The sequence below is a fragment of the Achromobacter sp. NPDC058515 genome, assembly GCF_042721735.1.
In the GTDB taxonomy this organism is placed as follows: domain Bacteria; phylum Pseudomonadota; class Gammaproteobacteria; order Burkholderiales; family Burkholderiaceae_B; genus Achromobacter.
This window is the reverse complement of sequence record NZ_JBHXNI010000013.1, coordinates 57672-112753: the sequence shown is the minus strand read 5'-3', so window position 1 is coordinate 112753 and position 55082 is coordinate 57672. Positions and strand designations below refer to the sequence as shown.

The window sequence follows — 55082 nt, the reverse complement described above, 5'->3', positions numbered from 1 at the left end:
TTCAGATGTGGGATTCATTTCATATCTCCGTTGTTGATGCGGTGAAATATACATACATGGACGTTGAGTCGATAGATCGGTAAATTTCGACTTAATGTCCACACACATAGACGATCATGCTGAACCTCAATGACCTGCATTTTTTCGCCCAGGCGGTCGACAGCGGCGGCTTCACGGCCGCTGCTCGGCGTCTCGGCTGTCCGAAATCGACGGTCAGCAAGCGGGTCGCAACGCTGGAAGCAACGCTCGGCGTGCAGTTGCTTCACCGCACGTCGCGCAGCTTCACGCTGACCGACGTGGGGCGCGACGTGTACGACCACGCCCGCGCGGTGATGATCGAGGCGGAGGCCGCCGAAACAGTCGTGCATCGGCGGCTGGCGGAGCCCAGCGGCACGGTGCGGATCACGGCGTCGGTGCCAACCGCGCAATTTCAGCTCGCGGATCGCTTGCCCATCCTCGCGCGGCAATATCCGAAACTGCGCATCCAGTTGCACGTCACCGACCGCTTCATTGACCTGGTGCAGGAGGGCTTCGACCTCGCGATCCGCAGCCATTTCGCGGCGCTGCCGGACTCCGACCTGGTGCAGCGGCGCATGAGCGAAGAGCCGATCACGCTGGTGGCCGCGCCCTCCTACGTCGCCCAGCGCGGCGAGCCGCCGGCGCCGGAGGCCTTGAGCGATCACGACGGACTGATGACCAACATGACGATGAAGCTCTGGCGCTTGGGCGATGCAAGTGGCCGTGTCGTGGAAGTCGCGCCGCGGGCGCAGCTTTATGCCGATGAATCCGTGTCGTTGATGAAGGCAGCGGAAGCGGGTCTCGGCATTGTTTGCCTGCCGGAAATGATCTCGGCGCAGGCGGTCAGGGAGGGACGGTTGATACGGGTGTTGCCGGCATGGACCGCTGGCCGCGTAATGACAACGATCTTGACACCACACAAACGTGGACAGCTTCCCGCCGTACGCGCGGTGATCGATTTCCTGATGCGCAAGGAGGCGGCCAGCAGCCTCTTTGCGCCTTAGCGCGTAACAAGCCACTCCATTACTGAAGCCTGGAGCGCACGCAACGGCGGGACCCGCGATGCGTCTTTGAACGGTCAGCCCGGCGCCAGCTCCCGCGCATGGTCTTTCAGCACCCGGATGAAGCGCTGCACATGGCGGCTGGGCGCGTCGAACCGGGACCGCACCAGGCTCAGCGCCAGCGGAATCGATTCGCGCAGCGGCCGCACCGCCACGCCGGGCCATCCCTCCCGCCCGACCGAGAACTGGTCGACGATGGCCACCCCCGCGCCCGCGCGCACCAGCGCGCAAGCCAGTTCGGCGCGCACGATGTCCACCGATGCGTTCCACGAGACCCCCGCCCGCTGGAACGCCGCCGCGACCAGTTGCCCGAAGGGGATGTTGCGGCTGTACAGCACCAGCCGGTAGGCGGCCAACTCGGCCAGCCCCACGTCCGCCTGGGCCGTCAGCGGGTGCCCCACCGGCAGGATGCAGACCATTTCGCCGGTGGCGAAGGGTTCGACGATGAGATTGGGGTGGTCAATGGGCAGCACCGAGACGGCCAGTTCGGCCTTGCGGCCCAGCAGTTCGTGCGCCATGTCGGCCAGCAAGGTGGTGTGGTACTTCAGGCGCACGTTCGGGTAGCGCTCCAGGTAGCGCGCCAAGACGGGCGGCAGGAAATTCAGCGCCAGGCTGGGGCTGGAACACAAGGTCAGCGCGCCATCCGGCCGGGCGGCCAGGTCGCGCGCGAACTCGTCGATGCGCAGCGCCTCTTCAAACAGCGGGCCCACTTCCTCGAACAGCCGATGGGCTTCCTGCGTGGGCGTGAGCTTGCCCTTGTCGCGGTCGAACAATTGCAGGCCCAGGCTCTGCTCGGTGTGCGCGATCAGCCGGCTGACGGCTGGCTGCGACACGAACAGCAGCTTGGCCGCCCCGTTCATGGACCCCGTCAGCATCACGGCCCGGAACACTTCCATTTGTCTCAGCTTGAACCGCATGGCCTTAATCCGATAATCAATTGTTATAACCCCGGGCCAACTTAGCATAAGTGGAAATTCCGCCGCATCGGTAGCATCCAGAGGCACCGCCGGAACGCTTGTCCGGCCGTTTCGATAAAGGAACTGCATGATGTTGAAACTGGGATTCGTCGGCCTGGGCATGATGGGCTTGCCAATGCTCGAAAACCTGGCCGGCGCGGATGCGGTCAGCATCCTGGCCTATGACCGCGACCCGCAACGGCTGGACCGCCTGAAGACGCATCCCGCCTGGGGCCGCACGCTGCACCCCGCCCTTGCCCTGGCCGATCTGGCCGGTTGCGAGGTCGTCATCACGATGCTGCCCAACAGCGCCGTCACCAATGCCGTCATCGAGGGCAGCGGCTATGGCCCCGGCCTGGCCGCTCTGCTCCCGCGCGGTGCGACGCTGATCGACATGGGGTCGTCCAACCCCGGCGACACGCGGCGGCTGGCGCCGCTGCTGCGCGAGGCGGGCATCACCCTGATCGACGCGCCGGTGTCGGGCGCGGTGGCCAAGGCCGCCAACGGCACGCTGGCCATCATGGCCGGCGGCGCCGCGGCCGACCTGGAACGGGTGCGGCCGATCCTGTCGCGCATGGGCGCCGCGGTGATCCATACCGGCGCCGTGGGCTCCGCCCATGCCATGAAGGCGCTGAACAACTACGTCTACGCCGCCGGGCTGCTGGCCGCCAGCGAGGCGATGCTGATCGCCCAAGGCATGGACCTGGACCTGAATGTCTTCACGCAGGTGCTCAATGCGTCCAGCGGCCGCAACGTGGCCACCGAAACGAAACTGGCCCAGTTCATCGTGCCGCGCACCTTCAGCGGCGGCTTCGCGCTGTCGCTGATGGCCAAGGACCTGCGCACCGCCGACAGCCTGCAACAGCTTGGCGGCGTGGCCGCCCCGCAGCTGTCCTTGTGCGCCGAGCTGTGGCAGCGGGCGCTGCAGGCGCTGCCCGCCACCGCCGACAACACCGAGATCTACCGCTATCTGGAAGCGCAGCGCGACGCCGCCTGACGCGCGCGCAAGACCTGGGACGGACCGGCCGCGCGCGTATCGCGGACCGCGACGCCAATAACGACACCCACCAACGGGAGACAACATCATGCACAGAACCGCCACGTCCATCGCCCTGGCGCTTGGCCTGGGGCTGACGGCCGCCGCGCCGTCGCTCGCGGCCGCTTATCCCGACCACCCGATCCGGATGGTCGTCCCCTTCCCGCCCGGCAGCATCACCGACGTGGTGGCGCGCAGCCTGGGCAAGCACATGGCCGCCGACCTGGGCCAGCCCGTCGTCGTGGAGAACAAGCCCGGCGCCAACGGCATCATCGGCACCCATGATGTGGCCCGCAGCAAGCCCGACGGCTACACGCTGGTCGTGGTCGGCGTGTCCACCGCGGCCAGCGGCGTCAGCCTGTTCAAGGACTTGCCCTACAACCCGGCCAAGGACCTTGCGCCGATTGGCGCCGTGGCGGAAACGCCTTACCTGCTGGTCGGCTCGCCCAAGGTGGCCGGCGCCAACGTGGGCGAGCTGTTTGCCTATGGCCGCCAGCATCCCGGAAAGCTGACGTACGCCTATGGCTCGGGCAGCGCCCAGGTCTTCGGCGCGAAACTGGCCGCGATGGGCGACATCAACGTCACCGCCGTGCCTTACCGGGGCGGCCCGCAAGCCTTGACGGACGTCATCGGCGGCACGGTGGACCTGACCTTCACCGACCTTGCCAACGGCCTGCAGCAGGCGCGCGCCGGCAAGGTCAAGACCTATGGCGTCAGCACGCCCGAACGCTTTGCGCTGGCGCCCGACATTCCGACGCTGAACGAAAGCGGCGCGCCGGGCTTCAACCTGACGGTCTGGTTCGGCCTGATGGGCCCCGCCGGCTTGCCCCAGCCCGTGGTCGACCGGCTGGCGAAGTCGCTGGATCTGGCATTGGCCGACCGCGAGCTGCAGGAAACCTATGCGCGCCAGGGCCTCACCGTGAAGACGCAGAGCCCCGCCGAGTTCGGCGCCTTCATCGATGCCGAGATCGGCAAATGGGCCGCCATCGTCAAGGAAACCGGCATTGCGCCGCAATGAACCCCAACCAAGGAAACACCATGTCGCTGATCGAAATCCGCAAGCGCTGCCTGATCGTCGAAACCACCTTCCACGAGAACGGCCCTGCCCCTGTCCGGCCGCTGAAGCTGGCCGCGGCCTGCGCCGTCATCAAGAACCCCTACGCCGGACGCTATGAGCCGGACCTGATGCCTTTCATGGAGGAACTGCGCGGGCTGGGCACCTTGCTGGCCTCGGAACTGGTGGACACGCTGGGCAAGGACAACGTCGAGGTCTACAGCAAGGCCGCCATCGTCGGGCTGGACGGCGAGATGGAGCACGGCGCCGTCTGGCACGAGGCCGGCGGCTGGGCGATGCGCACCGTGCTGGGCGAACCGAAGGCCATGGTGCCGGCCGTGAAGGCCGTGGCCGTCGCCGGCTACCGGATCATGGTCCCGGTGCATTACATCCATGCGTCCTATGTGCGCAGCCACTTCAACAGCATCGAGATCGGCATCCAGGACGCGCCGCGCGCCAACGAAATCCTGTTTGCGCTGGTGATGGGCACGGGCGGCCGGGTGCACTCCCGCCTGGGCGGACTGACAAAGGAAGCCGTGTCGGCGCATGACGGGCAGCGCTGACCGGCCGCCGACCTACCACTTGTACCGCACGCCGATATTGCCGTAATAGGCCTGCCGCTGGTTTCCGTCCAGGTCGAAGCCGTAGCCGGTCGAGGCATAGAGCTGAACCGGATGCTCGAATACTGGTCCTTCGTGTCGCCGAGTCGATGGCAAAAGGCGGGTCCGAAGTAACGCCGGTTATTGCCAAGGTAACAGTAAGTTAACTCCCGATTTGCGCGCCAGCCTGCCCCTGCATGGGGCGAATCGCACAAAGCGCCATTCCCGTCGCGGCCAGCGGAAAGAGTCAGCTTGACACCTTCAGAACCCTACCTCTATGTTCGATGCCGCCGGCGATTTGGCGCCATGAAGCGCCAGCTTCACGCCGGCCCTCGACGGCCCCAAGGCGAGGCAGGAGAGGCGGTCGCCTTGGTTGCCTGGGCAGAAGGAATCCACGCGGTTTTACACAATGAGAGACGAGTACATGGCTTTTCTTCGGAAGTTTGACGGGAAGGTTTCCAGCAAGAAAACCACGCCGAAGCTCAGCCCGAATCTCCCCCGCCGGTGGACCCGCACAGCAATGGCCGGGCTGCTTGTCGCGACGTTTGCGGCAAGCAGCCCCGCAACGGCCGCCGCCGCGCCGCAAGCGCATGCCGCCCACGCCCCCCGTGCCGCCGTCGCGCCGCCCGATGGCGGCACCGTGCTGTATTTCACCCATGACGTCGACGGCAAGGGCGCCACGTCCTACGAAGTGGCCAACGGCAGCATCGCCACCTATTGGTTCGGCCACGCCTTCGAACTGGACGGCACGCAGTACTTCACGGGCTTTAGCTGGGACACCCGGGAGCGCTACGGCAAGCCTGGAGAGGATGACGTGGGCCCCGGCACCCAGGTCAACCTGGCCGAGGCCACCTTCATCCTGACCGACCCTTCCGCTGAACGGCCATGGAAGTTCCGGGGCATGGAGCACACCATCGGCGAGTTCGGCGCTTATGAAAGGGCCGACGAAGTCGACACCACGCGCAAGCCGCTCGAACACCGCACGTCCTCGGGCAAGCTGGTGCTGGCGGTGCCGACCGAGAGCTTCGACAACGGGATCACCGTCAGCGGCTACGCCATCTTCGTGTTCACCCCGCCGGAGAAGCGGCTGGACGACGCCAAGGACAAAGTCTGGGCCTTCCTGGGCAGCGTCCTTGCCGGCGAGGACAACAGCCTGGCCTGCGCGGACGGCGACGTCATGCCGTGCACGCGCAGCACGGGCGAACTGGTGTTCTCCGAAAACGGCAACGGCGACATGCCGCTGCTGACCGTCAAGCCCAGCGGCACCACGATTTCGGGCCCCGACAAGACCCGTCAGCTGGGCGCGGCGGATGTCGCCGCCTACGCCTACGATGCCGCAAGCAAGGCGTACGTCGTCCGTTAGGCCTCGCCGCCGGCCGGAAATCAGGCGGCGGCGGGCGCGGCCTGCGCCAATTCGAGGCGATTGCCGCCCAGCGACTTTGCCCGATACAGCGCCCGGTCCGCGATGGCAAGCCCGTCGGCAACCGGGGGCACCTCGTTGTCGAACCGCGCAAGGCCGACGCTGACCGTCGCCGGTATCCCCATGTCCTCGGTCCGGTTGGCGATCGTATCCGCGAAACGCATCGCCACGGCCTCGCCCAGCGCCTGGGCGCGGACCGCGTCGTTGCCCCAGAGCAACGCGGCGAACTCTTCGCCGCCGATGCGGGCAAGCACCGCGTCGGCGCCCAGCACGCTGCGGGCAGTTTCCGCGAACGACTTCAGCACCCTGTCGCCGCTCTGGTGGCCATACCGGTCATTGATGGCCTTGAATTGGTCGAGGTCGAACGCCAGAACGGCGACGGGCCCGCGCCCTCCCCCGCCACGGATGATGCGCGCGCCCTCTTCAAAGAACCATCTGCGGTTGCCTAGCCGGGTCAGATAATCCGTCTGGGATTCCAGCAGGAGCTGGCCGTGGGCCTCGTCGCGGATGAGCTTGAGCAGGGTCATCGGCAGCACGAACGAGTACAGGACGCCCTCGTATATGGTTATTTTTCCCGCCGCCGCCTGTATCGCCTGCCCGTACTCCGTGGCCAGCCACGGCAGGACAAATGCGCGGGCGGCGTAGATCAGCGTATGTATGCCCGCCACCGCCACGACGATATAGCGCGCATACAGCGATTTCATCGCGTCGCATCGCAGCATTTCCCAGGCCGTCATGCCGCTGATGACCGCGATCGGTATCGAGCTGATGTAAGTCCACAGGGCGTCATGCCAGCGCACGCCCCCGGCCGCCCACACCAGCGCCATCGCGATGAGAATAGCGGCCGAAGCCGCGCGATGCCGCCGGCCGCTCAAGGCCGCGACGCCGTTGAGGATCAGGAGATAGCCGGAGAGAATGACGAGATTGCTGATGGCGGAGCCGACAACGCCGGGCAGGTCGCGGCGGTACAGCGCCGCCGCGCAGCCGATCGCAAGCGTGGCGAACCCCGCAGCCAGGATACGCAATTCCTTGCTGCGCTTGGGATTGGCCCGATGCTCCCAGAACGTCATCGCAGAACTGGCGAGCAGCGTTCCGATTGCAAGGAAGTAAAGGGTGAGGAGATCGACGTGCATCCCGGATGTACAGGTATTGCGCCGAAACATCCCGGCGGCCACCGGATTTTACGTGGAAATGGCGAGGCGGGACGCCCCCCCCCCTCGGGCCGGGCCGGTCGCGGGAGCGGCCTGGCGATAGTCTTTACGGCGTAACGTCGCGGGCGATGGCGATGCACTTGATTTCGACCAGCAGGCCGGGCCGCGCAAGCTCGCTCACGCCTATGCACGTCCAGGCGCATGTCCCGCGGGGAAAAATCCTGTCCTTGACCGCCCGGAACACCGCCATATGGGATGACATGTCGACATGGTAGGTGGTCATGTCCACCACGTCATCGAACGTGCATCCGGCCTCGGCAAGCACGATGCGCAGGTTTTCCCAGGCCGCGACGAACTGCGCCTGCGGGTCGGCAATGACCTCCAGTCCGGGCGTCCGGCCAACCTGCCCCGCGCAGTAGACGGTGCTTCCGACCTTGACCGCAGGCGCGTAGCCTGCGCGGTCGGCAAGCGTTTTCATCGAATCGGGAACGAGGATTTGTCGGTCGGGCATGTCGAGGGAATGGCAATGGGAATGGCCGGGGATTGTAGCCGTGGCGGATTAGCTCCCGGCCGGAAGCCAGGCGGCCCCCTCCGGCCCGCCCCTTCGAACCATCCCCTCAGAACTTGTACACCACCCCCACCGAGCCGAACACATTGGCCTTGCGTTCGTTCAAGGGGCTATCGCGCGCGTCGCCCAGCACGGTGTTCACACCGACCGTCGTGAGCGCGCTCCAGTCGGAGTTGATGCGATAGCCCCACGAGGTGAACAGCGTGGCCGACTTGAAGCCCGATGACGGCGAGTAGGTGGACAGGCCTTCGCGGCTGTTGGCCGCTTGCGAGGACGTGACGCCGAACCAGGTCTGCATGGCGTCGCGGTTGGCCCATTCGGTGCTGACGCCGACCTGCACCGTATGCGCCTCGGTCTTCAACGCGGCGTAGGAGGCGCGCAGCTCCAGCGTTCCCCCGTAGCCGCTGCGCGCCGCCTGACGGTACGCCGCGCCCAGCGAGTAGCGGCCCGGCCGCCATTCCACATAGGCGCCGTAGGCGCCGTGGAACTTGATATCCCCCATGCCCTTGGTGAGGTCGGCGTCGTTCTCGTCGCGTCCCAGGTTCAGGCCCACGAATACGCCCACATCCAGGTCCTGCGCCAGCGAAGTCTTCAGGCCCATGGCCGGCAAACCCGCGCGCGGCGTGATGAAGAAATTGCCGGAGTGGTAATTGATGAGGGGCACGGGAATCACCCGGTACTGGCTGGAACCCTCATAGACCGGGATTGCGCCGGCCCCCAATCCTATGAAGTTTCCGCTCTGCGCGTATGCCGCGCCAGTCATCGACAAAACGGCGGCGCCCAGCGCGCCTCTTGCTAATATACCCATCGTCATCCGGGCTTCCTTCCTTACGTTACGGGAACCGCGGGCACAGCCCCCGGCGCTGGCCAGCATTGTCCCGGGCGACTGTTAATAATTCTTTAAGACCCCGTCCCCGCGCGCCGGGGACGGTTCTGGAGCTGTGTTTGCGTATCCTCCTCGTCGAAGACGATCCCATGCTGGGCGATGCCCTGTGCGCGGGGCTGAGCCAGGGCGGTGTTGCCGTCGACTGGGCGCGCGACGTGTCGGCGGCCCGCCTGGCGCTGGTCGACCACGGCTATCAGGCCGTGCTGCTGGACCTGGGGCTGCCCGAAGGCAGCGGCCTGAGCGTGCTCAAGCATCTGCGCGGGCGGTTCGACACCACCCCGGTGCTGATCATCACGGCGCGGGACCGCCTGAGCGAACGTGTCCAGGGGCTGGACGCGGGCGCCGACGATTATCTGGTCAAGCCCTTCCAGCTGGACGAACTGCTGGCGCGCTTGCGCGCCGTGCTCCGGCGCAGTAGCAACAGCGTGGTGTCGGCGCTGCGGTGCCGCGACGTGATGCTGGAGCCCGCGCGCCGCAAGGTGACGCGCGGCGGCGCCGAGGTCAGCTTGAGTTCGCACGAATATCACACGCTGCTGGCGCTGATGCAGCGCCTGGGCGACACCGTGAGTCGCGATCAGCTTGAGATCGCCGTCTACGGCAGCAGCGGCACCATCGAGAGCAATACCGTGGCCGTTTACATCCACCAATTGCGGCGCAAGCTGGGCGACGGGCTGATCGAAACCCAGCACGGCCTGGGATACCGCATGGTTCCGGACGCCGCGGCATGACAACGCTGCGCAGACGCGTCGCGATCACCCTGCTGGTGACGATGCTGGCGACATGGACGGCCATCTTCGCGCTGAGATACGCCGAGATCACGCGCGCCGAGACGGGGCTGCTGGACCAGGATTTGAGCGACTCGGCCATGAAGGCGCTGCTGTCCCTGCCCACCAGCCTGCTGCGCAGCGAGGCTTCCAGCGAAGACCGTTTCGAGCTGCCTCCTTCAAACGCCGTTAACGGCGAATCCTTCAACTTCCAGGTCTGGTCGCTGGCGGACCATCGCCTGCTCGTGCAGTCGCCATGGGCGCCCGCGGAACCGCTGGCGCGCGGGTTCGCCAACGGCTTTCGCGACGTTACGCTGCAGGGCGAACCCTGGCGCGTCTACGCGATCTCGGACGCCGAGTCCCGGGTGCAGGTCCAGTTCGCCAAATCGGCCGCGCAGTTCCGGGCCGAAGCGACCGCGCGCATGTGGAACGGCCTGGGCCTGCTGACCCTGATCTTCCTGCTGCTGACCGCCGCCACCTGGCTGGTCATGCGCCGCGCCTTCCGCGCGGTGGACCGGGCGCGCGAGACCATCCTGAACCGGACCGACATGGACCTGGCGCCCTTGCCGACGGCAGGCATGCCCGGCGAACTGCGGCCCTTCATCGCCTCCATCAATCATCTGCTCGGGCGCCTGTCGGCGTCGCTGGAACGCGAACGGCGCTTCCTGGCCGACGCGGCGCACGAGCTGCGCACGCCGCTGGCGGCCTTGAGCGCCTATGCCGAACTGGCGGCCCGCAGCGATACCGAGGCGGCGCGCACGCAAGCCGTGCACAAGCTGCGCGACGTGGCGACACGCACCAGCCGCCTGGCCGAGCAGTTGTTGGACCAGGCCCGCATCCAGGCCCAGAACGAACCTCCCACCGACGTCCTGGAGCTGGCCCGCCTGGCCGAGATGATCGTCCGCGACAGCGAGGCGCTGGCCGCCCGAAAAGGGCAACGCATCACCCTGGACGCGCAGCCGGCCACCGTCGTCGGCGGACTCGACGCCCTGGGCATCCTCCTGCGCAACCTGCTGGACAACGCCTTGCGCTACACGCCCGCCGGCGGGCGGGTGGCCGTGGCCTCGCGCGCCCTGCCCGGCGGCGGCGCCCAGCTCAGCGTGGCGGACAACGGCCCGGGCATCGCGCCGGCCGAACGCGAACGGGTGTTCGACCGTTTCTACCGCGCGCCCGGCGCCCTGGAAAGCGGCAGCGGCATCGGACTGTCGTTGGTGGCGCTCATCGCCGCCAATCATGGCGCGCGCATCGATTGGGAACCCGGACTGGACGGCCGCGGCGTGGGGTTGACGGTCACTTTCCCTGCCGCGCGGCGCGGCGCTCTGTAGGGCCCCACGCGATTTCGGTACGGGCGGGTCCGGAACGCCCCTTGCATATTGGCTCCAAAGAGCGAATATTGATTGCGCGCACTCCGGAGAGATGCCATGAGCGATCACGCAGAGAAGCAACGGCTTGCCGAGGCCCAGACGAAGCGCGCAGCCTGGAAAAAATGGGGGCCATATTTAAGCGAGCGACAGTGGGGCACCGTCCGGGAAGACTACAGCGACAACGGCGACGCCTGGAACTACTTCACGCATGACCAGGCGCGATCGCGCGCCTACCGCTGGGGCGAGGACGGCCTGGGCGGCATCAGCGACGACCACCAGGCGCTGTGCTTTGCGCTGGCGCTGTGGAATGGGCGCGATCCGATTCTGAAAGAGCGCGCCTTCGGCCTGGCGAACAGCGAGGGAAATCACGGCGAGGACGTGAAGGAGTACTACTTCTACCTCGACTCCACGCCCACGCACTCGTACATGAAGTACCTGTACAAGTATCCGCAAGCGGCCTATCCGTACACCGATCTCGTCCAGACCAATCGCATGCGCGGCAGGAACGAGCCCGAGTACGAACTGCTGGACACGGGCGTGTTTGACGACAACCGGTATTTCGACGTTTTCGTTGAATACGCCAAGGCGGCGCCCGAAGACATCCTGGTGCGCATCACCGTATTCAACCGCGGGGCCGGCGCGGCGCCTTTGCACGTGTTGCCGACCTTGTGGTTCAGGAACACGTGGTCATATTCGGAGGCCTTCCCGAAGCCGCTGCTCGAAAGCGTCGAACCGGGCGGGCTGGCGACGATCCGCGCGCATCACGACAGCGCGCCGCTACAGGAGCCGCTGGGCGACTATTACCTCTACTGCGACGCCGACGTCCCGCTGCTGTTCACCGAGAACGAGACCAATAACGCCCGGCTGTTCGGCTCGGCCAACGCGTCGCCGTACGCGAAGGATGGCATCCATGATTTCATCCTGCGGGGCGACGTCAACGCGGTAAATCCGGCGCGGCGGGGAACCAAGGCGGCATGCCATTACCAGCTTGATATCGGCGGCGGCGAGTCCAAGGTTGTCCAGCTGCGCCTGACGACCCGCCCCCCCGGCGTGGCGTTCGCCCCCTTCGGCGACTTCGATGCGGTGTTCGCCGAGCGGCTGGAGGAGGCCGATGCCTTCTACACCTCGATAACGCCGCTGGCGGTTCGCGCCGACCCCGAGCGCGCGAACGTCATGCGGCAGGCCCTGGCCGGCATGCTCTGGTCCAAGCAGTACTTCTACTACGACCTCGACCTCTGGCTGGAAGAGCACGGCGCGGGCAGCAAGCTGTCGCAACGGGACCGCCGGCGCGTGCGCAACAGCGAATGGGCCCATATGTTCAACGACGACATCATCTCGATGCCGGACAAATGGGAGTACCCATGGTATGCCGCCTGGGACCTGGCGTTTCACATGATTCCGCTGGGCACGGTCGACCCGGACTTCGCCAAGCAGCAGCTCGACCTGATGCTGCGCAATGACTACCTGCATCCCAACGGCCAACTGCCCGCCTACGAGTGGAACTTCAGCGACGTCAATCCTCCCGTGCATGCCTGGGCGACGATGCAGCTCTACGTCCTCGACAAGGAGCGACGCGATGGACACGGCGACATCGAGTTTCTCAAGTATGCGTTCTCCAAGCTGCTGGTGAACTTCACATGGTGGGTCAATCGCAAGGACCGGACCGGCGCCAACGTCTTCGAGGGAGGCTTTCTCGGACTCGACAATATCGGGGTGTTCGACCGTTCGTCCGCGCTGCCCACGGGCGGCTACCTGGACCAGGCCGACGGCACCGCCTGGATGGTGTTTTTCAGCCAGCAGATGCTGCGCATCGCGGTCGAGCTCGCGCTGCACGAGCCGCTCTATGAAGAGTTTGTCGAGAAGTTCTTCCAGCACACGCTGCTGATCGCCGGCGCGCTGGACCGCGTCGGCGAACACGAGGACGAAGCCTGGGACGAGGAAGACGGCTTCTTCTACGACGTGCTGCGCCTGCCGGACGGCAGCGCCACGCGCCTGAAGGTGCGTTCGATCGTCGGGCTGCTGCCGCTTGCCGCCGTCGCCGTGTTTGAAGAAGACATACTCGCCAGACTGCCGAATTTCCGGGCGCGCGCGCGCCTGTTCCTGGAACGCCACGCCGAGCTTGCCGCCAACACGCATCTGCCCCAGCAGCCCGGCGTCGCCAACCGGCGCATGCTGGCGACCATCAACGAGCCGAAGATGCGCCGCGTCCTGGCGCGCATGCTGGACGAAGGCGAATTCTTCGGCCCCCATGGCATCCGGGCGCTGTCGCGCTTTCACCTTGAGCATCCCTACGTCTTTCGCCACGCGGGTCTGGAGCACCAGGTGAGCTATGTGCCCGGGGAATCCGACACCGGCATGTTCGGCGGAAATTCCAATTGGCGCGGGCCGGTCTGGATGCCGATCAACTTTCTACTCTATTCCTCGCTGATACACCTGTATGCGTACTTCGGCGAGACCTTCACGATCGAGTGCCCGACCGGCTCGGGAAGGATGATGACCCTGCTGGAAGTCTCCCGGGAGCTAGGGGACCGCCTGATCCGGATCTTCCTTCCCAACGCCGATGGCCGCCGGCCTTCGAACGGTACGGATCAGGTGTGCTGGCAGGACCCGCACTGGCGCGACCTGGTGCTGTTCCATGAATATTTCCACGGCGATACGGGCGCAGGCATCGGAGCCAGCCATCAAACCGGCTGGACAGGCTGCATCGCGCGCATCCTGCAGATAAATGCCGTGCTGTCGAAGGACCTGCTGCTCATGCCGGGCGCCGAAGCCGCGGCCCTACGGGCGCTGCGCGAGCAAGCGAGCGCCGCCAACTGAACCCAGGAGCTCGCCATGCAGAGCGACAACGCCGACATGCACGTACCGGGGCCCGTGTTGCCGGCCCTGAATTCGCAGGCCTTGCTGAAGGGGCAGACAGCGCTGGTGACCGGCGCCAGTTCCGGCATCGGTCGCGCCATCGCCCTGGCGCTTGGGGCGGCCGGCGCCGATGTGATCGTGAACTACGTGGCAAGCCCCGCTGACGCCGAGGCCGTGGCCGAAGCGATACGCAGCGGCGGACGGCGCGCGATGACGGTGCAGGCCGACGTTGCCAACGAGGAGCAGGTGCTGGCCATGTTCGCCTCGGCGGTGCGCGAGTTCGGAACCGTCGACATCCTCGTCAGCAACGCCGGCAGGGAATGCAACGCGCCCTTCCATGAAATGAGCGTTGCGGACTGGGATGCCGTGATCAACGTCAATCTGCGCGGGGCATTTCTATGCGCCCGCTCGGCGGTGCGCGAGTTCCTGCGCCGCGGCGCGCGGCCGGGCATATCGGTTGCCGCGGGCAAGATCATCTTCACCAGCTCGGTCCACGAGATCATTCCATGGGCCGGCCACGTCAATTACGCCGCGTCCAAGGGTGGACTGATGCTGCTGATGAAGAGCCTGGCCCAAGAGGTCTCCGACAAGCGGATCCGCGTCAATTCCATTGCGCCGGGTGCGATCCGGACGCCAATCAACACCGCGGCATGGTCCACGCCCGAGGCCTATGCCGATCTGATGAAGCTGGTCCCCTACAAGCGCATCGGCGAACCGGACGAGGTGGGCCGCGCCGCAGCCTGGCTCGCGTCCGACTTCGCCGACTACATCGTTGGCGCCACGCTCGTCATCGATGGCGGCATGACCTTGTATCCCGGGTTTGAATCGGGCGGCTGATTGGGCGCCCAGGCGCAGGACCAGGAATCCCGCGAGCAACCGCGGGCGCGGCGTCATGCACGCATCGCCAGAGATGTAACGGCGCAGGATGCGCCCTATTTACCATTGTTGACACTTATGCCGCGCAATTTCAAAGAATTCTTATATTTCGCGGTCTTCCCAGTCAGTAAATTTGCGTCCCGCTGAAGCAGCGTTCGTCCGGGTTATCCCTTGGCCGCCGATCTTCCGTTGATCTCAACCCTGACTGTGCTGCGTGCCAAACCACCAGCAAAAACCATGAATCGCATTTATTTGTTGGTCTGGAATGCCACCACCAAGACCTGGGCTGCCGTGTCCGAAAACAGCCGTTCCCGCGGCAAGCCGGGCAAGGCGGTCCGTGCCGCATCCGCCGTCGCCATGGCGCTTGCCGGCATGGGCGCCGGCGGATTCACGCCTGCGCAAGCCGCCGGATCGGGCTTGCAGCTCTGTGATCCCGTAGCGAAGAGCGGCGCTTCCTTGGGCTCTACCCCCGGGTCCAGCACTTCGTTGAATTGCATCACCTCCGATTTCTCGTTTTCGCTGAATAACGCCGGCGACAACGCCGGGGGGAATGGATTCAGTGCATCCACGGCGCGTATCACGGGATATACCAACGGCACGCTTGAGCTAAAGGGCATGAACGGTATTTCCATGCTGAACACCGTTCAAATGAACGGCAACAAGATTACGCAGCTTGCCCCGGGCGACCTGAGCGCAGCCAGCCAGGACGCGGTCAATGGTTCGCAGCTGTACGCAACCAACCAGAACGTGACCGCCAATACCTCGGCGATTACCGGCCTGGATGGCCGCGTGACAACCAACACCACGTCCATTACGGCGCTGGACGGCCGTGTAACGCAGAACACGGGCGACATCACAAACTTGACGCAATCGCTGAACAGCGGCGCGGCGGGTTTGGTGCGCCAGGACGCGGCCACGAAAACCATCACCGTTGCCAAGGACCTGGACGGCGCCATTGTGGACATGACGGGCAGCGCCGGTGCGCGCAAGCTCGCCGGCGTCGACGCCGGCGTCCTGAGCGCAGCCAGCCAGGACGCGGTCAATGGTTCGCAGCTGTACGCAACCAACCAGAGCGTGCTGGCCAACACCACGGCGTTGAATACGCTTGACGGGCTGGTGGCGCAGAACACGACGAACTTGAACAATCTGACCGCCAGCATCAATAGCGGCGGCCTGGGCCTGGTCAAGCAGGATGCGGCCACGCGCAAGCTGACCGTGGGCCAGGAGCAGGACGGCAATCTTGTCGATTTCGCCGGCACGTCCGGCGCGCGCCAGCTGACGGGTGTCGCCAATGGCGTGGTGGCGCCGGGCAGCGTGTACGCGGTCAATGGCGGGCAGTTGCATACCGTGAGCGCTTCGGTCGCCGGCGCGCTGGGCGGCGGCGCCGCCGTCAATGCCGACGGCTCGATTTCGGCGCCCTCTTACAGCGTGGGCGGGGTCGCGCACCACTCGGTGAGCAGCGCCGTAGCGGGCCTGGACAATCGCGTGACGCAGATGCAATCGACAATCGACGGCGTCACGCAACAGATGAACAATGGCGAGGTCGGCCTGGTCAAACAAGATGCGGCGAACGGCACAATTACCGTTGCCGCGGACAAGGGCGGCAATCTGGTCGACATGTCGGGCGCGGGCGGCGCGCGCAAAATTGCCGGCGTGGCAAACGGCGCCGTCTCCGCCACCAGCACGGACGCCGTGAACGGCAGCCAGCTCTACGCCATTTCGCAGCAGATGACCGGCATGAGCGGAGCCGGCAGCTACGTCAAGGTCGATGGCGCAGGCGACGGGAGCGATGCCGCCGTGGTCGACGCAGGAACCAAGGGCGTGGCCATGGGCGCGAACGCTTCGGTGACGGCGGCCAATGGCGTGGCGTTGGGCGCAAACTCGGTGGCGGACCGCGCAAACGCCGTGTCCGTGGGTTCGAAGGGCGCGGAGCGTCAGGTGACCAACGTGGGCGCGGGCTCGCAAAAGACCGATGCCGTGAACGTCGGCCAACTGGCCCCGGTCGTCGCCGGCCTGGGCGGCGGCGCAAGCATTGACGCGAACACGGGCGCCGTGACCGGCCCGTCGTATGTGCTGGATGGCCAGGCCTACAGCAATGTGGGCGACGCGCTGAGGTCGCTGGACAGCAATGTGCAGAGCAATCGCGAAGGCCTGAACCGCCTGGACAGCCGCCTGGACCAGACCAACCGCGCAGTGGCCGACCTGGCGCGCAACGCGTACTCCGGCATTGCCGCGACCACGGCGCTGACCATGATTCCTGAAGTCGATCAAGGCAAGAAGTTCGCGTTGGGCATGGGCGCGGCGACCTACCATGGCTATCAGGCCATCGCACTGGGCGCGTCCGCGCGCGTGAACGACCGGATCAAGCTGAAGGCCGGCGTCGGCATGGGTTCAGGCAATGCGACCGCTGGCGTGGGTGCCTCCATGCAGTGGTGACGCGCGCCCGTCAGGTGAGATTCAGCCCGCCATCCGAGAGCAGAATCTCGCCCGTCAGGTAATCCGAGGCGACCGGCAAGGCGACGGCCTGGGCGATATCCTCGGGGCTGGCTGCCCGCCGCATCGGCGACCGCTCTTTCCAGAGACGGCGGAGGAAGTCCGCTATCCCGCGTTCACCGCGGATTGTCGGCATCACGCCTGCGCCGGTAGTCCGGGCAACAGCTTGTCCAGGGTGATCGGGTAATCGCGCACACGCACGCCGGTGGCGTTGTACACGGCATTGGCTATCGCCGCGCCCACGCCGCACAGGCCCAGCTCGCCAACGCCTTTGGCCTTCATGGGCGACGACACCGGGTCCGTTTCGTCCAGGAAGATGACCTCCTGTGGCGGGATGTCGGCGTGCACGGGCACCTCGTAGCTCGCCAGGTCATGGTTGACGAAGAACCCGACGCGCCGGTCCACGGCCAGCTCTTCCATCAGCGCCGCCCCGATGCCCATCGTCATCGCGCCGATGACCTGGCTGCGCGCGGTCTTGGGATTCAGGATGCGGCCGGCGGCGCAAACCGCCAGCATGCGGCGGATGCGGGTCTCGCCCGTGGCGGCGTCCACGCCCACTTCCACGAAATGCGCGCCAAAGGTCGATTGCTGGAATTTCTTGTCCAGGTCGCCAAATTCCAGTGCGTCTTCCGCGACCAGCTCGCCGCCGCCGGCCGCTTGCGCCAAGGGCGCGGAGCGCCCTCCCGCTTCCGTCACCGCGCCGTCCGCGAACACCGCGCCTTCCGCGCTGAAGCCCAGCTTTTCCAGGACGGCGGCGCGCAACTTGGAGCAGGCGGCATAGACGCCGGCCGTCGAGCTGTTCGCGCCCCACTGGCCGCCCGAACCGGCGGATACGGGGAACGACGAATCGCCCAGGCGCACGACCACGCTTGTCACCGGCACGCCCAGCATCTCCGCGGCGGTCTGCGCGATGATGGTGTAGCTGCCGGTGCCGATGTCGGTCATGTCGGTCTCGACGATGACCCTGCCCGCCGCATCCAGGCGCACGCGCGCGGCCGATTTCGTCACAAGGTTGTTGCGGAAGGCCGACGCCATGCCCATGCCGATCAGCCAGCGCCCTTCCCGCCGCCCGCCCGGCTTGGCGCTGCGCTCCTGCCAGCCGAAGCGCTGCGCGCCCGTTTGCAGGCATTCGATCAGATGGCGCTGCGAGAACGGGCGCTCCGGCGCCGAAGGATCCACCTGCGTATCGTTGCGGACCCGGAATTGGACGGGATCCATGCCCAGCGCCTCGGCCATTTCATCCATGGCGATTTCCAGCGCCATCATGCCGGGCGCCTCGCCGGGCGCGCGCATCGCGTTGCCTTCGGGCAGGTCCAGCGTCATCAGGTTCAGCGCCGTCATGCGGTTTGCGCCTGCATAGAGGAATTGCGTCTGCTGGACCGCTTCTTCGGGCTGGCCGCCCGGCAGGTCGCCGGACCAGCTCTCATGCCCGATCGCGACGAGCTTGCCGTCCGGGGCGGCGGCGAGGCGTATCCGCTGTATGGTGGCGGGCCGGTGCGTGGTGTTGTTGATGACCAGGGGACGCGGCAAGGCCACCTTGACCGGCCGCTGCGCCGCCCGCGCGCCCAGCGCGGCCAGGACCGCATCCGCGCGGACAAACAGCTTGCCGCCGAATCCCCCGCCTATGAATGGCGAGATCAGCCGCAGCTTCTCCTTCGGAATGCCCAGCGTCCTGGCGACGTCGCCGCGGCTCCAGTCGATCATCTGATTGGAGGTCCACAGCGTCAGCTCGTCCCCCTTCCAGACCGCCATGGACGCATGCGGCTCCATCATGGCGTGCGACTGGTCGGGCGTGGTGTAGGTGCGGTCTATCTTCACGGGCGCCGCGGCGTAGGCGCCTTCGAAATCGCCCACATCCGACTTGGGAATCCGCTTGCCCGCCGCGCCGCCGTTTTTTTCCGCGGCCAGGCTGTATGCGCCCCTGGCGCGCTCGTACTGCACCCGGATCAGCCGGGAAGCGGCGCGGGCCTGCTCGAAGGTCTGCGCCACCACCACGGCGATGGCCTGGTGGTAATGCTGGATGTCCGGACCGCCCAGCAGCGTGGCGGTGTTGAACTTGCCGTGGCCCAGCTTGCCGGCGTTCTGCGCGGTGACGACCGCCAGCACGCCGGGCGCGTTCCGGGCGGCCTCTATATCCATGGCGCTGATCCTGCCCTTGGCGATGGCCGAACCGACCACATAGCCCACGGCGGCGTTGGGCGCCGCCTGATGATGCTCATAGGCATAGGCGGCCTTGCCGCAGGTCTTGAGCGGCCCATCTATGCGGTCGACGGCGTGGCCGACTATCTTCTGCCGATCGATGGGATTCTCGGTTGCGGGAGTATCGAATTTCATCGCGTCGTGCCCTCGCTTTCCGCCAGGATTGAACTCAGGGTGCGCTGCGCCAGCGCCAGCTTGAAGGCGTTCTCGGACGTGGGCCGCGCATCGGCCAGCAGGCGGTCCGCCACGCGCTTTGCGCCTTCCGGCATTTCCGCTTCGGCCGCCTCGATCCGCCAGGGCCGATGCGCCACGCCGCCCAGGGCGACACGCCCGCTTCCGTCGGGCTGCACGACGGCGGCGACCGACACCAGGGCAAAGGCAAAAGACGCCCGGTCGCGGACTTTGCGGTAGACCTGCCTGCCGCCCACGGGCTTGGGCAGCGTGACGGCGGTGATGAGCTCGCCGGGCTCCAGGGAGTTGTCGATATGGGGCGTGTTGCCCGGCAGGCGGTAAAAATCGGCGATGGGAATGACGCGCGTCGTGCTGTCCGCCCGCACCGTTTCCACCGAGGCGTCCAGCACCCGCATCGCCACCGCCATGTCGCTGGGATGGGTCGCGATACAGGCGTCGCTTGCGCCGATTACGGCCAGTTGGCGCGTCACGCCCCCGATGGCCGAACAGCCGCTGCCCGGCACCCGCTTGTTGCAGGGCTGATTGGTGTCGTAGTAGTAAGGGCAACGCGTGCGCTGCAGGAGATTGCCGGCGGTCGTCGCGCGGTTGCGGATCTGCCCCGACGCGCCGGCCAGAATCGCGCGGGACAAGATGGCGTAGTCGCGCCGGATGCGTTCGTCCGCAGCAAGATCGGTGTTGCGCGCGAGGGCGCCTATGCGCAATCCACCGTCAGGGGTGGCTTCGATCCGGTCCAGGCCCAGCCCGTTCACATCGATCAGGTGCGCGGGCGTTTCCACCTCGATCTTCATCAGGTCGATCAGGTTGGTGCCGCCCGCGATGAAGCGCGCGCCCTGCACGCGGCCCGCGCTGGCGGCGGCCTCGGCGGGCGTGCGGGCGCGCTCGTAGGTGAAGGGCTTCATGCCTTGCCCCCCGCGACTTCCGCTATGGCATCGACGATATTGGCGTAGGCGCCGCAGCGGCAGATGTTGCCGCTCATGCGCTCGCGTATCTCTTCGGCGGATAGCAGCGGGCGTTCGGCGAGGTCGGCGCTGACGTGGCTGGGTATGCCCCGCGACACTTCATCCAGCATCCCGACGGCCGAGCAGATCTGCCCCGGCGTACAGTAGCCGCACTGGTATCCGTCGTGCTTGACGAACGCCGCCTGCAGCGGGTGCAGCGAGGCCGGCGTGCCCAGGCCTTCGATCGTGGTGATGTCCGCGCCGTCGTGCATGACGGCAAGCGTGAGGCATGCGTTGACCCGCCTGCCGTCCAGCATCACCGTACAGGCGCCGCACTGCCCGTGGTCGCAACCCTTCTTGGTGCCGGTCAGGCGCAGGTGTTCGCGCAGCGCGTCCAGCAAGGTGGTGCGCATGTCCATGGCCATTTCGTGCGTTGCGCCGTTCACCCGCAGCGTCACCGTGGAGGACATGGGCTGGACCGCGCCGGCCCCCTGCGCCGCCGCCATTTGCGGCGCGGCCATGGCGGTGGCGGATGCCGCGCCCACCTTCAACAGATCGCGCCGGGATATCTTGAGATCTAGCGGGTGTTCCAAGGCCTGGTCCTCCTGTGATCGCGGCGCGGGCCTTGGGGCGGCCCGCAGTCACCGCCGCCAGCAAGCTGCGTTCCTGTGGAGGGCAAGGCTTGAAGCCGGAATACGCGGTTGAGCGCCTTTCGGGCATGATATCCAGGCCATCCCCAAACCCGCCACGCCATCGCGCCCGGAAAATGCCCGATCCCGACACCCCTCCCGACCACGCCCCGCTGACAAGTTGCGTCGGCATTGTGCTGGCCGCGGGCCACGGCCGCCGCTATGCCGCCCTGGCCCCGGACGAGGACAAGCTGCTGGCGCCGCTGCCGGACGGCAGGCCTGTCGCCCTGGCCGCGGTGGCGGCGATGCGCGCCGCCACCGCGCGCACCGTGGCGGTGGTCCGGCCCGACAACCCGGCGCTGGCAAGGCTGCTGGCGGCGGAAGGCTGCGAGGTGCTGGCGACCGGAGCCGGCAAGAACGGCATGGGCGACAGCCTGGCGGCCGTTGCCCGCCACCTGCTGCGGACCTGCGGGCCCGACGTGCAGACCTGCCTCGTCGCCCTGGGGGACATGCCGTGGGTGCGGCCCCTTACCTGCATCCAGGTGGCGCGGGCATCGCAGGGCCACAAGATCGTGGCGCCCGCCTGGGACGGCCGCCGCGGCCATCCCGTTGCGTTCCATCGGACGCTGTGGGCGGAATTGGCGGCGCTGGCGGGAGACGCCGGCGCGCGCGCCTTGCTGGGCCGCCACCCGGTTACGGAGCTGGCCGTGGACGACCCCGCCGTGCTGGCGGATGTGGACATTCCCGAAGATCTGACAAGCGCGGGAAAAATCTACCGGTAGGCGGGCGGCGCCGGATTACCCCTGCGCGCCGTCCGGCAGCTTCGCGATCGCCTTGATCTCGAACTGGAACCCGGAGAGCCACGTCACGCCCACGGCGGTCAGCGCCGGGTGCGGCGCGCTGCCCCAGTATTCCGGCACCACCTTCCAGATCGTTTCGAACTTTGAATCGGGATCGACCATGAAGACGGTTGCGTCGACCACGTCCTCGAACGTGCATCCCGCCGCCGCCAGGATGGCGTTCAGGTTCTCGAATGCAAGCCGGACCTGCGCCTCCAGATCAGGCTCGGGCGAGCCGTCCTCGCGGCTGCCGACCTGTCCTGAAACAAACAGGAAGCCATCGGACCGGACCGCCGGGGAATAGCGGTGGCGTTCGTAGAGGGCGTGGCGCCCGGCGGGGAAGACGACGTCGCGTGTTGCCATGGAATTTCTCCTTCAGTGGGCCGGAACCGGCCCGTGTTAGCCATGGAGAAACTTTACGGGCGCGTGCGCCGCGGATAAACGGGCAAGTCCCTCCATCACTATTTGTAGAATCCAAACAATCCCCGGACATTCAGGAGCCGCAATGGACCGTTTCGATGCGATGAGCGCGTTCGCCCGCGTGGTGGAGACCGGCAGCTTCACCAAGGCTGCCGAGACCCTGCATATGAGCAAGACCAGCGTGACCCAGCTGGTGCAGCAGCTGGAGGCGCGGCTGCGCGTCAGGCTGCTGAACCGGACCACCCGCAAGGTCAACGTCACCGCCGACGGCGCCGCCTACTACGAGCGCGTGATACGGCTGCTGGCGGACATGGACGACGCGGAGACCAGCCTTTCCAGCGCGGCGGAGGCGCCCCGGGGCCGGCTGCGGGTGGACGTGCCCAGCCCGCTGGCCCGCATGATCCTCGTGCCCGCCTTGCCGGCGTTCCATGCCCGGTATCCCGACATCCAGCTCGACATGGGCGTCAGCGACCGCATCGTGGACCTGATCGGCGAAAACGTGGACTGCGTGGTGCGCGGCGGCGAACTGACCGACCAGTCCCTGATGGCCCGCCGCGTGGGCGACCTGCAGCTGGGCGTGTACGCGGCGCCCGCCTACCTGGAGCGCGCCGGCATGCCCTCGCATCCGCGCGAGCTTGAGGACACGCACCATCGCATCGTCGGCTTTCTGTGGGCGCGCAACGGCAGGGCCCTGCCCTACGCCATGCGCCGCGGCGAAGAACGCGTCAACGTGCATGGCCGCTATGTCCTGGCGGTGGACGACGGCAACGCCTATCTGGCGGCCGGCCTGGCGGGCATGGGCGTGCTCTGGCTGCCGGACTACATGTCCCGCGCGCACCTGGCAAGCGGCGAGCTGGCCCCGCTGTTCGAAGACTGGCGGCTCGACCCGATGCCGATGTACGTGGCGTTTCCGCCGAACCGGCACGTCAGCGCCAAGCTGCGCGTGTTCATCGACTGGATCGTTGAGCTGATGGGACGGTATGCGCCCATGATGGGCAAGCCCTAGGCGGGGTCTCCCGCCTTGCCGGCCGCCGGTCCAAGTGTGCCGGGCTGGGGCCTGTGCCCTACCCCTTCGCCAGCGCCCCCGCCAGCTCCAGCGCCATTCCCAGGAACGCCGACCTGTCATCCTTCCGGTAGCTGACGATCACCGGCGACACAAACGCGTCCGCATCGATCCGCACATGGGCCACGTCCTGGCGCTGCAGGCGCTGCACGGACGCCGGCACCACGGTCACCCCCAGCCCCGCCGCCACCAGCCCGATCGCCGTCTGCAGCTCATTGGCTTCCTGCACCACCTGGGGCGCATGCCCCGCCGCGCGGAACAGCCCCAGCACGTGATCCGCGAAGTTCGGCCTGGGCCGCGCCGGATACAGGACGAAGGGCTCTTGCGCCAGCCGCTCCACCGAGACGCTTTCCAGCCCCGCCAGCGGATGGTGCAGCGGCACGGCGGCCGTCAGCGGTTCGGTCATCAGCACCCGGCGCTCGATTGCCGGATCATCCAGCAGGATGCGGCCGATGCCCAGATCGATGCGCCCGGCCTTCAGGGCCTCGATCTGCGGCAAGCTGGTCATTTCCATCAGGCCCACTTCTACCCGGGGATCCGCGCTGCGCAGCTGGCGGATCAGTTCGGGCACGAATCCGTAGAGCGTGGACGGCACGAAGCCGATGCCGAACCAGCGGCGTTGCGTCTGTCCCAGCCTGCGGGTGCCTTCCAGCACTTCTTCCAGCCTGGCGGTCAGCAGCCGCGACTGCTCCAGCAGGAAGCGCCCCGCCTCGGTCAGGCGCAGCGCGCGGGTGGTGCGTTCGAACAGCGCCACGCCCAGTTCTTCCTCGAACTGGCGGATCTGGCGGCTGAGCGGCGGCTGGGCCATGTGCAGCCGGGCGGCGGCGCGGGTGAAGCTGCCCTCTTCCGCCACGGCCTGGAAATAGCGCAGGTGTCTGAGCTGCATGGCTTATTTAGACTGCAAAGGTATTAATCGGAACCGATATAGTCTTGGACTAAGGACGAAAACGCAAGCCATACTGCAAGCATCGTACAAACCTGGCTATAAAAGTATGAATCCGGTAAGCATTCTCTCGGTCGAGGCCATTCTGGTGGACCTGCCCACCATCCGCGCCCATCAGCTGGCCATGGCGGTCATGCAGCGGCAGACGCTGGTGATCGTGCGGCTCCAGTGCAGCGACGGCATCGAAGGCATCGGCGAGGCCACGACCATCGGCGGCCTGTCCTATGGCGAAGAAAGCCCCGAGGGCATCAAGCTGGCGATCGATGCCTACCTGGCGCCCGCGCTGGCGGGGCTGGATGCGGCCAACATCCACGGCGCGATGCAGCGCCTGGACAAAGTGGCGCGAGGCAACCGCTTCGCCAAGTCCGCGCTGGAATCCGCGCTGCTGGACGCGCAGGGCAAGCGCCTGAACGTATCCGTGTCCACACTGCTGGGCGGCGCGGTGCGCACGCGCCTGCCGGTGCTGTGGACGCTGGCCAGCGGCGACACCGCCCGAGACATCGAGGAAGCCGAGTCGCTGTTGCAAAGCCGCCGCCACAACACCTTCAAACTAAAGGTCGGCCGCCGCGCCGTGGCCGACGACGTGGCGCACGTGTCGCGCATCAAGCAGGCGCTGGGCGACCGCGCCCGCGTGACGGTGGACGTGAACCAGGCATGGAACGAGGCCGATGCGGCCGGCGCCATTGCCCGGCTGGAAGCCGCGGGCGTGGACCTGATCGAACAGCCCATTCCGCGCGCCAACCTGGCCGGCATGGCCCGGCTGGCCGCCCGCTTCGTGGTGCCCATCATGGCCGACGAGGCGATCAACGGCCCGGAGGACGCGCTGGACATCGCGCGCCAGGGCGCGGCCGACGTGCTGGCGCTGAAGATTGCCAAGTCCGGCGGCATCCACGAGATGCTGCGCACCGCCGCGGTGGGCGACGCCGCCGGCATGTCGCTGTATGGCGGCACGATGCTGGAAGGCTCGGTGGGCTCGATCGCGTCGGCGCACGGCTTTGCCTGCCTGCCGCGCCTGTCCTGGGGCACCGAGCTGTTCGGCCCCCTGCTGCTGAAGGACGACATCGTGGCGAACCCGCCGCGCTACGCGGATTTTGAAATGGAAATACCCGACGGCCCCGGTTTGGGCCTGACGCTGGACGAAGACAAACTGGCCTTCTACCGCCGCGGCAACTAACCCCAGTACTCGCTGGCCGCGCCCGCCCCGCAGGGCGCGGTCCACAATAATTCAAGCACCACGGAGACAACCATGCGCATGCGCCATGTATTCAACCCCTTTGCCCGGGCCTTCCTGGCCCTGTCGCTGCTGGGCGGCGCGTCCGCCGCGCACGCGGACAGCTATCCCGACCGCCCGATCAAATGGGTCGTGCCCTTCCCGCCGGGCGGCGCCATGGACAGCATCGCCCGCACGCTGGGCGAGTCCATGGGCAAGCAGCTCAACACCTCCTTCATCGTGGAGAACCGCGCGGGCGCGGGCGGCAACATCGGCGCGGCCGGCGTGGCGCGCGCCAAGCCGGACGGCTACACCATCCTGATCGTGGCCAACGGCATGGCGGTCAACCCCGCGCTGTACGCGGACCTGAACTACGACCCCATCAAGGACTTCGCGCCGATCTCGCTCCTGGCCGTGGTGCCCAACGTGCTGGTCGCCAACCCGGCCCGCACCGGCGCCACCAGCGTGCAGGACGTGATCGCCAAGGCCAAGGCCCAGCCCAACCACTACACCTACGCCTCGGCCGGCGTGGGCACCTCGATTCATCTGGCGGGCGAGCTCTTTGTCTCCATGACGGGCGTGGACATGCTGCATGTGCCCTACAAGGGCAGCGGCCCCGCCGTCGCCGATCTGCTGGGCGGCCAGGTGGACTACATGTTCGACAGCATCACCTCGGCCAAGCCGCACATCGCCACCGGCAAGCTGCGCGCGCTGGGCGTCACCACCAGCAAGCGTTCGGCCGCCCTGCCCGATGTGCCGACCATGCAGGAAGCCGGCGTGCCGGGCTATGAGCTGATGCCCTGGTTCGCGGCCTTCGCGCCCGCCGGCACGCCGCCCGAGGTGGTGGCCAAGCTGAACGAAGCCATGCGCAACGCGCTGGCCGAACCCAAGGTGAAGGCCACGCTGGATTCGATCGGCGCGGAGTCCATCGGCGGCACGCCCGACGCCTTGCGCGACCACCTGGCCAAGGAAACGGCGCAGTGGAAGGAGCTGGTCAAGGAACGGAACATCAAGATCAACTAAGCCTGGCGCCCATCGGGGCCGCCGCGAATGAGGTATCGTCTGCATCACGCTGATCTCGTGAAGGTACCTCTATCATGGCCCTGAAACATGCGGATCCCGGTCAAGTCATCGACCTCTCTCCCTACGGAAGCCGCCTCTCGGCGGCGCAGTCGATTGCGCTCTTCAAATCGGAAGACCTGGAGGTCATGCGGCTGGTGCTGATGGCCGGCAAGGCGATGCCCTCTCATCACGTCGCCGGAGAAATCACGATCCAGTGCATCGAGGGCAGCGTGGAAGTCGCGGCCGAAGACGCCACGCACGTGCTGCGGCCCGGCCATCTGCTGTACCTGTCGGGCCGCGCTCCGCATGCGCTTCTCGCGCTGGAGGATGCGTCGGTCCTGGTCACTGTCGCGCTCAAGCGGATACCGCCCGCGGCGGCGTAGCCATCCCGCGGACGCCCACGGGAGCGGCCCCTTTCATGCCTGCCTTGCCGTTTCGTCCATCGCCAGGCGCGGCCTCGTCCGCCGGACTGGCTTGCGCGCTGCTGGCTGCCGCCTGCGGCCCGGCCGTGGCCGCGGACCAGGACCCGCAGGCGCGGGCCTGGGCGGCTTCCTGCATCACCTGCCATGCGCCGGCGGCGCGGCCGATGCCGGCCATCCTGCCGCTGGAAGGACTCTCCCCCGACTGGATCGCGACGCGCATGCGGACGCTGGCCGCCGCGTCGTCCGAAGCCGGGGTCATGGCCCAGATCGCGCGGGGCTACAGCGACGACGAGATCGTTCGCATCGCCCGGTGGTTCGCCGCCAGGCCCAAGGCGGAGGCGCCATGAAGCGGCGCAGCTTCCTGCTGGCGGCGGCGGCCGGGACCGCCCTGGGAGCCGCGCCGGCCGCGCGCGCCGCCAGGCCGCATGTGGTGGTGGTGGGCGGAGGCTACGGCGGCGCCACGGCGGCGCGCTATCTGCGCCTGCTGGGCGCGGGCGCCATCGATGTCACGCTGGTCGACGACAACCCCGCTTTCGTCTCCTGTCCGCTCTCCAACCTGGTGCTCGGCGGCAGCAAGGCCATGGCCGATATCACCCTGGCGCGCGACGGCTTGTTGCGCCGCGGGGTGCGCGTGGTGCACGACCGCGCGCTCGCCGTCGACGCGCCCTCCCGGCAAGTCCGGCTGGCCGGCGGCCAGCGGCTGTCCTATGACCGCCTGATCCTGTCGCCGGGCGTGGACATGCAATGGCAGCGCATGGAGGGCATGGACGCGCCGGGCGCGCGCGAGCTCGTTCTGCACGCCTGGAAGGCCGGGGCGCAAACCGCGGCCCTGCGCCGCCAGCTGGAGGCCATGCCGGATGGTGGCGCCTATGTGCTGACCATCCCGCTGGCGCCCTACCGCTGCCCGCCGGCGCCGTACGAACGCGCCTGCCAGGTGGCTTGGTACTTCAAACAGTTCAAGCCGCGCTCGAAGGTGCTGGTCTTCGACGCCAACGCGGACATCACGTCCAAGGCCGCGCTGTTCCGCCAGGCCTGGGCGCGCTCGTATGCGGGCTACATCGAGTACAACCCGCAGTTCGAGGCGGTCGCCGTGGATGCCGCCAATCGCACCGTGCAGTTCGAGCTGGGCGAGACCGTGCGGGCGGACGTGCTGAACGTGGTGCCGCCGATGCGCGCCGCGGCCATCGCCGCGGACGCCGGACTGGCCACGGCCAACGGCGACTGGTGCGAGGTGGATTTCCTGACCTTCGAATCGCTGGCCGTGCCGGGCATCCATGTGCTGGGCGACGCGATCCAGATCGCCCCGGCGATGCCCAAGTCCGGCCACATGGCCAACCAGCACGGCAAGACCTGCGCCGCGGCCGTGGCCGCCCTGCTCACGGGCGGCGAGGTCAACCAGCAGCCGCTGTACGCCAACACCTGCTACAGCTACACCTCCGACCGCGAGGTCATGCACGTGGCCAGCGTGCACCGTTACGACGCGGCGGCGAAGACCATGATGCCGGTCGCCGGGGCCGGCGGATTGTCGGCGCAAGCCAACGCTAGGGAAACTCCTTATGCCCAGGCGTGGGCCCAGGCAATCTGGGGCGACATGCTGGGTTGACCCTCCCGCAAGACCGTGTTGCCGCCGCCGGGTGCTGCGGCGCAGCGTGCCAACCGGCTTCTTTATGTGTGAAGATAATTTGCATATAACTAAAGAAAATAAAGAAGCCGGGTAACACCCACGGAGGAGCAAGGTGGATCGAGAGGCAAAAATGGGGCGCCTGCGCAAGGCGCCCGAGAATTTTGTTTCCGCCGATTTGGCGCAGGACATTGCCCGCAATGGCCTGGACGACGCCCGGCGAGGCTTTTTGCGGCGCAGCTTCCAGACCGCCGGCGCGGCGCTGGCCGCGGGCTGGGCCGGCAATGCGCTGGCGGCCACCGGCGGCGACGAGATGATCCTGGCTCCGCGGCCCTGGTCGACATCGCTGGGCCAGCCGGTGGCCGCGCGGCCCTACGGCGAGCCCTCGCGGTACGAAGCCAATCTGCAGCGGCGCCAGTCGCCGGGCCTGACGCGGGTGCCGGCTTCGTCGGTCGCCTTCGCGCCCTTGCAGGGCCTGTTCGGCATCATCACGCCCAGCGGCCTGCACTTCGAGCGCCACCACCAGGGCTGGGTCGATATCGACCCGTCGCAGCACCGTTTCATGATCAACGGCCTAGTGGCGCAGCCCAAGGTCTACACCATGGACGACCTGATGCGCCTGCCGTCCGTGTCGCGCATCCATTTCATCGAATGCGGCGCCAATACCGGCCCGGAATGGGGCAATGCGGCGGTGCCGACGGTGCAGTACACGCACGGCATGCTGTCCTGTTGCGAGTTCACCGGCGTGCCGCTTTCGGTGCTGCTGGAAGACTGCGGCGCCGACCTTGCGCGCGGCAAGTATGTGCTGGCCGAAGGCGCCGACGGCTCCAGCATGACGCGCACCATCTCGATGGAAGCGGCGCTGGACGACGTCATCGTGGCCTGGGGCATGAACGGCGAGATGCTGCGGCCCGAGAACGGCTACCCGCTGCGCCTGGTCGTGCCGGGCGCGCAAGGCGTGTCGTGGGTGAAGTGGCTGCGCCGCATCGAAGTCGGCGACCAGCCCTGGAACACCAAGGACGAGACCATCCACTACGTCGACCTCGTCCCCGGGGGCCAGCACCGCCAGTACACCTCGATCCAGGAGTGCAAGTCGGTCATCACCACGCCGTCGGGCGGACAGGTGCTGCTGGACAAGGGCTTCTGCAATATCTCCGGACTGGCCTGGTCGGGCCGCGGCAAGGTCAGGCAGGTGGACGTGTCCACCGACGGCGGGCGCAACTGGCGCACGGCGCGGCTGGAGGGGCCGGTGCTGACCAAATGCCTGACGCGCTTCAACATCGATTGGGTCTGGGACGGTTCGCCCGTGATCCTGCAGAGCCGCGCGCAGGACGAGACCGGCTACGTCCAGCCGCGTTCGGGCCAGTTGCGCGAGGTGCGCGGCACGCGCTCCATCTATCACAACAACGCCATTCAATCGTGGCGGGTGGCCGAGAGCGGAGAGGTGAGCAATGTCCACGTCGAATAGCCTGCGCGCCGCATTGGCCTGTATGGGCCTGGGGCTGGCCTTGCTGGCCCCGGGCGCCGGCGCGGCGGACAAATTCCCCGGCGTGGGCCGCGGCGCCACGCCGGCCGAGGTGGCCGCCTGGGATATCGACGTGCGGCCGGATTTCAAGGGCCTGCCCGCCGGCAGCGGCACGGTGCTGCGCGGCGGCGATATCTGGGAGGGCAAGTGCGCCTCCTGTCACGGCAGCTTTGGCGAAAGCAACGAGGTCTTCACGCCGCTTGCGGGCGGCACCAGCGCCGACGACATCCGCAGCGGCCGCGTGGCCGCGCTGGCCGGCAATTCCCAGCCACAGCGCACCACGCTGATGAAGGTCAGCACGGTCTCCACGCTGTGGGACTACATCCATCGCGCCATGCCCTGGGACAACCCCAAGAGCCTCTCGCCGGACGAGGTCTACGCCGTCACGGCCTACCTGCTGAACCTGGGCGAGATCGTACCCGAGAACTTCGAGCTCTCGGACAAGAACATCGCCGAGGTGCAGGCGCGCATGCCCAACCGCAACGGCATGACGCGCGACCACGGGATGTGGCTGGCCTCGGGCAAGCCCGACACGCAGAACACCGCCTGCATGAGCAATTGCGCCGAGTCCGTCACGGTGTCTTCGGAGCTGCCGCCCTACGCGCGCAATGCCCACGGCGACATCGCCGCGCAGAACCGCTTGATCGGGCCGGTGCGCGGCGCCAATACGCTGGCGCCTGCCCTGACGGGCGCGGCCGGCAGCAACGCCGAGGCCGTGCGCGTCCACGCCAGCAAGACCATCGCCTCGGCTGCGCCCCTCGCCGCGCCGACGCCTGCGGCCGCATCGGCGCCATCCGCTTCCGAACCGCCCAAGGCCGGCGACGGCGCCGACCTGGCCGGCGCGCGCCTGGCCACGTCCGGCGCCTGCGTAGCCTGCCATGCGGCCGATCGCAAGATGATCGGGCCCAGCTATAGGGACGTGGCGGCCAAGTACGGGGGCAAGGCCGACGCGCATGCGCTGCTGGCCCAGAAGATCCGCAAGGGCGGCGGCGGCGTCTGGGGCGCCATGCCGATGCCGCCGAATCCTGGCGTCAGCGACGACGACCTCAAGCGCATCGTGGACTGGATTCTGGCTGGCGCACCCGCGCCGGGTTGAAACTTTGGGAGAGAGAGGAGACGGCTATGACACAACAACACATCGATCGACAGCGGCGCCGCGTGGTCGGCCTGGGCACGGTGCTCAGCCTGGCCGTGGCGGCGGGCATTCTGCGGCCCAGCCAGGCCTGGGCGGTGCAGGCCGACTGGAACAAGCAGGCCTTCGACGCCAAGAGCATGCAGGAGGTGATCAAGGCGCTGGGCGGAGGCGATGCCGCGCCCAGCGACCAGATCACGCTGGTGGCGCCCGATATCGCCGAAAACGGCGCGGTGGTGCCGGTGGGCGCTGTCAGCAAGCTGCCCAACACCGAGCAGATCTCGATCCTGGTGGCCAAGAACCCCAACGCCCTGGCCGCCAGCTTCACGCTGCCCGCCGGCACCGAGCCTGAAGTGGCGACCCGCGTGAAGATGAGCCAGACCTCGGACGTGTATGCCCTGGTCAAGGCGGACGGCAAGTACTACACGGCCCACAAGGAAATCAAGGTGACCCTGGGCGGCTGCGGCGGCTGAGCCGCGCACCCGCTACGAGCAATCAAGGAGACAGCACATGGAAGCAAGGCCAATGCGGATCCGCGCCGCGGAGAAGGACGGCGTGATCGAGGTGAAGGTCCTGATGAGCCACATCATGGAGACCGGGCAGCGCAAGGACGCCGAAGGCAAGGTGGTGCCGGCGCATTTCATCCAGGACGTCACCGTGAAGAGCGGCGACAAGGTGGTGCTTGCGGCGCAATGGGGGCCGGCGGTCTCGCGCGACCCCTTCCTGTCCTTCAAGTTCAAGGGCGCCGCCAAGGGCGACAAGGTCAGCGTCACCTGGAAGGACAGCGAAGGCGCGACCCGCACCGATGTCGCCACGGTGACCTAGCGTTCCGGATGTGTGGGTGAAGGCGGACTAACAATAAACGCCCGCCGGCCACCGCGGCCGGCAGGGCAACCGCGTGAGGAGACATACATGGATAGGAAACGCATGCTTGCCGCATGCGCGATGGCCGGCTTCGCGCTGGCCGGAGCGCGGCTGGCGGCGGCCGCCACCGCGGCCGAGCAAGACACCGCGCAGGGCATCGCGCAATACCGCGAGATGCTGGCCGACGGCAATCCGGCCGAGCTCATCGAGATGGCGGGCGAGGACCTGTGGAAGGAAAGCCGTGGGCCCAAGAGCGCCTCGCTGGAGAAATGCGACCTGGGCCTGGGCGCCGGCGTGGTCAAGGGAGCTTACGCCCAGCTGCCGCGCTACTTCGAGGATGCCGGGCGCGTGATGGACCTGGAAAGCCGCCTGGTGTATTGCATGGCTCAGCTCCAGGGCCTGGACGCCGCCGAGGTCACGAAGAAGCCCTTCTCGGGCGACGGCCAGTACTCCACCGGCATCGAGTCGCTGGTGGCCTACGTCGCGGGCCTGTCGCGCGGCATGCAGATCGCGGTGCCGCAGGCCCATCCCAAGGAACAGGCGGCGTATGCGCGCGGCCGGGACATCTTCTACTACCGGGGCGGCCCGTACGACTTCTCCTGTGCGTCCTGCCATACCGGGGACAACAAGCGGATCCGGCTGCAGGACCTGCCCAACCTGACCAAGCAGGAACCGGCGCGCGCCGCCTTCGCAAGCTGGCCGGCCTACCGCGTGTCGCAGGGCGCGCTGCGGTCGATGCAATGGCGCCTGCAGGATTGCTTCCGCCAGCAGCGCATGCCGCTGCTGAAGTACGGCTCGGACGCGTCGGTGGACCTGACGGTGTTCCTGGGTGTCAATGCCAACGGCGGCCAGATGATGGCCCCGGCCATCAAGCGGTAAAGGGGGAATCATGCGCAAGATACGCACGACCTGGCCCGGCCTGGCGGCCGTTGGCCTGCTCCTGGCGGCCAACGCCGGGGCGCAGCAGCCGGCGCCGAAGGCGGCCGTCGATCACCAGGCCCTGGTGGCCGAACTGAAGGACTCGTTCGTCGAGCGCGGCCTGGCCAAGCTGGACCGGATCGACCAGTCGCCGATGCAGCGCGCCTGTTCGATCGCCGAGGCGGGCGGAGAGATGCCCGCCGAGACCGCCATGAAGATCACGCAGGAGGCGGCCGCCAACGTCAAGCCGCCCGCCGACGGCAACTACATCGGCGACTGGCGGCAGGGAGAGAAAGTGGCGCAGAACGGCCGCGGCCTGCAGTTCTCGGACACGGCCAAGACGGTCAACGGCGGCAACTGCTACGCCTGCCACCAGATGAGCAAGGCCGAGATCTCCTACGGCAACATCGGGCCGTCGCTCTACCAGTACGGCAAGCTGCGCGGCAACAGCAAGGAAATGGTGGCCTACACCTGGAACAAGATCTACGACTCGCACGCCACCATGCCGTGTTCGAACATGCCGCGCTTCGGCGCCGCCGGCATCCTGACCGAGCAGCAGCTCAAGGACGTGATGGCGCTGCTGCTGGACCCGCAATCCGCGGTCAATGACGACCAGGCCAAGCCCTGACACCAGCCACGCGCGGAGGACGCATGAACGCAGTTTCCAGATATGGCCGGCTGCTGCTGGCCGCGGGCATGCTCGCCGCGGCGGCGGCCCACGCCCAGGCGCCGCCCAAGGTGGGAGACAAGCTGGCGATGCCGGAAGTGCGCCTGCTGGACGGCACCCGCCTGTCGGCGGCGGATTTTGCCGGCAAGCCGCTGGTGATCGAGTACTGGGCCTCCTGGTGCCCGTACTGCGCGCGCCAGAATCCACACCTGCAGAAGCTCACGGAGGCGGCCCGGGACAAGGGCCTGCGCATCCTGACTGTCAGCATCGACAAGGACGAGCAGGCCGCGCGCGACTACGTCGCCAAGCATGGCTACACCTTTGGCGTGGCCATGGACAGCGAGGCCTTGCGCGCGGTGTTCGGCAAGCGCCGCGTCATTCCCGAAGTGTTCGTGCTGGACGCAAACGGCAAACTGGTCGAGGTCATACCCGGCGAGATGTTCGAGGAAGACGTGCTCGAACTGCTGCGCCACGCTCCGCCGCGCTCCTGAGCGCCTCCCTTCCCTCTTTCACGGTTGGACCGATGATCAATCGACGCGAGTTTCTTCAGGTGCTGGCGGCGGCCTCCGCCGCCGGCATGGGCCTGTCGCACAGTCCGCGCGCGGCGGCTCAGGCGGCGCAGGCCTTCTATGACACGCCCGCCTTCGGCAATGTGCATTTCCTGCATTTCACCGATTGCCACGCGCAGCTTCTGCCGATCTACTATCGCGAACCCAGCGTCAACCTGGGTTTCGGCCAGGCCGCGGGCCGCGCGCCGCACCTCGTGGGCGAACACCTGCTGCGCGCCTATGGCATCGCGCCCGGCTCGGCCCAGGCCCACGCCTTCACCTGCCTGGACTTCGCCCAGGCCGCGGAGCAATACGGGCAGGTCGGCGGCTTTGCCCACCTGGCCACGCTGATCAAGCGCCTGAAGGCCTCGCGTCCGGGCGCGCTGCTGCTGGACGGCGGCGACACCTGGCAGGGTTCCGGCACCGCCCTCTGGACGCGCGGACAAGACATGGTGGACGCTTGCCTGCTGCTGGGCGTGGACATGATGACGGCGCATTGGGAATTCACGCTGGGCGCCGAGCGCGTGCAGGAAGTGCTGGAAAAGGACCTGAAGGGCAAGGTCGATTTCCTGGCGCAGAACGTGGAGACCAGCGACTTTGGCGACGCGGTGTTCGCTCCCTACTCCATGCGCGAGATGAACGGCGTGTCGCTGGCCGTGATCGGCCAGGCCTTTCCCTATACGCCCATCGCCAATCCGCGCTACATGGTGCCGGACTGGACCTTCGGCATCCAGGAGCAGCGGCTGCAGGAGACCATCGACGAGGTGCGCGCCAAGGGCGCCCAGGCGGTGGTGCTGCTGTCGCACAACGGCATGGACGTGGACTTGAAGCTGGCTTCGCGCGTGCGCGGACTGGACGCGATCCTGGGCGGCCACACGCATGACGGCGTGCCCGCGCCGGTGGCGGTGCCGAACGCCGGAGGCAAGACGCTGGTCACCAATGCGGGCAGCAACGGCAAGTTCCTGGGCGTGCTTGACTTCGATGTACGGGACGGCAAGGTCGCCGACTTTCGCTACACGCTGATGCCCGTCTTCGCCCGGTACCTGCCGGCCGACCCGGCCATGCAGGCGCTGGTGGAGCGCATCCGCGCGCCCTATGCGAAGCAGCTGGCGCAGCCCTTGGCCACCACCGAGGAAACCCTGTATCGGCGCGGCAATTTCAACGGCACCTTCGATCAGGTGATCCTGGACGCGCTGATGCAGGTGAAAGGAGCGGAGATCGCCTTTTCGCCGGGATTCCGCTGGGGCACCAGCCTGTTGCCGGGCCAGGTCATCACCATGGAGCATGTGCTGAACCAGACCGCCATCACTTATCCGCACACCACCGTGACGCAGATGAGCGGCGCCACCTTGAAGACCATCCTGGAAGACGTGGCCGACAATCTGTTCAACCCGGACCCGTACTACCAGCAAGGCGGCGACATGGTGCGCGTGGGCGGCCTGCAGTATTCGGTCGATCCCGCCGGCGCGGCGGGCGCGCGGATCGGCGACATGCGCCTGGGCGATGCGCCGGTCCAGGCGGACAAGCAGTACAAGGTGGCGGGATGGGCGCCGGTGGCCGAAGGCGCCAGCGGCGAGCCGGTATGGGATGTGGTGGCGGCGTACCTGCGCGACCGCAAGACGATTGCGCAGGTGCGCCCCAACCAGCCCGAGGTCAAGGGCGCGGCGGGAAATCAGGGCTTGATGTAGGAATAGCCTTCCTGTTGCAGGCGGGTGATGCGGACCACGCCGGAAGGCGTGAAGTCCGCTTCCATCACGAACGCGTCCTTGGGCAGGTTGCGGTTCTTCAGCGTGATCTCGCAGACTTCGAAGGCCACGCCGCGCGCGGCCAGCGCCGAGATCAGCGGGCCGACCTGGGCCGCGTCCTTGTAGTCCGTCATCAGGAAGTCGACGCCGTCGGCGTGGGCCACCAATTTGACGGAGGTCTCCGGCGCGGTATCCAGCTGGTTGCGCATGTTGCGCAGCGCGGACAAGGCCTGCGAAGCCGAATCGTTGACGTGGTAGACCACCTTGTCGGCGGCCTGGGCTGCGACGGCCGCACCCATCAATGCCATGCCCAACACCAATGCCAGCAGCTTCTTGAACATACTTGCCTCCCTTGGGTGTGCCAGGCGGCAACGGCGCCGCGACGCATGGCCATGATATCAGCGCATGCGCCGAACAGAACCCTCGTGTTTGTCGAGCAGCGCGGCGCATGCATCCGCCAGGTCATCGAAATGATGCAGGAGTATGTCGGGCGCGAGGTCGGCAGCCGGAATTTCGGTGTAGCCGAAGTCGACCAGGACCAGCGGCGTGCCGGCCGCGCGCGCGGCTGCGGCATCGGTGTCCGCATCGCCCACCATGACGGCGCGGGCCAGATCGCCGCCCACTGCCCGTACGGCTTCGATCAGGTGGGCGGGGTCGGGCTTTGCCGCGGTGACGGCGTCTATGCCCACCACGCCGTCGAACAGTTCCGCCATGCCGAGCTGGGCCAACAGGCTGCGCGACAGGCCGGTCGGCTTGTTGGTGCAGACCACCAGCTTTGCGCCCCCTGCCCTCAAGGTTTTCAGTGCATCGATCACGCCCGGGAAAGGCCGGCTCTCGTCCGCGATGCGGTCGCCATAGAGGTCGATAAAGCGGCAGAAAAGCGCGGCGGCGCGAGCCGCCGGGTCTTGCGCGCCGGCGTCGCCAAGGCCCCACTGCAGCAGCCAGCGGGCTCCGCGGCTGATGAAGGGCCGGGCATCCTTGCAGGCCCGCGGCGCCAAGCCCTCCGCGATCAGGATCGCGTTCATGGCGCCGATCAGGTCGGGGGCTGAGTCGACCAGGGTTCCGTCAAGGTCGAAAGCGATGGTCGCCCCAACAAGGGCGGCAAGGTCGGTCACGGTGCGGCTCCTCTTCAGGCCAGGTTATTCAGCAGGATCAATTGCGCCATAGCTTACCGCCCGCAAGCATCGTCCGCGGAACTGAATTCCTGAAGGGCGGATGCGGCGTCCCGCTCAAATTTTGGCCCCACACCTGCTTCAGGTCCATAATCGGCGTATTGCCCCTTATGGATGACGAGTCATGGCAGAAACCACCCCGGCGTCACAAGAGGTCCGACCGCTAGAGATCGGCGACATCACGGTCATCGACAACACCAAGCTGAAGAAGGCCGTGACGGCCGCGGCGCTTGGCAATGCGATGGAATGGTTCGACTTCGGCGTCTACGGCTTTGTCGCCTTTGCGCTGGGCAAGGTGTTTTTCCCGGATGCCTCGCCCGCGGTGCAGACCATCGCCGCGCTGGGCACGTTCTCCGTGCCCTTTCTTGTGCGGCCGCTGGGCGGCGTGTTCTTTGGCGTGATGGGCGACCGCTTCGGGCGGCAGAAGGTGCTGTCGCTCACCATCATCATCATGGCGATCAGCACCTTCTGCATCGGCCTGATCCCCTCCCATGCCTCCATCGGCCTGTGGGCGCCCATCCTGCTGTTGCTGTGCAAGCTGGCGCAAGGGTTCTCGGTGGGCGGGGAATACACGGGCGCGGCGGTGTTCGTGGCCGAGTATGCGCCCGACAGGCAGCGGGGCTTTCTGGGCAGCTGGCTGGATTTCGGCTCCATCGCCGGTTTCGTGGTGGGCGCGGGCATGGTGGTGCTGCTGCAGACCATGCTGGGCGAGCAGACGTTCCTGGACTGGGGCTGGCGCGTTCCCTTCTTCGTGGCGGGCCCGCTGGGCCTGCTCGGCCTGTACCTGCGCCATGCCGCCGAGGAAACGCCCGCCTTCACGCAGCAGCTCGAAAGACTGGAAAAGGAAGACCGCGACGCCCTGCAGGACAAGCCGTCCGTCTCCTTTCGCGAGATCTTCGCCAAGTATCGCCGCGCGCTGGTGGTCAGCATCGGCATGGTGCTGGTGACCAACATCACCTACTACCTGCTGCTCACGTACATGCCCACGTACCTGTCCGGCAGCCTGGGCTATACCGAAGGGCACGGCGTGCTCATCATCGTCGTCGTGATGGTGGGCATGCTGTTCGTGCAGCCGGTCGTGGGCTTCATCAGCGACAAGATCGGCCGCAAACCCTTTCTGCTCGCCGGCAGCGTGGGCCTGCTCGTGTCGGCCATACCGGCATTCCAGCTCATCGGCAGCGGCAACACGGGCCTGATCTTCCTGGGCCTGCTTCTGATCGCCGTGTTCCTGAACTGCCTGATCGGCATCATGGCGGCCACGCTGCCCGCGCTGTTTCCCACCCGCATCCGGTACAGCGCGCTCGCCAGTTCGTTCAACGTGGCCATCATCTTCGCCGGCCTCACGCCCACGGTGGCTGCGTGGCTGGTGGAAGAAACCGGCAACCTGATGATGCCGGCCTTCTACCTGATGGCGGCCTCGGTCTTTGGCATCATGACCTGGTTCTTCCTGCCCGAAACGGCCAACCGCCCGCTGCGCGGCGAAACGCCCACCGCCTCCAGCCGCCATGAGGCCAAGGCGCTGCTGCAGCAAACCTATGAGCACATCGAGCAGAGCGTGCAGGACGTCGACGCCGAGATCGCGCAACTCGAAGAAAAGCTGGAAGCGCTGAAGGCACGCCGGCAGGGACTGACGGACCGGCATCCGCATCTGGAATGACGCGGGGCGCGGCGGCTTCCTAGCCTGGTTGCGGCGAGGCCGACGCATCCAGCAGATGGTCGACGATGGCGAGGATCTGTTCCGCCGCCTGGGCGATATGCCGCTCCAGCGCGGCTTCGGCCTTCTCCGCCTGGCCCAGCCGGGCAAGCGCGATCAGTTCCGTGTGTTCGTCATGCGCCTGCTGGCGGATCGGCGCGTTGACGATCTGGAAACGGAAATAGCGCTCGGATTTTTCGTGCAGCGCCCGGATCATGCCCAGCGCGGCCGGCCGCTGCGCGGCGCGGTACAGCAGTTCGTGCAGCTGCCAGTTGAGCCGGCCCCACTGTTCGGGCGCGGCCGTATCCATCTGCGCCACCACCTGCCCGGCGCGCTCCAGGTCGCCGTCGTCCTTCTGGTGCACGGCGACGCGGAACAGCCAGGGCTCGAGCCGCATGCGGATGTCGAAAAACTCCTGCACCTCGGCCCGCGACAGCATCGACACGTACGCCCCCCGGTGCGGGATCATGTCGATCAGCCCCTCGGCGCTGAGCTGGCGGATAGCCTCGCGCACCGGCAGGCGGCTCACGCCCAGTTCCTCGGCGAACAGCTCCTGGCGCAGCGCCGAACCGGGCGGGATCGCGCCGGACAGGATGCGGTCGCGCAGCTCGTCCACCACCAGGTCGACGGCGGTCTTGCGGACAAGGCGGCCGGCGGAGCCGGCCTGGGGACGGGGCGGGGAGACGGAAAGCGGCGAATTCTGGGACACGTGAAACCTGCCTGGTTGGACCGCCCGGCGGACGCCGAGCGGCAGGGAATGCGGAAAGCCGGGACGCCATGCCCAGGAAAACCCCGAGAGACAGCCGGTGCCCGCAGCCATTTTAATGTGAGTATATTGGATCCATGATCCAGTTGACATCGCCGCTCCCCATAGCGGCGGTTCGAGGCCCCGGCCTCCTTTTTTTGATTCCCCCACTTTGGATCCAATATCCAATAACACATACCCGCCTGGACTCGATCAGGCGGAAACGCGCATCAGGAGCCACGGCATGACGATTCAATGGCAAGGCGTTTTCCCCGCCGTCACCACCAAGCTGAACCCCGACTACTCGCTGGACCTGGAGGCCATCCGCCAGGGCCTGGGACGGCTGATCGACAACGGCGTGGGCGGCGTCGTGATGATGGGCATGGTGGGCGAAAACGCCCAACTGTCGCCCGAAGAGAAGCTGAGCGTGCTGCGCACCGCCGTGGAGACCGTGCGCGGGCGGGTGCCGGTGATCTCCGGCGTGGCGGAAACCGGCACGGCCCGAGCCGCCGCGTTCGCGCAGGAAGCCGCGAAGATCGGCGTGAACGGGCTGATGGTGTTCCCGGGCCTGACCTACAAGTCCGACAACCGCGAAACGGTGGCCTTCTACCGTTCGGTGGCGCAGGCCAGCCCCCTGCCCATCCTGCTGTACAACAACCCCCGCGGCTATGGCGTCGACCTTACGCCGGACGTGGTGGCCGAGCTGCTGGAAGAGCCGACCATCGTCGCGATCAAGGAGGAATCCTACGACACGACCCGCGTGACCGATCTGATCACGCGCTTTGGCGACCGCCTTGCCGTGGTGTGCGGCGTGGACGACCTGATACTGGAAAGCGCGGCGCTGGGCGTGACCGCCTGGGTCTCGGGCATGGCCAACGCGGTGCCCAAGGCGTCGGTCGATCTGCTGCGGCTGGCGGCCGAAGGCGATTTCGCCCGCGCCCGCAAACTGTATGCGGCCCTGACGCCGCTGTTCCACCTGGACACGGTGGTCAAGCTGGTGCAGCACATCAAGCTGGCCGAGCACCTGATCACCGGCAGCGCCGAGACCGTGAAGCCGCCGCGGCTGGACCTTGCCGGCGCGGAGCGGGAACGCACCATCGCCATCACCAAACAGACCCTCGCGGACATGTCCGCCCTGGGCTATTGATTCCGGAGCCGCCGCCATGCGACATATCCGATTGCCGGCGCTGGTCTTCAGCGCCCTGTCCGCCCTGTCCGTCGCGCATGCCGCGGACTATCCCGCCCGCTCCATGGAGCTGGTGGTCGCCTACCAGCCCGGCGGAGGCAGCGACAATACCGCCCGCGCCATCGCCGAGGCCGCGCGCCCGCCGCTGATGGCGCAGCCCACCGTCGTGATCAACAAGCCCGGCGCCAGCGGCTCCATCGGCTGGGCCTACGTGGCCAATGCGCAGCCCGACGGCTACCGGCTCGTGCTGATGACCCCGGAAATGCTGGTGGTGCCGCTGATGGGCATCGGCAAGACCACGGTGGGCGACTTCCAGCCGATCGCGCGCTTCACCGACGATCCCTCGTCGGTCACGGTGCGCGCCGACGCGCCCTGGAAGACGGTGGAGGAATTCCTGGCCGACGCCAGGAAGAATCCCGAGCGGATCGCGGTGTCCAACGCCGGCATCGGCACCGTGCCGCACATGGCGGCGGCGGCGCTGGGCGAGCAGACGGGCGTAAAGTTCGTGCATGTGCCCTACCAGGGGTCGGCCCCGGCCATCATGGGCCTGCTGGCGGGCGACGTGCAGGCCACGACCGTGGCCTACGCCGAATTGCAGCAGCACGTCGACACCGGCAAGCTGCGCACGCTCGCCATCATGGCGCCCCAGCGGCTGGAGAACCTGCCCGCGGTGCCCACGATGAAGGAGCGCGGCGCTGACCTGCAGTTCAGCGTGTGGCGCGGCATCGGCCTGCCCAAGGCCGCGCCCGCGGACGCGGTGGAAAAATGGCGGGCCGCAGCCCGCCACGTGGCGCAGTCCCAGGACTTCCAGGCGCTCATGCGCAAGCAGAACCTGACCCCGTCCTATGCCGACCAGCCGCAATTCGCAGCCGACGTGGCGCGCCAGGAACAGGCGTTCCAGACGCTGGTGCCCAAGCTCGACCTGAAGCCGTGAACCCCCGCGGGCGCGGCGGCCACCCCCGCCCCCCCCCCACCGCCGGGTGCGCTACTCGACCGTCGCGCCCGACTTCATTACGACATCCGCCCAGCGCGGAATCTCGGCGGCCATCAGGTCGCGCAGCTGTTCGGGCGTGCTGCCGACCAGCTCCATGCCCATGGTCTTGCCCAGTTTTTCCTGCACGTCGGGTTCTTTCACGATCAGGGCGATCTCCGCAGCCAGCTTGTCCAGGATGGGCTTGGGCGTGCCCTTGGGCGCATAGACCGCCTGCCAGGACGCCATCTGGAAGCCGGGCACGCCGGCCTCCTGCATGGTGGACACGTCGGGCGCGAGCGCGATGCGGTCCTTCGTCGTCACCGCCAAGAGCTTGAGCTTGCCCGTCTGCAACAGCGGCAGGGCCGCGGTCATCTGGTCGAACATGAATGTCACGGCGCCTGAGGACACGTCCACCATGGCGGGCGGCGTGCCCTTGTAGGGCACGTGCGTCAGCGGCACGCCGATCATGCCGGAAAACAGCTCGCCGGCCAGGTGCGTGGAGGTGCCCGCGCCCGAGGACGCGAAGGTGCGCTTGGCAGGGTCGCGCTTGAGCAGCGCGATCAGCTCGGCCACGGAATTGACGCCCAGGTTGGGATCGACCAGCAGGACGTTGGGCAGGTAGGCGATCAGCGACACCGGCTCGAAGTCCTTGACCGGGTCGTACTTCAGGTTCTTGTACAGGCTGGCGTTGATGGCGTGCGTGCTGATGGTGCCGCCAAACAAGGTATAGCCGTCCGGCGCCGCCTTGGCCACATAGGTGGCGCCGATGCCGCCGGCCGCGCCGGGCTTGTTTTCCACGATGACATTCTGGCGCAGGCGGTCGCCCAGCTTCTGGGCCAGCACCCGGCCCACCACGTCGGTCGAGCCGCCGACGGTGAACGGCACCACATAGGAAATCGGCTTCTGCGCGGGCCAGTCGGCGGCGCCGGCGGGCAATGCCAGCGTGCCGAGGACGGCGCCGGCCAAAAGCGCGGCAAGCGCGTTGCGTCGTTGCATGTTCATGGTTGTCTCCTGCCTGTCGTTATAGGTATGGGACGCCGGCGGCGCCGGCGGCAAGGCTCAACGGCCCTGTTCTTTGCGCCACGCGGCGAATTTGTCCTTGGCGTCCGGATCGGTGGGCGGGTACAGGCCCAGGATGGTAGCGCCCTGCCGCACCTGGCTGGTCACGAAGTCTTCGAAGGCCGTCATTTCCACGGCCTCGATCGAGATCTCGTCGGCCAGGTGGGCCGGGATCACCACCACGCCTTCTCGGTCGCCCACGACGATGTCGCCGGGCCACACCGCCACGTCGCCGCAGCCGATGGGCGCGTTGATGTCCAGCGCCTGGTGCAGGGTCAGGTTGGTCGGGGCGGACGGACGCTGGTGGTAGGCGGCAAAACCCAGTTCGGCGATTTCGGGCGAATCCCGAAAGCCCCCGTCCGTCACCACGCCCGCCGCGCCGCGCTTCATCAGGCGCGTGACCAGGATGGAGCCGGCGGAAGCGGCGCGCGCGTCCTTCCTGCTGTCCATCACCAGCACCGCGCCTTCCGGGCAGGTCTCGACGGCCACGCGCTGGGGATGCGCGCGGTCTTCGAACACCTTGATGGTGTTCAGGTCTTCACGCGCGGGAATGTAGCGCAGCGTGAAGGCGGGGCCGACCATGTTGGGCAGGTTGGCGTTCAGCGGACGCACGTCCTGGATGAACTGGTTGCGCAGGCCGCGCTTGAACAAGGCGGTGCACAGGGTGGCGGTGCTGATGCCGGCCAGCCGGGCGCGGGTTTCGGGATTCATTTGGGACACGATGGCTCCGGGGTCTGAAGACGGTGGATACGGGCAAGGGAGGCGGGCCGGGCCCGTCCTCCGGGCTCAGAAGATCTCGGGTTCGGGCACGGGCGCGCCGAAGCCGGTTTCAAGGAAATCGAAGTCGCAGCCGTCGTTGGCCTGCAGGATGTGCCTGGAATACATCCAGCCGTAGCCGCGCTCGTAGCGCTTGGGCGGCGGCGTCCAGGCGGCGCGGCGCGCGGCCAGCTCTTCGTCGCTGACGTTCAGGTTGATGCTGCGGGCGGGCACGTCCACGGTGATGGTGTCGCCCGTCTTCACCAGGGCCAGCGGGCCGCCGATATAGCTTTCCGGCGCGACGTGCAGGATGCAGGCGCCATAGCTGGTGCCGCTCATGCGGGCGTCCGACAGGCGCAGCATGTCGCGCACGCCCTGCTTGACCAGCTTGGTCGGGATGGGCAGCATGCCCCACTCCGGCATGCCCGGGCCGCCTTGCGGGCCGGCGTTGCGCAGGATCATGATGTGGTCGGCGGTGACGTCCAGGTTTTCGTCGTCGACCGCGGCCTTCATGCTGGGATAGTCGTCGAACACCAGCGCGGGCCCCGTGTGCCGCAGGTACTGCGGCGCGCAGGCGCTGGGCTTGATCACGCAGCCGTCGGGCGCGATATTGCCGCGCAGCACGGCCAGCGCGCCTTCGTCGTAGATGGCGGTGTCCAGCTTGCGGATCACGTCGTCGTTGTAGACCTCGGCGCCGGCGATGTTCTCGCCCAGCGTCTTGCCGGTGACGGTCATGGCCGACGGGTCCAGGTGGTCTTGCAGCCGGGTCATCAGCGCGGGCAGGCCGCCGGCGTAATAGAAGTCTTCCATCAGGTACGTGTCGCCGCTGGGCCGGATATTGGCGATGACGGGCACCTTGCGGCTGGCGGCGTCGAAGTCGTCCAGGCCGACCGCGCAGCCGGCGCGGCGCGACATGGCGACCAGGTGCACGATGGCGTTGGTGGAGCAGCCCATGGCCATGGCCACGTTGATGGCGTTCTTGAAGGAAGTCAGGCTGAGGATGCGTTGCGGCGTCAGGTCTTCCCAGACCATCTCCACCACGCGCCGGCCGCATTCGGCCGACATGCGCATGTGGTTGACGTCGGCCGCGGGTATCGACGAGGCGCCCGGCAGGGTCATGCCGATGGCCTCGGCGATTGCCGTCATGGTGCTGGCGGTGCCCATCGTCATGCAGGTGCCGTAGCTGCGGGCGATGCCGCCCTCCACTTCGGTCCATTGCTCTTGCGTGATCTTGCCGGCGCGGCGTTCGTCCCAGAGCTTCCAGGCGTCCGAGCCGGAGCCCAGGATCTTGCCCTTCCAGTTGCCGCGCAGCATGGGGCCGGCGGGCACGTAGACGCACGGCAGCCCCGCGCTGATGGCGCCCATGATGAGCCCGGGCGTGGTCTTGTCGCAGCCGCCCATGAGCACGGCGCCGTCCACCGGATGGCTGCGCAGCAGCTCCTCGGTTTCCATGGCCAGGAAGTTGCGGTACAGCATGGTGGTCGGCTTGACGAAGGACTCCGACACCGAGATGGCCGGCAGTTCCACCGGAAAGCCGCCCGCCTGGAACACGCCGCGCTTCACGTCTTCGACGCGCTGCTTGAAGTGGCTGTGACAGGGGTTCAGGTCCGACCAGGTGTTGATGATGGCGATGATGGGGCGGCCCGCCCAGTCGTCGGGGCCATAGCCCATTTGCATCATGCGGGAACGGTGGCCGAAGGAGCGCAGGTCGTCCTTGGCCATCCAGGCGGCGCTGCGCAGGCTTTCGTAGGTGCGTTTCATAGGGGATGCGAGGGGAATCGTGGTGACGGTAAAGGCATTTAAACACTAATACATTAGTGCGTCAGCTAGGTAAAAACCCGCTACACTGCGGTTTTGCCTGCCACCCGTTTCCGACCCCGGTTTTCTCACCACGCGACCGATGCAAAGCCAGAAGCTCAGACTGGACCGATCACGCCACGCGGCGCCCCAGGTCTTCGAACACCTACGCGAACAGATCGTGTCGCTGGAACTCGCGCCCGGCGCCCCGCTGTCGCGCATTACGCTGGCCGAAACCTACGGCCTGAGCCAGACGCCCATCCGCGACGCGCTGATGCGGCTGGCGGAAGAGGCGCTGGTCGAGATCTACCCGCAGCACACCACGGTGGTCAGCCGCATCGACATCGCCGCCGCCCGCCAGGCGCATTTCCTGCGCAGGTCGCTGGAACTGGAGATCGTGCAGATGCTGGCCCAGCGGCCGGATCCGCTGCTGTTCCAGCGCCTGCAGGCCAGCATCGACCTGCAGCGCGTCAGCCACGCCAGCGGCCAATACCAGCAGTTCATCGACGCCGACCAGGCCTTTCACCGCGACATGCACGAGGCCGCCGGCGTCACTGGCCTGTGGGAAATGGAGCAGCGCTACAGCGGCCACCTGGACCGGCTGCGCCGCCTGCACCTGCCGGAAACCGGCAAGGCCGAACGCATCCTGGACGATCACCAGCGGCTGCTGGACGCGATCGTCGCGCAGGACCCGGCGCGCGCGCAGCAGGTGCTGCGCGAGCACCTCTCCGGCACGCTCAGCCAGGTGGCCGAGATCTGCAGGCGCTATCCGGAATACGTGCTGGCGGACCAGGCTCAGTCCAGCGGATAGCGCCGGATGACGGTCTTGCCGCCGCGCTCGGCCAAGGACAGCAAGGCGTCGCCGGTCTGGTCCAGGCCCAGCAGCCCGCCCTCCTGCTCGTGCGACAGCTGGAACGGGGTCCAGGTCTTACCCTGGTCGCGGGTGTAGAAATAGGTCTTGGTGTACTCGTTGAACGAGAACAGATGGTCGGCATAGGTCTTGATGACCCAGGCATTGCCGCCAAACCAGGCATCGCCGATCCAGGCCCGCGCACCGCGCACCTTGGGCGATTCGGCGCGTTCCAGCCAGGTCCTCCCGGCCTTGTCCAGCTCGTAGACGACGTTGCCCGCGGTCTCGAATACCGGCTGGTCCCGCGTCAACGGGGCATAGGATTCCTGCGCCGGCACGGGCGCCACGGCAGGCGCGACCCGGAAGGCGGGCGACGCCCCTTCCTGGAACTCCACCTCGAAGCGCCGGGTCTCGATCACCTCGTTCTGCTCCCGCGCGCGGGGCTTGACGCGGGTGCGCCAGCTCCAGCCCACGGCCCGCCTTTCGTCAAGCGGATACAAGGACCAGTCATAGGCGAGCCGGTCCTTGCCATGCACGCTGCGTTCCCTTTCCACCGCTTCGGCGAAGCCGCGCTCGAATGCCGCCGCGTCCGGCCAGACCTGCTCCTTGAGCAAGGTCGCGGACCAGCGCCGCGCGCCATCGAAGCTGTATGCCAGACGCAGTCCCGCGGCATGCCGCTCCAGTGCGATGGCGAGATCCTGCGTGAGAAATACGGCGTTCCGCAGCGGGATGCCCAGTCTCACCTCGGGGTCGTAGGTCCAGGTGGCGCCCAGGTCGTCTGAGCGCAGGGCTTCCCAGGCGGCCGGCTGCTCGCCTTCGCCCAGGGCGCGGATGGTGCTGGTGACCAGGTAGAGCGTCTTGCCCTGCGGCGTGCCGATAAGCTCGACGCCAGTGTCCCCGCCGATGGAACCCAGCAGTTCGAACAGGCCGGTGCCACGGCCTCCATAAATGAGGTTGCGCGTGTCCAGGGTGGAGCGGCCGGCCTGCAGCATCATCATGGCAAGGTCGCCATGGCCCTGGGCCAGCGCGGTCGCGGCGCCGGCTTGCGCCCGCTGCGCAAGCTGTTCCTGCAGGCGCTCCTTCAGTGCCGGAACCAGGGTGTCCAGCACCGGCGCGCGGCCCAGGCCTTCCGCGTTCTTGCCGGTCATCAGCAATTGGCCGGTCAGCAGTTGGCGTTCGCCGTAGCGATGCATCGATACCCGCGAATACGAGGCCAGCGGCGGCCCGTTCAGTTCGCCGATCACCTCGCTGCGCGCCAGGGGTTTGCCCAACGGCGTGATCTGATAGACGCCATAGCCGAGCACCCCGGCGGCGGCGACCGCAAGGCCGCCGGCAAGCAGTCTGATGTTCATTGATCAACCAATCCTGGGCATGGCCGCCGGCGTCCCGGCCGGCCGTTGTATGGAGCGGACGGAACTATAGCGCGTCACGCCCGGTTCTCTATACTGGCGTCACGCACGCTTACCCAACCCGCCCCGCGCACCGCAACGGCAACATACGGAACCGTCCCCATGACCGCAAGGCACGCAACTCCCCTCCTCGCCCTGGCCCTGACGGCCGCGGCAGCCTGGGGCTCCCTGGCGCAGGCCGCCGCGCCCGACTGGGTGCCGGTGGACCCGCAAGCCATGCCCGGCGTCTTTTACGACAACAGCTCGATCCAGCCCGTGTCCGTGCGCCCGGCGGTGATGGCGGTGACGGTGGCGTGGTTCTATGCCCAGCCCCGCGTGTCCGAGGCCAACGGCCAGCCCTATGGCTCGGTCGTGCAGCCGGTCACGCTGAACTGCAGCGCCAATACCTATACGGTCACCGAGGTCCAGCACTACGCCGGCAACGACGCCACCGGCGCGGTCGTGGAATCCATCCCCGTGGCGGGCATCAGCAATGCGCCGGTCACGCGCGACCCGGTCCAGCGCAAGCTGCGCGAGCTGATCTGCCCGGGCGGCGGGAAAAGCGCGCGCAAGTAGGCGGCGCAGCCCTCGGCAGATGCACACTGGCGAGGGAATCGGCGGAGATACTCAGCCGGCGGCCCGACCATCCGCCCCGCTCATCCGCTGCAGCCACGCCGGCCTGGGCGAGGCGTCCAGCCAGTTCTTCACGATCAGCCCCAGCTCCGTGTCGCCGGCAATGCGCAGGCGGCGCTGGAAGAACAAGGTGTCGGCGTCGGTCTCCGCCCGCATCAGCGCCAGGAAGTCGGCCAGCCTGGCGCCCAGTTCCAATTCCGCGGGGCCTCGGTTCCAGCCCGGGCGGAATGCTCCGTCCCGCACGGCGAAGCTGCTGCGCAGCCCCAGGTCTTCCACCGTGATGGCAAAGCTGCGCCCTTCCAGTTCCGGCGGCGGCGCCAGCCACTTGAGCCGGCGCGCCAGCTCAAGGCCCGCCACGAAGTGCAAGGACACCAGCGGCGCCGGCACGCGCCGTCCCAGCTTGGCAAACACCGTCGGCAGATTCATGGCGGCGCTCATGCGGCGGCCTCCTGAAGGCCGATGCCGGCTTGTCCGTAGAAATACCCGTTGCACCGGCCGATGCCGGCGGGCGGCGATACCGGGGCTGGCTTGCCGCCCTGGCGCACGGCGTCCAACGCGGCGATCGCCTCCAGCGTGCCCGCCGATTGCGGGCTCACGCGCAGCACTTCCACGCCCATACCCGCCAGCTCGGGCGCTTCGGCCAGCAGGTCCAGACAGGCGGCCGATTGCACCTGGATGCCGTTGATGCCCAGGAACTCGCGCGATTCGCGCGTGCGCATGTCCAGCCCGTCCGGATGCTCGATGCAGCGAAAGCCGCAATCGTCTTTCTTCAGGCGGAAATGCCGCGCGGTGAAGCATCGCGCCGAAAACGCCAGCGCCATCCGGCCCCACACCATGACCTCGGCCTGCATGCCGGCCGGGCGTTCGCGCAAGAGGCGCGCCAGCGTGCTGCCGTCCATCTCCAGCGGGGCGACAAAGCGCGTGGCGCCGCGGCCGGCCAGCCAGTCCAGTGTGCCGCCATGGTAGGCGTTCATATGCGGACCGGCCACGAATGCGCGGCCGTTCAGGTGGCGCACCGCGCCCAGCTCGCCGGCTTCGACCATGAAATCTTCCTGCTCGCACAGCTTTTTCAGCGCGCTGGCTTCGGCGCCGGTTTCGATCAGGGTGCGGCCGGACAGCACGACCGACTTGCCCACCGCGCGCAGGTCGCGGGCTAGCTCCAGCCAATCGTCGGCGCGCAGTTCATGGCGCCGGCTGCACACCGTTTCACCCACGTACACGATGTCCGCCGGGCTTTCCGCCAGCGCGGCATAGAAGTCCATTGTGTGCTGCCGCGGCCAGTAGTACAGCAAGGGGCCGACTGAAATCTGGAACGGGTTTCGATTCATTTCCATGGACGTTCGAAAGCGCCTTGTGTGACTTGGGAACCCTCGGCATGGCGCGCCAGCATGGCGTTCCATTCGGGGCGCGGCGAAAAGCGCGCGGCGTCCGCGTGCACGCTGTCCAACGCGGCGCGCAAGGTGGACACCACCTGGGTGACGTAGGCCGGGCTGCGCTGGCGCCCTTCGATCTTGATGGCGGACACGCCCATTTCCGCCAGGCGCGGCAACAGGCCGATGGCGTTCAGGCTGGTCGGCTCCTCCAGCGCGTGATCCGCCTGCCCGTCCACCTCGAAGCGGCCCTTGCACAGCGTGGGATAGGCGGCGGGCTCGCCCGGTTCGTAGCGGTCGATCAGGATGCCGGACAGGCGCGCGTCCATGCGGCCGTTCTCCTCGACCCAGCGCACCGCGTGCGCGGGCGAACAGACGCCCTTGTTGTTGGGCGAGTCGCCGGTGGCATACGAGGACAGCAGGCAGCGCCCTTCGGCCATGACGCACAGGCTGCCGAAGCCGAACACCTCGACCTCGACGCTGACATTGGCGCAAATGCGGGCGATCTCGGCCAGCGTCAGCACGCGCGGCAGGACCACGCGGCGGATGCCGAACTGTTCCTTCATCAATTCGATGGCGTCGGCATGGGTGGCGGAGCCCTGCACCGACAGGTGCAGGCGCAGGTCGGGGTAGCGGTCGCTGGCGTAGGCCAGGAGGCCGGGGTCCGCCATGATCACGGCGTCCGCGCCCAGGTCGTGGGCGGCATCGACCGCGGCGCGCCATTCCTGCACCCGCCCCGCCTGCACGAAGGTATTGATGGCGAACAGCACGTGCCGGTTGCGCCGGTGCGCCAGTTCGACGCCCGCGCGGATATCGGCTTCGGTGAAATTGAGCCCGGCGAAGTTGCGGGCGTTCGTGGCGTTCTTGAGCCCGAGGTAGACGGTGTCGGCGCCCGCCTCTATCGCTGCCTTCAGCGCGGCGAGGCTGCCCGCCGGGGCCACGAGCTCGATGGGAGAGGTTCGGTTTTCCATGACGGCCAGTCTAGGGGCCGGCCGTCCCCCGGACCTTGTCGAAGATCAAACGGCGCGCAGCGCGGGGCGCGCGCTTGACGGGTGTGGGTAGTCCTAGCTTGCAGACACCCAGGCGGCCCGGTTTTGCCCCGAACAGCGGGCGCCCCAGGCGAATCAGATTTGTCCGATTATTTTTTCCAGAAATCCGGACCGGTCAAAAAGACCGACCCGTTTCACCGTGACAGAATCATTTCCCAATCCTGCCTCGGCCCACCTAGGGCACTGCCGGCCGGATTTCGATACCGCACTCTCATGTTCCGCGCCGTCGCCCGACGGCGCCAGAAGGAAGCCGCATGGCTAAGCGCGTTGCCATTATCGGACTTTCTTTCCGATTTCCCAGCACCACGAGCGACGGCTACTGGCCGGCCTTGCTGGAAGGCCGGGACCTCGTCAGCCAGGTCGCCGAGGACCGCTGGTCCCGCGACGCCTATCTGCACCCCGCCAAGGACCACCCGGGCACCGCCTATACCTTTGCCGCCGGCTCGATCGGGGACGTGGCTGGCTTTGACGCCGGATTCTTCGGCATTTCCCCGCGCGAGGCGGCCCTCATGGATCCGCAGCAGCGCCTGCTGCTGGAGATGGGCTGGGAAGCCATGGAACACGCCGGCGTCCGCCCCTCGGACCTGCGCGGCTCGGATTGCGGCGTCTATATCGGCATCGCCAGCTCCGACTATGCCTATCGCCTGGCCGAAGACCTGGGCGCCGTCGACGCCTCGATGGCGACGGGCAACACCGCCAGCATCGCCGCCAACCGGCTGTCCTACGTTTTTGACCTGCACGGGCCCAGCATCGCCATGGATACGGCGTGCTCGTCGTCCCTGGTGGCGTTCCATCAGGCCTGCCGCGCCATCATCTCCGGCGAATGCGGCCACGCGCTTGCGGGCGGCGTGAGCCTGCACCTGCATCCCTACGGCTTCATCACCTTCTCCAAGGCATCCATGCTCTCGCCGCGCGGGCGATGCAACGTCTTTGACGCGTCGGGCGACGGCTATGTCCGCTCGGAAGGCGGCGGCGTCTTCCTGTTGAAGGATTACGACCGGGCCATCGCCGACGGCAACAACATCCTGGCCGTCGTCGCGGGCTCCGCCGTCAACACCGACGGCCGCAAGTCCGGCTTGACGGTGCCCAGCGCCGACGCCCAGGCGGCGCTGATGCGCCACGCCTACGAGCAGGCAGGCATTCCGGCCGCCGATATCGATTACCTGGAAGCCCACGGCACGGGCACCGCGCTAGGCGATCCCATCGAGACGCGCGCGATCGGCGCGGCCCTGGCCCGGCAGCGCCCCAAGGACGCTCCGCTGCCTATCGGGTCGGTCAAGAGCAATCTGGGCCACCTGGAGGCCGCCTCGGGCGTGGCCGGCCTGGTCAAGGCCATCCATGTGCTGCGCCACCGTGTCGTGCCCGCCACGATCGGCATCAAGACGCTCAATCCGAAGATCGAATTCCAGAACTGGAATCTCGACGTCGTCACGCAGAACCGCAAGCTGCGCGCAACGGGCAAGCTGGTGGTCGGCGTGAACTCGTTCGGCTTCGGCGGTGCCAACGCCCACGTCATCCTGGAAAGCGCGCCGCAGCGCAATCTGGCCGCAGAAGGCAAGCTGGCCAAGACGGCGCCGATTCCCATCGTGGTGTCCGGCAAGTCGCCCCAGGCGCTGAAGGCCGCCGCGGCGCAGATGGCCCGGGCGCTGCGGGACCAGCCTGCCAGATTCCTCTACAACGCCGGCTACCAGGCCGCCATGCGCCGCGACTGGCACGCTGAACGCGCGGTCGTCTTCGGCACCCAATGCAACGGCGTGGCGGACCAGCTGCAGCAGTTTGCCGACGGCGCGGCGGCCACCCCTGAAGTCGTCTCCGGCGCTGAACAGGAAAACGCGCGAGGCCCGGTTTTCGTGTTTTCCGGCAACGGCTCGCAATGGGCCGGCATGGGGCGGCGCTTGCTGGCCGATCCGGTGTTTGCCGCGGCCGTGGACGAAGTCGATGCCTTGTTCTCGCAGTACGCCGATTTCTCGCTGCGCCGCGAATTGGCGGGCGAGAACGGCGATGACCGCTACCAGCGCACCGAAATCGCCCAGCCCGCGCTGTTCGCGGTGCAGGTGGGCATTACCCGCATGCTGGGGCAACGCGGCGTGATCCCGTCCGCCGTCATTGGCCACAGCGTCGGAGAAGTCGCCGCCGCCTGGGCTTGCGGCGCCCTGAGCCTGCCCGACGCCGTCAGCGTCATTTTCCAGCGCAGCCGCCTGCAAGGCCTGACCCAAGGCCTGGGCCGCATGACCGCCGTGGGCATGAACGGCGAAGCAGCGCTGGCATTGATTGCCCAGCTGGGCCTGGCGGACCGGCTATGCGTTGCCGGCTTCAACAGCAGCCTGGGCGCCACCGTCGCCGGCGCGCCCGAGGCCCTGGCCCGGCTTGAAGCCGCGCTGGCGGAGCAGTCCCTGTTCTTTCGCCGGCTGGATCTGGACTACGCGTTCCACAGCCCCGCGATGGACGCCATCGAGACCGGCGTGCGCGAGGCCTTGCGGCACATCCGGCCGCGCGCCAGTTGCGTGCCCTTCCATTCGACCGTGACCGGCTCCCTGCTGGACGGCGCCGAGCTCACCGCCGATTACTGGTGGCGCAACGTGCGCGAACCGGTGCGCTTGGAACAGGCTGCGCACCGATTGGCCACCGAAGGCAGCAACGTTTTCGTCGAGGTGGGGCCCCACCCCGTGCTGCGTTCCTACCTGAATGACGCCCTCAAGGCCGTGGACATGCCAGGCCGCGTGCTTGGCACCGCCGCCCGTGGCGGCGACGATCCCGAAAGAATCTGGGCCGCCGCCGGACAAGTCATCGTCAGCGGCGCCCAGGTCGACCTCCAGTCCCTGTTCCCCTGGGAAGGCCCGCCGGTGGACCTGCCGACCTACCCGTGGCAGCGCGAGCGCCACTGGCATGCGACGACGCCCGAGTCGCTGGGCCTGCTGACCCGCCGGCTGGCCCATCCCTTGCTGGGCTACCCCGTGCAACAGCACGAACACGTTTGGGAAAACCGGCTGGACACGCAGTCCCACCCCACGCTCGCCGACCACGTGGTCGGCGACGCCGTGGTGTTCCCCGGCACGGGCTTTGCCGAAATCGCCCTGGCCGCGGCCCTGCGCTGGCAGGACGCGGGCTGCGCCGAGCTCGAAGAGCTGGAGATTCACGCCCCGCTGCTGCTGAACGCCTCGCCCGGCAAGCTGACCCGCTTTCTGCTGGACGACGCGGACGGGCGCTTTCGCATCATGGCCAAGGACGGCAACAGCGCCGAACCCTGGGCCAGGCACGCCAGCGGCCGCCTGCTGCGCGAACCCGGGCTCGCCCGCCTGCCGCAAGCCGCCCTGGTCCTGCCAGGCCGCTCCCCCGACTTCACGGGCGAGGCGCACAGCGTCCTGACCCGCGCCGTCGGCCTGGACTATGGGCCTGCGTTCCGCGCCGTGTCCCATGGCTGGGTCGAATCCGATACCTGCGTCCTGGCCGTCCTTCACGCCAACGCCGGACTGGACGCCGAACTGGCCGCCACGCACCTGCATCCGGCGCTGCTGGACTGCGCCTTCCAGCTCGTCATCCAGTTATTGCGAGACGACCCCGCCATGGATCAGGGCATCGCCTTCGTGCCGGCCAAGATCGGCCGCCTGAGCCTGCGAGCAAACGCCGGCCAGCCCAGCGCAGCGCGCGTCAGGCTTGAGCGCCGCGCACCGCACTCCCTGACCGCAAGCGTCGAACTCTACAACGCGGAGGGCGAACCCGTCGCCATGGTCGAGCAGGCGCGCTTTCGCAGCATCCGCTTGCGCAAACCCGCCGCGCATCAGCTCAGTTTCCTGGACTGCGTTGCCACGCCGCGCCCCCACGCGCCTTTCGGGCCTAACCCGGTGGACCACGCAGGCCTGCGCGCCGCCTTGGAGCAGGCCATCGCATCCAGCGCCGCCGACGGCGCGCACATCCGCTACGCGCAAGAAGTGGATCCCTTGCTGGAAAGCCTCTGCCACGCCTTTGCGCGGGACGCCCTGCGCCGCCTCGCGCCGGACGGCCGCCTGCTGCCCCAGGCCCTGGCCGCCGAGCTGGCGCGCCATGCGCCCGACTCCGCGCTGCTGCTCAAGCACGCCATTTCCCGCCTGGCCGCGGCGGGCTACGCCGAACCCAGCGCCGCGGGCGTGCAACTGCCCGCCCCGGCTGGCGATGAAAGCGGCGCCTTGGATATCTGGAACACGCTGCTGCGCGAATACCCCGACCACGCACGGATCGTCCATGCCGTGGGCCGGGTGGGGATGCACCTGCCCGCCCTGTTGCGCGGCGAGGCCACGCTGGACGCGATCTGCCCGCAGGCCGCCACGCCCGCCTCCCTCAACCTGGGCGCATTGGGCGCGGCGAGCGCGCAACGCCTGGGCAATGCCCTGCGCGC

Annotated in this window: 52 protein-coding genes and 2 pseudogenes (2 of these 54 cut by a window edge); 32 read left to right on the top strand and 22 right to left on the bottom strand. The window is 67.6% G+C overall.

The window, feature by feature from the left end:
- On the bottom strand, window positions 1-18 hold the 5' portion of the coding sequence (locus ACFWP0_RS21350) for a glutathione S-transferase family protein (protein ID WP_377845380.1). The gene continues 711 nt to the left of window position 1, outside the view; the window shows 18 of its 729 coding nt (coding positions 1-18); the start codon lies at window positions 16-18; its stop codon lies off the left edge, out of view.
- A gap of 98 nt (window positions 19-116) precedes the next feature.
- On the opposite strand from ACFWP0_RS21350, the gene ACFWP0_RS21345 reads away from it, so the two are divergent.
- A complete protein-coding gene (locus ACFWP0_RS21345) occupies window positions 117-1022 on the top strand; it encodes a LysR substrate-binding domain-containing protein (RefSeq protein ID WP_377845378.1) in 906 nt (301 codons plus the stop codon).
- Window positions 1023-1096: 74 nt separating this feature from the next.
- Here ACFWP0_RS21345 and ACFWP0_RS21340 read toward each other — a convergent pair whose 3' ends face one another.
- Window positions 1097-1996 (bottom strand): LysR substrate-binding domain-containing protein, encoded by a 900-nt coding sequence (locus tag ACFWP0_RS21340; RefSeq protein ID WP_377845376.1) that lies wholly within the window; start codon window positions 1994-1996, stop codon window positions 1097-1099.
- A 127-nt stretch (window positions 1997-2123) separates the two neighbouring features.
- Between ACFWP0_RS21340 and ACFWP0_RS21335 the strand changes: the two genes are divergently transcribed.
- The 3 genes from ACFWP0_RS21335 to ACFWP0_RS21325 all read left to right on the top strand — a co-directional run bounded on the left by ACFWP0_RS21335 (window position 2124) and on the right by ACFWP0_RS21325 (window position 4688).
- Window positions 2124-3032 (top strand): NAD(P)-dependent oxidoreductase, encoded by a 909-nt coding sequence (locus ACFWP0_RS21335; RefSeq protein WP_377845374.1) that lies wholly within the window; start codon window positions 2124-2126, stop codon window positions 3030-3032.
- An 88-nt stretch (window positions 3033-3120) separates the two neighbouring features.
- Entirely contained in the window at window positions 3121-4089 is a 969-nt protein-coding gene (locus ACFWP0_RS21330) for a Bug family tripartite tricarboxylate transporter substrate binding protein (RefSeq protein ID WP_377845372.1), read from the top strand.
- 20 nt (window positions 4090-4109) lie between these two features.
- Entirely contained in the window at window positions 4110-4688 is a 579-nt protein-coding gene (locus ACFWP0_RS21325; protein WP_377845370.1) for an amino acid synthesis family protein, read from the top strand.
- 12 nt (window positions 4689-4700) lie between these two features.
- Here the strand turns inward: ACFWP0_RS21325 and ACFWP0_RS21320 are convergent, their stop codons facing one another.
- Complete coding sequence (locus tag ACFWP0_RS21320; protein WP_377845542.1) at window positions 4701-4841, bottom strand: hypothetical protein; 141 nt, start codon at window positions 4839-4841, stop codon at window positions 4701-4703.
- A 403-nt stretch (window positions 4842-5244) separates the two neighbouring features.
- Here ACFWP0_RS21320 and ACFWP0_RS21315 point away from each other — a divergent pair, with 403 nt between their 5' ends.
- On the top strand, window positions 5245-6087 hold the full coding sequence (locus ACFWP0_RS21315) for a hypothetical protein (RefSeq protein ID WP_377845368.1): 843 nt from the start codon (window positions 5245-5247) through the stop codon (window positions 6085-6087).
- Between the two features lie 20 nt (window positions 6088-6107).
- Here ACFWP0_RS21315 and ACFWP0_RS21310 read toward each other — a convergent pair whose 3' ends face one another.
- From ACFWP0_RS21310 to ACFWP0_RS21300, 3 genes are all read right to left on the bottom strand, one after another.
- Entirely contained in the window at window positions 6108-7277 is a 1170-nt protein-coding gene (locus tag ACFWP0_RS21310) for a diguanylate cyclase (protein ID WP_377845366.1), read from the bottom strand.
- 124 nt (window positions 7278-7401) lie between these two features.
- Complete coding sequence (locus ACFWP0_RS21305) at window positions 7402-7806, bottom strand: RidA family protein (RefSeq protein WP_377845364.1); 405 nt, start codon at window positions 7804-7806, stop codon at window positions 7402-7404.
- A gap of 106 nt (window positions 7807-7912) precedes the next feature.
- The gene (locus tag ACFWP0_RS21300; protein WP_377845362.1) at window positions 7913-8677 is read right to left on the bottom strand and encodes a MipA/OmpV family protein; all 765 of its coding nucleotides are present in this window, start codon (window positions 8675-8677) and stop codon (window positions 7913-7915) included.
- Between the two features lie 131 nt (window positions 8678-8808).
- On the opposite strand from ACFWP0_RS21300, the gene ACFWP0_RS21295 reads away from it, so the two are divergent.
- From ACFWP0_RS21295 to ACFWP0_RS21270, 6 genes and pseudogenes are all read left to right on the top strand, one after another.
- A complete protein-coding gene (locus ACFWP0_RS21295; protein ID WP_377845360.1) occupies window positions 8809-9477 on the top strand; it encodes a response regulator transcription factor in 669 nt (222 codons plus the stop codon).
- Window positions 9474-10838: an ATP-binding protein gene (locus tag ACFWP0_RS21290; protein ID WP_377845358.1), complete on the top strand. Its 1365-nt coding sequence runs from the start codon at window positions 9474-9476 to the stop codon at window positions 10836-10838. The genes ACFWP0_RS21295 and ACFWP0_RS21290 overlap by 4 nt, the downstream gene beginning before the upstream one ends.
- A gap of 96 nt (window positions 10839-10934) precedes the next feature.
- On the top strand, window positions 10935-13694 hold the full coding sequence (locus tag ACFWP0_RS21285; protein ID WP_377845356.1) for a glucosidase: 2760 nt from the start codon (window positions 10935-10937) through the stop codon (window positions 13692-13694).
- Between the two features lie 36 nt (window positions 13695-13730).
- Window positions 13731-14570, top strand: coding sequence for a glucose 1-dehydrogenase (locus ACFWP0_RS21280; RefSeq protein WP_377845531.1), 840 nt, complete (start codon window positions 13731-13733; stop codon window positions 14568-14570).
- Between the two features lie 276 nt (window positions 14571-14846).
- Window positions 14847-14921 (top strand): annotated as a pseudogene (locus tag ACFWP0_RS21275) (ESPR-type extended signal peptide-containing protein); the annotation flags it as partial.
- Between the two features lie 318 nt (window positions 14922-15239).
- On the top strand, window positions 15240-17045 hold the full coding sequence (locus ACFWP0_RS21270; protein WP_377845529.1) for a YadA family autotransporter adhesin: 1806 nt from the start codon (window positions 15240-15242) through the stop codon (window positions 17043-17045).
- Window positions 17046-17055: 10 nt separating this feature from the next.
- On the opposite strand, the pseudogene ACFWP0_RS21265 reads toward ACFWP0_RS21270, so the two are convergent.
- The 4 genes and pseudogenes from ACFWP0_RS21265 to paoA all read right to left on the bottom strand — a co-directional run.
- Window positions 17056-17196, bottom strand: a pseudogene (locus tag ACFWP0_RS21265) (SDR family oxidoreductase); the annotation flags it as partial.
- Between the two features lie 41 nt (window positions 17197-17237).
- Window positions 17238-19436 (bottom strand): aldehyde oxidoreductase molybdenum-binding subunit PaoC, encoded by a 2199-nt coding sequence (gene paoC, locus ACFWP0_RS21260; RefSeq protein ID WP_377845354.1) that lies wholly within the window; start codon window positions 19434-19436, stop codon window positions 17238-17240.
- Window positions 19433-20392 carry an FAD binding domain-containing protein gene (locus ACFWP0_RS21255; RefSeq protein ID WP_377845352.1) on the bottom strand — a complete coding sequence of 320 codons (960 nt, stop codon included), beginning with the start codon at window positions 20390-20392 and terminating at the stop codon, window positions 19433-19435. The genes paoC and ACFWP0_RS21255 overlap by 4 nt, the downstream gene beginning before the upstream one ends.
- Window positions 20389-21024, bottom strand: coding sequence for an aldehyde dehydrogenase iron-sulfur subunit PaoA (paoA, locus tag ACFWP0_RS21250; protein ID WP_377845350.1), 636 nt, complete (start codon window positions 21022-21024; stop codon window positions 20389-20391). Before paoA ends, ACFWP0_RS21255 begins: the two co-directional genes overlap by 4 nt.
- Before the next feature lie 173 nt (window positions 21025-21197).
- Between paoA and ACFWP0_RS21245 the strand changes: the two genes are divergently transcribed.
- Window positions 21198-21842, top strand: a complete 645-nt coding sequence (locus ACFWP0_RS21245; protein ID WP_377845349.1) for an NTP transferase domain-containing protein — start codon at window positions 21198-21200, stop codon at window positions 21840-21842.
- 15 nt (window positions 21843-21857) lie between these two features.
- Here the strand turns inward: ACFWP0_RS21245 and ACFWP0_RS21240 are convergent, their stop codons facing one another.
- Complete coding sequence (locus tag ACFWP0_RS21240) at window positions 21858-22262, bottom strand: RidA family protein (RefSeq protein WP_377845347.1); 405 nt, start codon at window positions 22260-22262, stop codon at window positions 21858-21860.
- Between the two features lie 142 nt (window positions 22263-22404).
- Here ACFWP0_RS21240 and ACFWP0_RS21235 point away from each other — a divergent pair, with 142 nt between their 5' ends.
- On the top strand, window positions 22405-23325 hold the full coding sequence (locus ACFWP0_RS21235) for a LysR substrate-binding domain-containing protein (RefSeq protein ID WP_377845345.1): 921 nt from the start codon (window positions 22405-22407) through the stop codon (window positions 23323-23325).
- A 58-nt stretch (window positions 23326-23383) separates the two neighbouring features.
- On the opposite strand, the gene ACFWP0_RS21230 is transcribed toward ACFWP0_RS21235, so the two are convergent.
- The gene (locus tag ACFWP0_RS21230; protein WP_377845343.1) at window positions 23384-24268 is read right to left on the bottom strand and encodes a LysR family transcriptional regulator; all 885 of its coding nucleotides are present in this window, start codon (window positions 24266-24268) and stop codon (window positions 23384-23386) included.
- Between the two features lie 106 nt (window positions 24269-24374).
- Here ACFWP0_RS21230 and ACFWP0_RS21225 point away from each other — a divergent pair, with 106 nt between their 5' ends.
- The 13 genes from ACFWP0_RS21225 to soxB all read left to right on the top strand — a co-directional run bounded on the left by ACFWP0_RS21225 (window position 24375) and on the right by soxB (window position 35982).
- The gene (locus ACFWP0_RS21225) at window positions 24375-25499 is read left to right on the top strand and encodes a muconate/chloromuconate family cycloisomerase (RefSeq protein WP_377845342.1); all 1125 of its coding nucleotides are present in this window, start codon (window positions 24375-24377) and stop codon (window positions 25497-25499) included.
- A 72-nt stretch (window positions 25500-25571) separates the two neighbouring features.
- Entirely contained in the window at window positions 25572-26558 is a 987-nt protein-coding gene (locus ACFWP0_RS21220; RefSeq protein WP_377845340.1) for a Bug family tripartite tricarboxylate transporter substrate binding protein, read from the top strand.
- A gap of 74 nt (window positions 26559-26632) precedes the next feature.
- Entirely contained in the window at window positions 26633-26980 is a 348-nt protein-coding gene (locus tag ACFWP0_RS21215; protein ID WP_377845338.1) for a cupin domain-containing protein, read from the top strand.
- Window positions 26981-27015: 35 nt separating this feature from the next.
- On the top strand, window positions 27016-27366 hold the full coding sequence (locus ACFWP0_RS21210; RefSeq protein ID WP_377845336.1) for a c-type cytochrome: 351 nt from the start codon (window positions 27016-27018) through the stop codon (window positions 27364-27366).
- Window positions 27363-28622 (top strand): NAD(P)/FAD-dependent oxidoreductase, encoded by a 1260-nt coding sequence (locus ACFWP0_RS21205; RefSeq protein ID WP_377845334.1) that lies wholly within the window; start codon window positions 27363-27365, stop codon window positions 28620-28622. The genes ACFWP0_RS21210 and ACFWP0_RS21205 overlap by 4 nt, the downstream gene beginning before the upstream one ends.
- Window positions 28623-28773: 151 nt before the next feature.
- Window positions 28774-30108, top strand: a complete 1335-nt coding sequence (gene soxC, locus ACFWP0_RS21200) for a sulfite dehydrogenase (protein WP_377845332.1) — start codon at window positions 28774-28776, stop codon at window positions 30106-30108.
- Window positions 30092-31261, top strand: a complete 1170-nt coding sequence (locus ACFWP0_RS21195; RefSeq protein WP_377845330.1) for a c-type cytochrome — start codon at window positions 30092-30094, stop codon at window positions 31259-31261. Before soxC ends, ACFWP0_RS21195 begins: the two co-directional genes overlap by 17 nt.
- Before the next feature lie 41 nt (window positions 31262-31302).
- Window positions 31303-31770 carry a thiosulfate oxidation carrier protein SoxY gene (soxY, locus tag ACFWP0_RS21190; RefSeq protein ID WP_377845527.1) on the top strand — a complete coding sequence of 156 codons (468 nt, stop codon included), beginning with the start codon at window positions 31303-31305 and terminating at the stop codon, window positions 31768-31770.
- Window positions 31771-31807: 37 nt separating this feature from the next.
- On the top strand, window positions 31808-32122 hold the full coding sequence (soxZ, locus tag ACFWP0_RS21185; protein ID WP_377845329.1) for a thiosulfate oxidation carrier complex protein SoxZ: 315 nt from the start codon (window positions 31808-31810) through the stop codon (window positions 32120-32122).
- An 87-nt stretch (window positions 32123-32209) separates the two neighbouring features.
- A complete protein-coding gene (gene soxA / locus ACFWP0_RS21180; RefSeq protein ID WP_377845327.1) occupies window positions 32210-33040 on the top strand; it encodes a sulfur oxidation c-type cytochrome SoxA in 831 nt (276 codons plus the stop codon).
- Between the two features lie 10 nt (window positions 33041-33050).
- Window positions 33051-33707, top strand: coding sequence for a sulfur oxidation c-type cytochrome SoxX (gene soxX, locus ACFWP0_RS21175; protein WP_377845325.1), 657 nt, complete (start codon window positions 33051-33053; stop codon window positions 33705-33707).
- A 23-nt stretch (window positions 33708-33730) separates the two neighbouring features.
- Complete coding sequence (locus tag ACFWP0_RS21170) at window positions 33731-34237, top strand: TlpA family protein disulfide reductase (protein WP_377845323.1); 507 nt, start codon at window positions 33731-33733, stop codon at window positions 34235-34237.
- 35 nt (window positions 34238-34272) lie between these two features.
- Window positions 34273-35982 (top strand): thiosulfohydrolase SoxB, encoded by a 1710-nt coding sequence (soxB, locus tag ACFWP0_RS21165; protein ID WP_377845525.1) that lies wholly within the window; start codon window positions 34273-34275, stop codon window positions 35980-35982.
- Here soxB and ACFWP0_RS21160 read toward each other — a convergent pair.
- Both ACFWP0_RS21160 and gph read right to left on the bottom strand, forming a co-directional pair.
- On the bottom strand, window positions 35967-36380 hold the full coding sequence (locus ACFWP0_RS21160) for a DsrE family protein (RefSeq protein ID WP_377845322.1): 414 nt from the start codon (window positions 36378-36380) through the stop codon (window positions 35967-35969). The genes soxB and ACFWP0_RS21160 overlap by 16 nt on opposite strands.
- Before the next feature lie 57 nt (window positions 36381-36437).
- Entirely contained in the window at window positions 36438-37154 is a 717-nt protein-coding gene (gph, locus tag ACFWP0_RS21155; protein WP_377845320.1) for a phosphoglycolate phosphatase, read from the bottom strand.
- A gap of 181 nt (window positions 37155-37335) precedes the next feature.
- Between gph and proP the strand changes: the two genes are divergently transcribed.
- Window positions 37336-38868, top strand: a complete 1533-nt coding sequence (gene proP, locus ACFWP0_RS21150; RefSeq protein ID WP_377845318.1) for a glycine betaine/L-proline transporter ProP — start codon at window positions 37336-37338, stop codon at window positions 38866-38868.
- Between the two features lie 19 nt (window positions 38869-38887).
- Here the strand turns inward: proP and ACFWP0_RS21145 are convergent, their stop codons facing one another.
- Window positions 38888-39613 carry a GntR family transcriptional regulator gene (locus tag ACFWP0_RS21145; protein WP_377845316.1) on the bottom strand — a complete coding sequence of 242 codons (726 nt, stop codon included), beginning with the start codon at window positions 39611-39613 and terminating at the stop codon, window positions 38888-38890.
- A gap of 280 nt (window positions 39614-39893) precedes the next feature.
- Here ACFWP0_RS21145 and ACFWP0_RS21140 point away from each other — a divergent pair, with 280 nt between their 5' ends.
- Window positions 39894-40796 (top strand): dihydrodipicolinate synthase family protein, encoded by a 903-nt coding sequence (locus tag ACFWP0_RS21140; protein WP_377845314.1) that lies wholly within the window; start codon window positions 39894-39896, stop codon window positions 40794-40796.
- A 16-nt stretch (window positions 40797-40812) separates the two neighbouring features.
- Window positions 40813-41769: a tripartite tricarboxylate transporter substrate binding protein gene (locus tag ACFWP0_RS21135; RefSeq protein ID WP_377845312.1), complete on the top strand. Its 957-nt coding sequence runs from the start codon at window positions 40813-40815 to the stop codon at window positions 41767-41769.
- Between the two features lie 51 nt (window positions 41770-41820).
- Here the strand turns inward: ACFWP0_RS21135 and ACFWP0_RS21130 are convergent, their stop codons facing one another.
- The 3 genes from ACFWP0_RS21130 to araD all read right to left on the bottom strand — a co-directional run bounded on the left by ACFWP0_RS21130 (window position 41821) and on the right by araD (window position 45384).
- Entirely contained in the window at window positions 41821-42810 is a 990-nt protein-coding gene (locus ACFWP0_RS21130) for a Bug family tripartite tricarboxylate transporter substrate binding protein (protein WP_377845310.1), read from the bottom strand.
- Between the two features lie 57 nt (window positions 42811-42867).
- Window positions 42868-43578: a ribonuclease activity regulator RraA gene (locus ACFWP0_RS21125; RefSeq protein ID WP_377845524.1), complete on the bottom strand. Its 711-nt coding sequence runs from the start codon at window positions 43576-43578 to the stop codon at window positions 42868-42870.
- Between the two features lie 75 nt (window positions 43579-43653).
- On the bottom strand, window positions 43654-45384 hold the full coding sequence (gene araD, locus ACFWP0_RS21120; RefSeq protein WP_377845309.1) for an L-arabinonate dehydratase: 1731 nt from the start codon (window positions 45382-45384) through the stop codon (window positions 43654-43656).
- 139 nt (window positions 45385-45523) lie between these two features.
- Here araD and ACFWP0_RS21115 point away from each other — a divergent pair, with 139 nt between their 5' ends.
- Entirely contained in the window at window positions 45524-46231 is a 708-nt protein-coding gene (locus ACFWP0_RS21115; RefSeq protein WP_377845307.1) for a GntR family transcriptional regulator, read from the top strand.
- Here ACFWP0_RS21115 and ACFWP0_RS21110 read toward each other — a convergent pair.
- Window positions 46216-47622 carry a hypothetical protein gene (locus ACFWP0_RS21110; protein ID WP_377845305.1) on the bottom strand — a complete coding sequence of 469 codons (1407 nt, stop codon included), beginning with the start codon at window positions 47620-47622 and terminating at the stop codon, window positions 46216-46218. The genes ACFWP0_RS21115 and ACFWP0_RS21110 overlap by 16 nt on opposite strands.
- Window positions 47623-47781: 159 nt before the next feature.
- Between ACFWP0_RS21110 and ACFWP0_RS21105 the strand changes: the two genes are divergently transcribed.
- The gene (locus ACFWP0_RS21105) at window positions 47782-48234 is read left to right on the top strand and encodes a surface-adhesin E family protein (RefSeq protein ID WP_377845303.1); all 453 of its coding nucleotides are present in this window, start codon (window positions 47782-47784) and stop codon (window positions 48232-48234) included.
- Window positions 48235-48285: 51 nt separating this feature from the next.
- Here the strand turns inward: ACFWP0_RS21105 and ACFWP0_RS21100 are convergent, their stop codons facing one another.
- The 3 genes from ACFWP0_RS21100 to ACFWP0_RS21090 are packed head-to-tail and all read right to left on the bottom strand — an operon-like array spanning window position 48286 to window position 50632.
- On the bottom strand, window positions 48286-48729 hold the full coding sequence (locus ACFWP0_RS21100; RefSeq protein WP_377845301.1) for an SCP2 domain-containing protein: 444 nt from the start codon (window positions 48727-48729) through the stop codon (window positions 48286-48288).
- Complete coding sequence (locus ACFWP0_RS21095; protein WP_377845299.1) at window positions 48726-49625, bottom strand: U32 family peptidase; 900 nt, start codon at window positions 49623-49625, stop codon at window positions 48726-48728. Before ACFWP0_RS21095 ends, ACFWP0_RS21100 begins: the two co-directional genes overlap by 4 nt.
- On the bottom strand, window positions 49616-50632 hold the full coding sequence (locus tag ACFWP0_RS21090) for a peptidase U32 family protein (protein WP_377845298.1): 1017 nt from the start codon (window positions 50630-50632) through the stop codon (window positions 49616-49618). The genes ACFWP0_RS21095 and ACFWP0_RS21090 overlap by 10 nt, the downstream gene beginning before the upstream one ends.
- Window positions 50633-50964: 332 nt before the next feature.
- Between ACFWP0_RS21090 and ACFWP0_RS21085 the strand changes: the two genes are divergently transcribed.
- Window positions 50965-55082: the 5' portion of an SDR family NAD(P)-dependent oxidoreductase gene (locus tag ACFWP0_RS21085; protein WP_377845296.1), read on the top strand. The gene runs 3487 nt beyond the window's last position; 4118 of the gene's 7605 nt are visible here — the first part of the coding sequence; it begins with the start codon at window positions 50965-50967; its stop codon lies beyond the right edge, outside the window.

Excerpts from the sequence above, each read along its gene's own strand:
- ACFWP0_RS21115 (WP_377845307.1), top strand. The coding sequence starts at position 45,524 with ATGCAAAGCCAGAAGCTCAGACTGGACCGATCACGCCACGCGGCGCCC.
- ACFWP0_RS21195 (WP_377845330.1), top strand. The coding sequence starts at position 30,092 with ATGTCCACGTCGAATAGCCTGCGCGCCGCATTGGCCTGTATGGGCCTG.
- ACFWP0_RS21305 (WP_377845364.1), bottom strand. The coding sequence starts at position 7,806 with ATGCCCGACCGACAAATCCTCGTTCCCGATTCGATGAAAACGCTTGCC.
- araD (WP_377845309.1), bottom strand. The coding sequence starts at position 45,384 with ATGAAACGCACCTACGAAAGCCTGCGCAGCGCCGCCTGGATGGCCAAG.
- ACFWP0_RS21205 (WP_377845334.1), top strand. The coding sequence starts at position 27,363 with ATGAAGCGGCGCAGCTTCCTGCTGGCGGCGGCGGCCGGGACCGCCCTG.
- ACFWP0_RS21285 (WP_377845356.1), top strand. The coding sequence starts at position 10,935 with ATGAGCGATCACGCAGAGAAGCAACGGCTTGCCGAGGCCCAGACGAAG.
- ACFWP0_RS21220 (WP_377845340.1), top strand. The coding sequence starts at position 25,572 with ATGCGCATGCGCCATGTATTCAACCCCTTTGCCCGGGCCTTCCTGGCC.
- ACFWP0_RS21300 (WP_377845362.1), bottom strand. The coding sequence starts at position 8,677 with ATGACGATGGGTATATTAGCAAGAGGCGCGCTGGGCGCCGCCGTTTTG.
- ACFWP0_RS21330 (WP_377845372.1), top strand. The coding sequence starts at position 3,121 with ATGCACAGAACCGCCACGTCCATCGCCCTGGCGCTTGGCCTGGGGCTG.
- ACFWP0_RS21160 (WP_377845322.1), bottom strand. The coding sequence starts at position 36,380 with ATGTTCAAGAAGCTGCTGGCATTGGTGTTGGGCATGGCATTGATGGGT.
- ACFWP0_RS21130 (WP_377845310.1), bottom strand. The coding sequence starts at position 42,810 with ATGAACATGCAACGACGCAACGCGCTTGCCGCGCTTTTGGCCGGCGCC.
- ACFWP0_RS21280 (WP_377845531.1), top strand. The coding sequence starts at position 13,731 with ATGCACGTACCGGGGCCCGTGTTGCCGGCCCTGAATTCGCAGGCCTTG.
- proP (WP_377845318.1), top strand. The coding sequence starts at position 37,336 with ATGGCAGAAACCACCCCGGCGTCACAAGAGGTCCGACCGCTAGAGATC.
- ACFWP0_RS21230 (WP_377845343.1), bottom strand. The coding sequence starts at position 24,268 with ATGCAGCTCAGACACCTGCGCTATTTCCAGGCCGTGGCGGAAGAGGGC.
- ACFWP0_RS21095 (WP_377845299.1), bottom strand. The coding sequence starts at position 49,625 with ATGGAAATGAATCGAAACCCGTTCCAGATTTCAGTCGGCCCCTTGCTG.
- ACFWP0_RS21110 (WP_377845305.1), bottom strand. The coding sequence starts at position 47,622 with ATGAACATCAGACTGCTTGCCGGCGGCCTTGCGGTCGCCGCCGCCGGG.
- ACFWP0_RS21345 (WP_377845378.1), top strand. The coding sequence starts at position 117 with ATGCTGAACCTCAATGACCTGCATTTTTTCGCCCAGGCGGTCGACAGC.
- paoC (WP_377845354.1), bottom strand. The coding sequence starts at position 19,436 with ATGAAATTCGATACTCCCGCAACCGAGAATCCCATCGATCGGCAGAAG.
- ACFWP0_RS21315 (WP_377845368.1), top strand. The coding sequence starts at position 5,245 with ATGGCCGGGCTGCTTGTCGCGACGTTTGCGGCAAGCAGCCCCGCAACG.
- ACFWP0_RS21090 (WP_377845298.1), bottom strand. The coding sequence starts at position 50,632 with ATGGAAAACCGAACCTCTCCCATCGAGCTCGTGGCCCCGGCGGGCAGC.
- soxX (WP_377845325.1), top strand. The coding sequence starts at position 33,051 with ATGCGCAAGATACGCACGACCTGGCCCGGCCTGGCGGCCGTTGGCCTG.
- ACFWP0_RS21335 (WP_377845374.1), top strand. The coding sequence starts at position 2,124 with ATGATGTTGAAACTGGGATTCGTCGGCCTGGGCATGATGGGCTTGCCA.
- ACFWP0_RS21340 (WP_377845376.1), bottom strand. The coding sequence starts at position 1,996 with ATGCGGTTCAAGCTGAGACAAATGGAAGTGTTCCGGGCCGTGATGCTG.
- ACFWP0_RS21255 (WP_377845352.1), bottom strand. The coding sequence starts at position 20,392 with ATGAAGCCCTTCACCTACGAGCGCGCCCGCACGCCCGCCGAGGCCGCC.
- soxZ (WP_377845329.1), top strand. The coding sequence starts at position 31,808 with ATGGAAGCAAGGCCAATGCGGATCCGCGCCGCGGAGAAGGACGGCGTG.
- ACFWP0_RS21100 (WP_377845301.1), bottom strand. The coding sequence starts at position 48,729 with ATGAGCGCCGCCATGAATCTGCCGACGGTGTTTGCCAAGCTGGGACGG.
- ACFWP0_RS21135 (WP_377845312.1), top strand. The coding sequence starts at position 40,813 with ATGCGACATATCCGATTGCCGGCGCTGGTCTTCAGCGCCCTGTCCGCC.
- ACFWP0_RS21235 (WP_377845345.1), top strand. The coding sequence starts at position 22,405 with ATGGACCGTTTCGATGCGATGAGCGCGTTCGCCCGCGTGGTGGAGACC.
- soxA (WP_377845327.1), top strand. The coding sequence starts at position 32,210 with ATGGATAGGAAACGCATGCTTGCCGCATGCGCGATGGCCGGCTTCGCG.
- ACFWP0_RS21310 (WP_377845366.1), bottom strand. The coding sequence starts at position 7,277 with ATGCACGTCGATCTCCTCACCCTTTACTTCCTTGCAATCGGAACGCTG.
- ACFWP0_RS21140 (WP_377845314.1), top strand. The coding sequence starts at position 39,894 with ATGACGATTCAATGGCAAGGCGTTTTCCCCGCCGTCACCACCAAGCTG.
- ACFWP0_RS21290 (WP_377845358.1), top strand. The coding sequence starts at position 9,474 with ATGACAACGCTGCGCAGACGCGTCGCGATCACCCTGCTGGTGACGATG.
- ACFWP0_RS21240 (WP_377845347.1), bottom strand. The coding sequence starts at position 22,262 with ATGGCAACACGCGACGTCGTCTTCCCCGCCGGGCGCCACGCCCTCTAC.
- ACFWP0_RS21125 (WP_377845524.1), bottom strand. The coding sequence starts at position 43,578 with ATGAATCCCGAAACCCGCGCCCGGCTGGCCGGCATCAGCACCGCCACC.
- ACFWP0_RS21105 (WP_377845303.1), top strand. The coding sequence starts at position 47,782 with ATGACCGCAAGGCACGCAACTCCCCTCCTCGCCCTGGCCCTGACGGCC.
- ACFWP0_RS21245 (WP_377845349.1), top strand. The coding sequence starts at position 21,198 with ATGCCCGATCCCGACACCCCTCCCGACCACGCCCCGCTGACAAGTTGC.
- ACFWP0_RS21225 (WP_377845342.1), top strand. The coding sequence starts at position 24,375 with ATGAATCCGGTAAGCATTCTCTCGGTCGAGGCCATTCTGGTGGACCTG.
- ACFWP0_RS21270 (WP_377845529.1), top strand. The coding sequence starts at position 15,240 with ATGCTGAACACCGTTCAAATGAACGGCAACAAGATTACGCAGCTTGCC.
- ACFWP0_RS21215 (WP_377845338.1), top strand. The coding sequence starts at position 26,633 with ATGGCCCTGAAACATGCGGATCCCGGTCAAGTCATCGACCTCTCTCCC.
- ACFWP0_RS21210 (WP_377845336.1), top strand. The coding sequence starts at position 27,016 with ATGCCTGCCTTGCCGTTTCGTCCATCGCCAGGCGCGGCCTCGTCCGCC.
- ACFWP0_RS21325 (WP_377845370.1), top strand. The coding sequence starts at position 4,110 with ATGTCGCTGATCGAAATCCGCAAGCGCTGCCTGATCGTCGAAACCACC.
- ACFWP0_RS21170 (WP_377845323.1), top strand. The coding sequence starts at position 33,731 with ATGAACGCAGTTTCCAGATATGGCCGGCTGCTGCTGGCCGCGGGCATG.
- soxC (WP_377845332.1), top strand. The coding sequence starts at position 28,774 with ATGGGGCGCCTGCGCAAGGCGCCCGAGAATTTTGTTTCCGCCGATTTG.